47 protein-coding genes, 1 tRNA gene and 1 rRNA gene are annotated in these 56714 nt (G+C 73.0%); 31 read left to right on the forward strand and 18 right to left on the reverse strand.

Annotated features, from left to right (window positions below; genetic code table 11):
• Both rrf and ACGF1Z_RS25885 read left to right on the forward strand, forming a co-directional pair.
• Positions 1-93: ribosomal RNA gene (rrf, locus tag ACGF1Z_RS25880) — 5S ribosomal RNA — on the forward strand; the annotation flags it as partial.
• Positions 94-98: 5 nt separating this feature from the next.
• Positions 99-171, forward strand: a tRNA-Thr gene (locus ACGF1Z_RS25885).
• 98 nt (positions 172-269) lie between these two features.
• On the opposite strand, the gene ACGF1Z_RS25890 is transcribed toward ACGF1Z_RS25885, so the two are convergent.
• Positions 270-2921, reverse strand: coding sequence for a SpoIIE family protein phosphatase (locus ACGF1Z_RS25890; RefSeq protein ID WP_393007888.1), 2652 nt, complete (start codon positions 2919-2921; stop codon positions 270-272).
• Between the two features lie 266 nt (positions 2922-3187).
• Here ACGF1Z_RS25890 and ACGF1Z_RS25895 point away from each other — a divergent pair, with 266 nt between their 5' ends.
• From ACGF1Z_RS25895 to ACGF1Z_RS25940, 10 genes are all read left to right on the forward strand, one after another.
• Positions 3188-8653, forward strand: a complete 5466-nt coding sequence (locus ACGF1Z_RS25895) for a HAMP domain-containing protein (RefSeq protein WP_393007890.1) — start codon at positions 3188-3190, stop codon at positions 8651-8653.
• Positions 8654-8952: 299 nt separating this feature from the next.
• Positions 8953-9627: a two-component system response regulator gene (locus tag ACGF1Z_RS25900; RefSeq protein ID WP_389758274.1), complete on the forward strand. Its 675-nt coding sequence runs from the start codon at positions 8953-8955 to the stop codon at positions 9625-9627.
• A 116-nt stretch (positions 9628-9743) separates the two neighbouring features.
• Positions 9744-12548 (forward strand): DNA translocase FtsK, encoded by a 2805-nt coding sequence (locus ACGF1Z_RS25905; protein ID WP_393007893.1) that lies wholly within the window; start codon positions 9744-9746, stop codon positions 12546-12548.
• Positions 12549-12769: 221 nt separating this feature from the next.
• Complete coding sequence (locus tag ACGF1Z_RS25910) at positions 12770-13606, forward strand: helix-turn-helix domain-containing protein (RefSeq protein WP_393007895.1); 837 nt, start codon at positions 12770-12772, stop codon at positions 13604-13606.
• A gap of 81 nt (positions 13607-13687) precedes the next feature.
• On the forward strand, positions 13688-15196 hold the full coding sequence (gene rimO, locus ACGF1Z_RS25915) for a 30S ribosomal protein S12 methylthiotransferase RimO (protein ID WP_393007897.1): 1509 nt from the start codon (positions 13688-13690) through the stop codon (positions 15194-15196).
• On the forward strand, positions 15193-15879 hold the full coding sequence (pgsA, locus tag ACGF1Z_RS25920; protein ID WP_393007899.1) for a CDP-diacylglycerol--glycerol-3-phosphate 3-phosphatidyltransferase: 687 nt from the start codon (positions 15193-15195) through the stop codon (positions 15877-15879). The genes rimO and pgsA overlap by 4 nt, the downstream gene beginning before the upstream one ends.
• Complete coding sequence (locus tag ACGF1Z_RS25925) at positions 15876-16409, forward strand: CinA family protein (RefSeq protein ID WP_393007901.1); 534 nt, start codon at positions 15876-15878, stop codon at positions 16407-16409. The genes pgsA and ACGF1Z_RS25925 overlap by 4 nt, the downstream gene beginning before the upstream one ends.
• A 109-nt stretch (positions 16410-16518) precedes the next feature.
• Positions 16519-16902 carry a helix-turn-helix domain-containing protein gene (locus ACGF1Z_RS25930; RefSeq protein ID WP_393007903.1) on the forward strand — a complete coding sequence of 128 codons (384 nt, stop codon included), beginning with the start codon at positions 16519-16521 and terminating at the stop codon, positions 16900-16902.
• A 302-nt stretch (positions 16903-17204) separates the two neighbouring features.
• Complete coding sequence (locus tag ACGF1Z_RS25935) at positions 17205-17675, forward strand: Dps family protein (RefSeq protein WP_393007905.1); 471 nt, start codon at positions 17205-17207, stop codon at positions 17673-17675.
• A 125-nt stretch (positions 17676-17800) separates the two neighbouring features.
• On the forward strand, positions 17801-18082 hold the full coding sequence (locus tag ACGF1Z_RS25940) for a hypothetical protein (protein WP_393007907.1): 282 nt from the start codon (positions 17801-17803) through the stop codon (positions 18080-18082).
• Here ACGF1Z_RS25940 and ACGF1Z_RS25945 read toward each other — a convergent pair.
• The 3 genes from ACGF1Z_RS25945 to ACGF1Z_RS25955 all read right to left on the reverse strand — a co-directional run bounded on the left by ACGF1Z_RS25945 (position 18030) and on the right by ACGF1Z_RS25955 (position 24637).
• Positions 18030-18794 (reverse strand): SDR family NAD(P)-dependent oxidoreductase, encoded by a 765-nt coding sequence (locus ACGF1Z_RS25945; RefSeq protein WP_393007909.1) that lies wholly within the window; start codon positions 18792-18794, stop codon positions 18030-18032. The two genes, ACGF1Z_RS25940 and ACGF1Z_RS25945, sit on opposite strands and share 53 nt — an antisense overlap.
• 232 nt (positions 18795-19026) lie before the next feature.
• Positions 19027-19833, reverse strand: coding sequence for an Fpg/Nei family DNA glycosylase (locus ACGF1Z_RS25950; RefSeq protein ID WP_393007911.1), 807 nt, complete (start codon positions 19831-19833; stop codon positions 19027-19029).
• Positions 19834-19999: 166 nt separating this feature from the next.
• A complete protein-coding gene (locus ACGF1Z_RS25955) occupies positions 20000-24637 on the reverse strand; it encodes an ATP-dependent helicase (protein ID WP_393007913.1) in 4638 nt (1545 codons plus the stop codon).
• A gap of 90 nt (positions 24638-24727) precedes the next feature.
• On the opposite strand from ACGF1Z_RS25955, the gene ACGF1Z_RS25960 reads away from it, so the two are divergent.
• The 3 genes from ACGF1Z_RS25960 to ACGF1Z_RS25970 all read left to right on the forward strand — a co-directional run bounded on the left by ACGF1Z_RS25960 (position 24728) and on the right by ACGF1Z_RS25970 (position 26950).
• Positions 24728-25717 (forward strand): AraC family transcriptional regulator, encoded by a 990-nt coding sequence (locus tag ACGF1Z_RS25960; RefSeq protein WP_393007915.1) that lies wholly within the window; start codon positions 24728-24730, stop codon positions 25715-25717.
• 187 nt (positions 25718-25904) lie between these two features.
• Positions 25905-26645, forward strand: a complete 741-nt coding sequence (locus ACGF1Z_RS25965) for an AzlC family ABC transporter permease (RefSeq protein WP_393007917.1) — start codon at positions 25905-25907, stop codon at positions 26643-26645.
• Positions 26642-26950 (forward strand): AzlD domain-containing protein, encoded by a 309-nt coding sequence (locus ACGF1Z_RS25970; RefSeq protein ID WP_393007919.1) that lies wholly within the window; start codon positions 26642-26644, stop codon positions 26948-26950. Before ACGF1Z_RS25965 ends, ACGF1Z_RS25970 begins: the two co-directional genes overlap by 4 nt.
• A 32-nt stretch (positions 26951-26982) precedes the next feature.
• Here ACGF1Z_RS25970 and ACGF1Z_RS25975 read toward each other — a convergent pair whose 3' ends face one another.
• Positions 26983-27918 (reverse strand): hypothetical protein, encoded by a 936-nt coding sequence (locus tag ACGF1Z_RS25975; protein WP_393007921.1) that lies wholly within the window; start codon positions 27916-27918, stop codon positions 26983-26985.
• Between the two features lie 79 nt (positions 27919-27997).
• On the opposite strand from ACGF1Z_RS25975, the gene ACGF1Z_RS25980 reads away from it, so the two are divergent.
• The 3 genes from ACGF1Z_RS25980 (at position 27998) to ACGF1Z_RS25990 (ending at position 30542) form a co-directional block, all read left to right on the forward strand.
• Positions 27998-28192 carry a DUF3046 domain-containing protein gene (locus tag ACGF1Z_RS25980; protein WP_393007923.1) on the forward strand — a complete coding sequence of 65 codons (195 nt, stop codon included), beginning with the start codon at positions 27998-28000 and terminating at the stop codon, positions 28190-28192.
• Positions 28193-28511: 319 nt separating this feature from the next.
• Positions 28512-29645: an AI-2E family transporter gene (locus ACGF1Z_RS25985; protein WP_393008461.1), complete on the forward strand. Its 1134-nt coding sequence runs from the start codon at positions 28512-28514 to the stop codon at positions 29643-29645.
• A 67-nt stretch (positions 29646-29712) separates the two neighbouring features.
• A protein-coding gene (locus tag ACGF1Z_RS25990; RefSeq protein ID WP_393008463.1) for an IS5 family transposase occupies positions 29713-30542 on the forward strand; the annotation gives its coding sequence in 2 pieces (ribosomal slippage) (positions 29713-30025 and positions 30025-30542; 831 coding nt in all).
• A 21-nt stretch (positions 30543-30563) separates the two neighbouring features.
• Here the strand turns inward: ACGF1Z_RS25990 and ACGF1Z_RS25995 are convergent.
• Positions 30564-30860 carry a barstar family protein gene (locus ACGF1Z_RS25995; protein ID WP_393007925.1) on the reverse strand — a complete coding sequence of 99 codons (297 nt, stop codon included), beginning with the start codon at positions 30858-30860 and terminating at the stop codon, positions 30564-30566.
• 505 nt (positions 30861-31365) lie between these two features.
• Here ACGF1Z_RS25995 and recA point away from each other — a divergent pair.
• Both recA and recX read left to right on the forward strand, forming a co-directional pair.
• Positions 31366-32505 carry a recombinase RecA gene (recA, locus tag ACGF1Z_RS26000; RefSeq protein ID WP_393007927.1) on the forward strand — a complete coding sequence of 380 codons (1140 nt, stop codon included), beginning with the start codon at positions 31366-31368 and terminating at the stop codon, positions 32503-32505.
• A complete protein-coding gene (recX, locus tag ACGF1Z_RS26005; RefSeq protein WP_393007929.1) occupies positions 32387-33076 on the forward strand; it encodes a recombination regulator RecX in 690 nt (229 codons plus the stop codon). The genes recA and recX overlap by 119 nt, the downstream gene beginning before the upstream one ends.
• Before the next feature lie 96 nt (positions 33077-33172).
• Here the strand turns inward: recX and ACGF1Z_RS26010 are convergent, their stop codons facing one another.
• From ACGF1Z_RS26010 to ACGF1Z_RS26045, 8 genes are all read right to left on the reverse strand, one after another.
• Positions 33173-33604 (reverse strand): rhodanese-like domain-containing protein, encoded by a 432-nt coding sequence (locus tag ACGF1Z_RS26010; RefSeq protein WP_393008465.1) that lies wholly within the window; start codon positions 33602-33604, stop codon positions 33173-33175.
• A gap of 59 nt (positions 33605-33663) precedes the next feature.
• Entirely contained in the window at positions 33664-34287 is a 624-nt protein-coding gene (locus ACGF1Z_RS26015; RefSeq protein ID WP_393007931.1) for a cysteine dioxygenase, read from the reverse strand.
• 77 nt (positions 34288-34364) lie between these two features.
• A complete protein-coding gene (locus ACGF1Z_RS26020) occupies positions 34365-34451 on the reverse strand; it encodes a putative leader peptide (protein WP_381281530.1) in 87 nt (28 codons plus the stop codon).
• Positions 34452-34494: 43 nt separating this feature from the next.
• Positions 34495-36174, reverse strand: a complete 1680-nt coding sequence (locus ACGF1Z_RS26025; RefSeq protein ID WP_393007933.1) for an FAD-dependent monooxygenase — start codon at positions 36172-36174, stop codon at positions 34495-34497.
• 169 nt (positions 36175-36343) lie between these two features.
• Positions 36344-37246, reverse strand: a complete 903-nt coding sequence (locus tag ACGF1Z_RS26030) for an amino acid ABC transporter permease (RefSeq protein WP_393007935.1) — start codon at positions 37244-37246, stop codon at positions 36344-36346.
• Positions 37243-37890, reverse strand: coding sequence for an amino acid ABC transporter permease (locus tag ACGF1Z_RS26035; RefSeq protein WP_393007937.1), 648 nt, complete (start codon positions 37888-37890; stop codon positions 37243-37245). The genes ACGF1Z_RS26030 and ACGF1Z_RS26035 overlap by 4 nt, the downstream gene beginning before the upstream one ends.
• Before the next feature lie 150 nt (positions 37891-38040).
• Positions 38041-38961, reverse strand: coding sequence for a glutamate ABC transporter substrate-binding protein (locus ACGF1Z_RS26040; protein ID WP_393007939.1), 921 nt, complete (start codon positions 38959-38961; stop codon positions 38041-38043).
• 161 nt (positions 38962-39122) lie between these two features.
• Positions 39123-39908 (reverse strand): amino acid ABC transporter ATP-binding protein, encoded by a 786-nt coding sequence (locus tag ACGF1Z_RS26045; protein ID WP_393007941.1) that lies wholly within the window; start codon positions 39906-39908, stop codon positions 39123-39125.
• Positions 39909-40184: 276 nt separating this feature from the next.
• On the opposite strand from ACGF1Z_RS26045, the gene ACGF1Z_RS26050 reads away from it, so the two are divergent.
• A complete protein-coding gene (locus tag ACGF1Z_RS26050) occupies positions 40185-40889 on the forward strand; it encodes a response regulator transcription factor (RefSeq protein ID WP_393007943.1) in 705 nt (234 codons plus the stop codon).
• Positions 40890-40907: 18 nt separating this feature from the next.
• Positions 40908-42356, forward strand: a complete 1449-nt coding sequence (locus ACGF1Z_RS26055; RefSeq protein WP_393007945.1) for an ATP-binding protein — start codon at positions 40908-40910, stop codon at positions 42354-42356.
• 320 nt (positions 42357-42676) lie between these two features.
• Here the strand turns inward: ACGF1Z_RS26055 and ACGF1Z_RS26060 are convergent, their stop codons facing one another.
• Both ACGF1Z_RS26060 and ACGF1Z_RS26065 read right to left on the reverse strand, forming a co-directional pair.
• Positions 42677-43675 carry a TAXI family TRAP transporter solute-binding subunit gene (locus ACGF1Z_RS26060; RefSeq protein WP_393007947.1) on the reverse strand — a complete coding sequence of 333 codons (999 nt, stop codon included), beginning with the start codon at positions 43673-43675 and terminating at the stop codon, positions 42677-42679.
• Between the two features lie 81 nt (positions 43676-43756).
• Entirely contained in the window at positions 43757-44728 is a 972-nt protein-coding gene (locus ACGF1Z_RS26065; protein WP_393007949.1) for a LysR substrate-binding domain-containing protein, read from the reverse strand.
• A 119-nt stretch (positions 44729-44847) separates the two neighbouring features.
• Here ACGF1Z_RS26065 and ACGF1Z_RS26070 point away from each other — a divergent pair, with 119 nt between their 5' ends.
• From ACGF1Z_RS26070 to ACGF1Z_RS26090, 5 genes are all read left to right on the forward strand, one after another.
• Positions 44848-46185 carry a four-carbon acid sugar kinase family protein gene (locus tag ACGF1Z_RS26070; protein ID WP_393007951.1) on the forward strand — a complete coding sequence of 446 codons (1338 nt, stop codon included), beginning with the start codon at positions 44848-44850 and terminating at the stop codon, positions 46183-46185.
• A complete protein-coding gene (pdxA, locus tag ACGF1Z_RS26075) occupies positions 46182-47186 on the forward strand; it encodes a 4-hydroxythreonine-4-phosphate dehydrogenase PdxA (RefSeq protein WP_393007953.1) in 1005 nt (334 codons plus the stop codon). Before ACGF1Z_RS26070 ends, pdxA begins: the two co-directional genes overlap by 4 nt.
• 36 nt (positions 47187-47222) lie before the next feature.
• Positions 47223-47894: a hypothetical protein gene (locus ACGF1Z_RS26080; RefSeq protein ID WP_393007955.1), complete on the forward strand. Its 672-nt coding sequence runs from the start codon at positions 47223-47225 to the stop codon at positions 47892-47894.
• A 127-nt stretch (positions 47895-48021) separates the two neighbouring features.
• Positions 48022-49554 (forward strand): tRNA (N6-isopentenyl adenosine(37)-C2)-methylthiotransferase MiaB, encoded by a 1533-nt coding sequence (gene miaB, locus ACGF1Z_RS26085; RefSeq protein ID WP_393007957.1) that lies wholly within the window; start codon positions 48022-48024, stop codon positions 49552-49554.
• 112 nt (positions 49555-49666) lie between these two features.
• On the forward strand, positions 49667-50374 hold the full coding sequence (locus ACGF1Z_RS26090; protein WP_393007959.1) for a hypothetical protein: 708 nt from the start codon (positions 49667-49669) through the stop codon (positions 50372-50374).
• A gap of 301 nt (positions 50375-50675) precedes the next feature.
• On the opposite strand, the gene ACGF1Z_RS26095 is transcribed toward ACGF1Z_RS26090, so the two are convergent.
• Positions 50676-50915, reverse strand: a complete 240-nt coding sequence (locus ACGF1Z_RS26095; protein ID WP_393007961.1) for an antitoxin — start codon at positions 50913-50915, stop codon at positions 50676-50678.
• Between the two features lie 63 nt (positions 50916-50978).
• On the reverse strand, positions 50979-51218 hold the full coding sequence (locus tag ACGF1Z_RS26100) for a hypothetical protein (protein WP_393007963.1): 240 nt from the start codon (positions 51216-51218) through the stop codon (positions 50979-50981).
• A gap of 113 nt (positions 51219-51331) precedes the next feature.
• On the opposite strand from ACGF1Z_RS26100, the gene miaA reads away from it, so the two are divergent.
• The 4 genes from miaA (at position 51332) to ACGF1Z_RS26120 (ending at position 56302) form a co-directional block, all read left to right on the forward strand.
• On the forward strand, positions 51332-52270 hold the full coding sequence (gene miaA / locus ACGF1Z_RS26105; protein WP_393007965.1) for a tRNA (adenosine(37)-N6)-dimethylallyltransferase MiaA: 939 nt from the start codon (positions 51332-51334) through the stop codon (positions 52268-52270).
• Positions 52271-52378: 108 nt separating this feature from the next.
• Entirely contained in the window at positions 52379-52843 is a 465-nt protein-coding gene (locus tag ACGF1Z_RS26110) for a hypothetical protein (protein WP_393008467.1), read from the forward strand.
• Between the two features lie 217 nt (positions 52844-53060).
• On the forward strand, positions 53061-53933 hold the full coding sequence (gene dapF, locus ACGF1Z_RS26115) for a diaminopimelate epimerase (RefSeq protein ID WP_393007967.1): 873 nt from the start codon (positions 53061-53063) through the stop codon (positions 53931-53933).
• A gap of 194 nt (positions 53934-54127) precedes the next feature.
• The gene (locus tag ACGF1Z_RS26120; protein WP_393007969.1) at positions 54128-56302 is read left to right on the forward strand and encodes a RelA/SpoT family protein; all 2175 of its coding nucleotides are present in this window, start codon (positions 54128-54130) and stop codon (positions 56300-56302) included.
• Positions 56303-56714 lie beyond the last annotated feature (412 nt).

The following is a 56714-nucleotide window of genomic DNA, read 5'->3' on the forward strand; positions in this document are numbered from 1 at the left end:
ACGCCCGGTTACATTCCGAACCCGGAAGCTAAGCCTTTCAGCGCCGATGGTACTGCAGGGGGGACCCTGTGGGAGAGTAGGACGCCGCCGAACAACCCGCCCTTTTAGCTCAGTCGGTAGAGCGTCTCCATGGTAAGGAGAAGGTCAACGGTTCGATTCCGTTAAAGGGCTCAGAGAAAAGGCCTCCGCCTCATGGCGGGGGCCTTTTTGCGTTCACCGAAGGGACGGAGAGGAAGCCGGCCCCCTCGCGGGGGCCGGCCTGTCCGCTCTCACTGGTGGTGCGGCTCCGGGATGCGGATCGCCAGGATCGCCATGTCGTCGGAGGCGGGCTCCTGGGCGAAGCGTTCCACCGCACGCAGCACCCGGGCGGTGACGGCGCCGGCCGTCAGGCCCGTGCAGGTCCTGAGGACCTCGGTGAGGCCGTCGTCGCCCAGCATCCGGGTGCCCTCCCGGCGCTCCGTCACGCCGTCCGTGACGCACAGCAGGACGTCGCCGGGGTCCAGGGTGACCGTCTGCTCGTACAGCTCCAGGTCGTCCATCACGCCGAGGAGCGGCTGCGGGTCGGCGGCCGGGCGGACCGTGCCGTCCTGGCTCAGCCGGAGCGGCAGCGGGTGACCGGCGCAGACGACCTTCAGGACCGCGGAGCCGTCCTCCTGCGGGCGCATCTCGCCGTACAGGAGGGTGAGGAAGCGGCTGCGGGCGCCCTCGTCGAGGATCGCCGCGTTCAGGCGCTCCAGGACGGCCGGACCGCCGAAGCCCTCGCGGGCCAGCAGCCGCAGGGCGTGCCGCGCCAGGCCGGTCACGGCGGCGGCCTCCGGGCCCGTACCGCAGACGTCGCCGATGGCGAAGCCGTACGCGCCGTCGCGGATGGGGAAGAGGTCGTAGAAGTCGCCGCCGACCTCGTTGCCCTCGCCGGCCGCGCGGTAGATGACGTCGACCTCGACCCCGGGGATGTCGGGGAGGCCGGGCGGCAGCAGGCTGCGCTGGAGGGACTGGCTGATGGCCACGCGCTCCGAGTAGAGACGCGCGTTGTCCAGGGCCAGGGCGGCCCGGCGGGACAGGTCCTCGGCGAGTTCCAGGATCTCCTGGCGGAAGTGGTCGTCGGTCGGCTTTCCGAGGGTGAGCATGCCGATGACGCGGTTGCGGGCGAACAGCGGCAGCACCACGGTCTCGCCGCCGACTGCGGCCGCCGTGGCGAGCGCGCCGTTGATGCCGGAGGACACCGGGCTTCCGGGGTTGTCGAGTTCGCGCACGCTGGCGCTGAGCGCGGAGCGGTGGGCGGCCTCGCCCGGGGCGCTCCAGACGCGGGCGCCGGGCGTGGGCACCGGGTCCGGCGGCGCGATCGAGGACAGCAGGTCCTTGAGGCCGTCGATGAGGTCCTCGTCCTCGTGCAGGACGTAGGACAGGTACGGGTCGGAGGTCTGGTCGGCGATCGTGTAGACGGCGCACCAGGTGGCCAGGGTGGGGACCGTCATCTGGGCCATGAGGGCCAGGGTCTGGTCCCGGTCGAGGGTGCCGGCCAGCAGGTCGGAGGCCTCGACGAGGAAGCTGAGGGAGCCGCGGCGGAGGCGTTCGAGCTCGCCCAGGCGGGCGGACTCGACGGCCAGGGCGATGCGGTCGGCGGCGAACTGGAGGCGCAGGGCCTCCTCGTTGGAGTAGCGGTTGGCGCTCTCGGCGGCGACGCCGAGGGAGCCGGTGAGGCGGCCCTCGACCTTCAGAGGGACCGTCACGACCGAGCGCATGCCGGTGCCTTCGAGGAGCGGTACGGCGCCGGGGACGGCCGCGAGGTCCTCGTGGACGGCCGGCATGCGGGCGGAGCCGTAGCGGCTGGCGCCGGTCTCGACGGGGACGCGGGCGAAGCGCTGACGCGCGGAGGGCAGGCCCGTGGTGGCCCGTACCTCGAGTTCGGTCTCGTCGTCGGTGGCGAGGAGGAGGAAGGCGGAGTCGCCGTCGAGCATGTCGCGGGCGCGTTCCACGGTGCGCTGGAGGAGGCCGTCGAGGTCGTCGGGGGCGGGGGAGCCGATGAAGACCTCGAAGGGGTCGGCCGCGGTACGGCTCTCGGACCCGGATTCGGCCGCCGCGGGGCGCTGCGGCGTCTGCAGGACGGCGCGCTCGTACTCGCGTACGAGGAGGCACACGGTGGACGGCTCGCCCTGGGCGTCGCGGACGCGCAGGTGCGAGGCGTAGACGGGGATGACGCGGCCGTCGGCGCAGCGGATGCCGTAGCTGCCCTCCCAGCGGGAGAGGCGCAGGGCCTCGGCGAGACCGGTGCCGATGCCGGGGGTGTGGGGCCAGGCTGCGAGATCGCCGAGGGGCTTGCCGGTGACCTGCTCGGAGCCGTAGCCGAAGAGTTCCTCGGCGTCCTCGTTCCAGGCGTTGATGGCGCCGTTGCCGTCGATCTGGACGACGGCGACGCGGACCCGGCTCTCGGTGAGGGGGAGCAGCCGGTCGGGCAGCACGGGTCCCGCGGACCGGGTGCCGACGGGGCGTTCGGGGAGGTCGAGGTGGAACCAGACGTGTTTGCGGGTGGGGGTGTAGTCGACGCCCCAGCGGGCGGCGAGCGCCGCGCACAGCAGAAGGCCCCGGCCGTTCTCGCGGTCGGGGCTGCCCATGGTGCGGGCGTGCTGGAGGGGAATCTCACGTTCGGGGTAGCGGTCGGCGACCTCGATGCGGACGCCGTCGTCGCGGCGCAGGCACAGGACGTCGGCGGCGGTGCCGGCGTGGATGACGGCGTTGGTGACGAGTTCGCTGGTCAGGACGACCGCGTCGTCGACGACCTCGGCGTACCCCCAGCCCTGGAGGGTGTCCCGGACGAAGGCTCGGGCGGTCGCGACGGACCGCCCGACGGGTTCGAAACTGGCAGCCGCCCGCGCGGTGATCACTGAACTCCTCGTACGCGTCTCGACGCCCGGCTCTGCCATGGTCGGTCTGCCCCTCCCGCTGTCCGGTGCTGCCTCTTCGCCGTCCCGCCCCCGCCGGGCGGACCGGGGCGGTTGGACAGCCGGATGCCAGGTTACTTACCTTCGCTGTCCCAGCGGATGCCGGTCGCCGCTGTTTCGGTCCCGCGGACGTGGGGACGTTGTGCGAAGCTGCCGAACTGTTATGGCCTGGTTCGGACACGGTGAAACACTGGGCAGGCTGGTGACGAGGACCGATCGGATCGGTCGACCCCTTCGGGAGGGACACGGTGGAGTCTGGCACGACGACGCGACGCGGTGGCGGTTCGCGGGCGAAGGGCGGCGGCCGTTCCCGGGGCGGGGGGACGGTCCAGGTGGACACGGCGGCGCTGCAGCGGCTGCTGGCCGCCTTGGTGTCGATGCGGGACGGGAACTTCCGTAAGAGGCTGACGGTCTCGGGCGACGGGATGATGGCGGAGATCGCCGCCGTCTTCAACGAGGTCGCGGACCGGCAGACGCATCTGACCGGGGAGCTGTCGCGGGTACGCCGGGTGGTGGGCCGCGAGGGCAAGCTCTCGGAGCGGCTGGAGACCGGCGCGGGCGAGGGTGCCTGGGCGTCCGCGGTCGAGGCCGCGAACGCGCTGGTGGACGAGCTGGCGCGGCCCGTGTCCGAGGTGGGGCGGGTGCTGTCCGCGGTGGCCGAGGGTGATCTCGGGCAGCGCATGGAGCTGCGTTCGGAGGGTACGGACGGGGTGACGCGGCCGCTTCGGGGCGAGTTCCTGAAGGTCGCGCGGACCGTCAACAACCTGGTCGACCAGTTGTCGGTGTTCGCCGACGAGGTGACGAGGGTCGCCCTGCAGGTGGGCACGGAGGGCATTCTGGGCGGTCAGGCTCAGGTGCGCGGTATGTCCGGTTCGTGGAAGGACCTCACGGACTCGGTCAACACGATGGCGAACCGGCTGACGGCGCAGGTGCGGGACATCGCGCTGGTCACGACGGCGGTGGCCAACGGCGATCTGTCGCAGAAGGTCACGGCGAACGTGGCCGGCGAGATGCTGGAGCTGAAGAACACCGTCAACCGGATGGTGGACCAGCTGTCCTCGTTCTCCTCCGAGGTGACCCGGGTGGCCCGCGAGGTGGGCACGGAGGGCGAGCTGGGCGGTCAGGCCGAGGTGGCCGGGGTCGCCGGCGTGTGGAAGGACCTCACCGACTCCGTCAACACGATGGCGGGAAATCTCACCAATCAGGTGAGGGGCATCGCGGAGGTCACCACCGCGGTGGCCAACGGCGACCTGTCGCAGAAGGTGCGGGTGTCGGCGCGTGGCGAGATCGCGCAGCTGGCGGACACCATCAACCAGATGACGGAGACGCTGCGGACCTTCGCGGACGAGGTGACCCGCGTCTCGGGCGAGGTCGGCGCGCAGGGCCTGCTGGGCGGTCAGGCCCAGGTGCCGGGTGCCGCCGGTACGTGGAAGGACCTCACGGACTCGGTCAACACCGTATTCCGGAACATCACCACGCAGGTGCGGGACATCGCGCAGGTGACGACGGCGGTGGCCAACGGCGACCTGTCGCAGAAGGTCACCGTGGACGTGGCCGGCGAGATGCTGGAGCTGAAGAACACCGTCAACACGATGGTGGACCAGCTGTCGGCCTTCGGTTCCGAGGTGACCCGCGTGGCGCGGGAGGTGGGCGTCGAGGGTCTGCTGGGCGGTCAGGCCGAGGTGCCCGGCGCGGCCGGTACGTGGAAGGACCTCACGGACTCGGTGAACACGGCGTTCCGCAACCTGACGGGTCAGGTGCGGGACATTGCGCAGGTGACGACGGCCGTGGCCAACGGCGACCTGTCGCAGAAGGTCACGGTCGACGTGGCCGGCGAGATGCTGGAGCTGAAGAACACCGTCAACACGATGGTGTCGCAGCTGTCCTCGTTCGCCGACCAGGTGACGCGGATGGCCCGGGACGTGGGCACCGAGGGCCGGCTGGGCGGCCAGGCGCGGGTGGACGGCGTGTCCGGGCGGTGGCGCGAGCTGACCGACTCGGTGAACTTCATGGCCGGCAACCTGACCTCGCAGGTGCGGCAGATCGCCCAGGTGACGACGGCGGTGGCCCGGGGCGACCTGTCGCAGAAGATCGACGTGGACGCGCGCGGCGAGATCCTGGAGCTGAAGAACACCATCAACACGATGGTCGACCAGCTGTCGGCGTTCGCCGACCAGGTGACCCGGGTGGCCCGTGAGGTGGGCACCGACGGGCGGCTCGGCGGGCAGGCGCAGGTGCCGGGCGTCGCCGGTGTGTGGCGGGACCTCACGGACTCGGTGAACGGCATGGCCGGGAACCTGACGGCCCAGGTGCGCAACATCGCCCAGGTCGCCACCGCGGTGGCCCGGGGCGACCTGTCGCAGAAGATCGACGTGGACGCGCGCGGCGAGATCCTGGAGCTGAAGAACACCCTCAACACGATGGTGGACCAGCTCTCCAGCTTCGCCGACCAGGTGACGCGGGTGGCCCGTGAGGTGGGCACCGAGGGCATCCTGGGCGGTCAGGCCGAGGTGCAGGGGGTCTCCGGCACCTGGAAGGACCTGACCCAGTCGGTGAACTTCATGGCGAACAACCTGACCTTCCAGGTCAGGAACATCGCCGAGGTCACCACGGCGGTCGCGCGCGGCGACCTGTCGAAGAAGATCACCGTCGACGCCAAGGGCGAGATCCTGGAGCTGGTGACGACCGTCAACACGATGGTCGACCAGCTGTCGAACTTCGCCGACGAGGTGACCCGGGTGGCGCGTGAGGTGGGCACCGAGGGCATCCTCGGCGGCCAGGCCCGGGTGCGCGGCGTGACGGGCATCTGGAAGGACCTGAGCGACAACGTCAACCTGATGGCCAACAACCTGACCAGCCAGGTGCGGAACATCTCCCGGGTGTCCTCGGCCGTCGCCAACGGCGACCTGACGAAGAAGGTGACCGTCGAGGCGCGCGGCGAGGTCGCCGAGCTCGCCGACACCGTCAACACGATGGTGACGACGCTGTCCTCGTTCGCCGACGAGGTGACGCGAGTGGCCCGGGAGGTGGGCACCGAGGGCATCCTCGGCGGCCAGGCCCGGGTGCCCGGCGTCTCGGGCACCTGGAAGGACCTGACCGAGTCGGTGAACTCGATGGCCGACAACCTGACCGGTCAGGTGCGGCAGATCGCGGCCGTCACCACCGCCATCGCGAAGGGCGATCTCACCAAGAAGATCGACATCGACGCGCGCGGCGAGATCCAGGAGCTGAAGAGCACCATCAACACGATGGTCGACCAGCTGTCCAACTTCGCCGAGGAGGTCACCCGCGTGGCCCGCGAGGTGGGCACCGACGGACAGCTGGGCGGTCAGGCGCGGGTGCGGGACGTCGAGGGCACCTGGTGGGACCTGACGGAGTCGGTGAACGAGATGGCCGGGAACCTGACCCGTCAGGTGCGTGCCATCGCGGCCGTCGCCACCGCGGTGACCCGCGGCGACCTCAACGTCAAGATCGACGGCGTGGACGCGGCCGGTGAGATCCAGGCCCTGCAGGACAACATCAACACCATGATCGCGAACCTGCGCGACACCACGCTCGCCAACGACGAGCAGGACTGGCTGAAGGGCAACCTGGCCCGGATCTCGGCCCTGATGCAGGGCCGCCGGGACCTCGACGACGTCGCCTCGCTCATCATGAGCGAGCTGACGCCGGTGGTCTCCGCGCAGCACGGCGCCTTCTTCGTGGCGATGCCGACCGGCTCCGCCAACAGCGACACCGAGCCGGTGGGCGAGGGCGAGGGCTCGTACGAGCTGCGGATGCGCGGCAGTTACGGCTACTCGGCCGGCTCCATGCCGACCTCGTTCCGGCCGGGCGAGACGCTCATCGGGACGGCCGCCGAGGAGAAGCGGACCATCCAGGTCAACGTGCCGCCGGGCTATCTCAAGATCTCGTCCGGTCTCGGCGAGGCCTCCCCGGCCCATGTGATCGTGCTGCCCGTGCTGTTCGAGGGCCGGGTGCTCGGCGTGATCGAGCTGGCCTCGTTCCAGCCGTTCACGCAGATCCAGCGGGACTTCCTCAACCAGATCGCCGAGCTGATCGCGACGACCGTCAACACCATCAGCGTCAACACCCGTACGGAGGTGCTGCTCCAGCAGTCGCAGGAGCTCACCGAGCAGCTGCGGGAGCGTTCGGCCGAGCTGGAGCACCGGCAGAAGGAGCTGCAGAACTCCAACGCGGAGCTGGAGGACAAGGCGGAGCTGCTGGCCCGTCAGAACCGGGACATCGAGGTGAAGAACACCGAGATCGAGGAGGCCCGGCAGGTCCTGGAGGAGCGCGCCGAACAGCTCGCCGTCTCCATGCGCTACAAGTCCGAGTTCCTGGCCAACATGTCGCACGAGCTGCGCACCCCGCTCAACTCGCTGCTGATTCTCGCCAAGTTGCTCGCCGACAACGCCGACGCCAACCTGACGCCGAAGCAGGTGGAGTTCGCCGAGACCATCCACGGCGCGGGCTCCGACCTCCTGCAGCTGATCAACGACATCCTCGACCTGTCGAAGGTCGAGGCGGGCAAGATGGACGTCTCGCCCACCCGGATCGCGCTCGTGCAGCTCGTGGACTACGTGGAGGCCACCTTCCGGCCGCTCACCGCGGAGAAGGGGCTCGACTTCTCGGTGCGGGTCTCGCCCGAGCTGCCCGCCACGCTGCACACGGACGAGCAGCGGCTCCTGCAGGTGCTGCGCAACCTGCTGTCGAACGCGGTGAAGTTCACCGACACCGGCGCCGTGGAACTGGTGATCCGGCCGGCCGGCGCGGACGTGCCGCAGTCGATCCGGGAGCAGCTCCTGGAGGCCGGGTCGCTGCGCGATCCGGAGGCCGACATGATCGCCTTCTCGGTCACCGACACCGGCATCGGCATCGCCGCGGGCAAGATGCGGGTGATCTTCGAGGCGTTCAAGCAGGCGGACGGCACGACCAGCCGCAAGTACGGCGGCACGGGTCTCGGCCTGTCGATCAGCCGGGAGATCGCGCGGCTGCTCGGCGGCGAGATCTACGCGGCCAGCGAGCCGGGCCGCGGCTCGACGTTCACGCTGTACCTGCCGCTGAGCCCCGTCGAGCCGGTGCACCCCGGCCAGGGGCACGAGCAGCAGGACCCGGAGGGCCGGGCCGGCTACGAGCTCGAGCCGGCCGACGATCCGGCGCACTTCGCACCCGCACCGGTGCACTCCGAGGCCCGCTCCGGGGGCGGTGCGCTGTTCCGACACCGCCGCAAGAGCGCGGAGCGGCGGGCACAGCTGCCCGGACAGCCCGGGAAGGACGAGACGGCGGCCGGCGAGGAGCGGCCGGAGCCGCATCCGCGTCCGACGTTCTCCTTCGCGGGGGAGAAGGTGCTGATCGTCGACGACGACATCCGCAACGTCTTCGCGCTCACCAGCGTCCTGGAGCAGCACGGTCTCGCGGTGCTGTACGCGGAGAACGGCCGGGAGGGCATCGAGGTCCTGGAGCAGCACGACGACGTGGCGGTGGTGCTGATGGACATCATGATGCCGGAGATGGACGGGTACGCGACGACGAGCGCGATCCGGCGCATGCCGCAGTTCGCCGGGCTGCCGATCGTCGCGCTGACCGCCAAGGCGATGAAGGGCGACCGGGAGAAGGCCATCGAGTCCGGGGCCTCGGACTACGTGACCAAGCCGGTCGACCCCGATCACCTGCTGACGGTGATGGAGCAGTGGATGCGCGGGGAGGGACGCTGACGGCGGCGGCGGGATCTCCGGGTCTCCCGGGATCCCGCCGCCGACCGACCGTCGCCACAGGGGTGTGAGAACCCGCCGGACGGGGAACCTTCTGGTCTCCCACCGCGTTCGACGTACGGGCACGGACCTGCGTGCTCCGTGACAATGCGGTGACAGGGTGTGGCGACGGGCGGGGTGCGGCTACGATGACCGGCACAAGGACGGACGGCGCATGGGAGTCGTCTTCTGGGGCGGCGCCCGGTGCTTCCCCCGGCTCACAGGGCCGGAGCGAACCAGTGCCGGGACGAGGAGGACGGGGCATGGTGCAGAAGGCCAAGATCCTCCTGGTCGATGACCGGCCGGAGAATCTGCTGGCGCTGGAGGCCATTCTCTCCGCGCTCGATCAGACGCTGGTGCGGGCATCGTCCGGGGAGGAAGCGCTCAAGGCGCTGTTGACCGACGACTTCGCGGTCATCCTGCTGGATGTCCAGATGCCCGGGATGGACGGATTCGAGACGGCCGCGCACATCAAGCGGCGCGAGCGGACCCGGGACATCCCGATCATCTTCCTGACCGCCATCAACCACGGACCCCACCACACCTTCCGGGGGTACGCGGCGGGCGCGGTCGACTACATCTCGAAGCCCTTCGACCCCTGGGTGCTGCGCGCGAAGGTCTCCGTCTTCGTCGAGCTGTACATGAAGAACTGCCAGCTCCGCGAGCAGGCGGCGCTGCTCCGGCTCCAGCTGGAGGGCGGCGGCGCGAACGGGCAGAGCAAGGAGTCCGCGGGCCTGCTCGCCGAGCTCTCCGCCCGCCTGGCCGCGGTCGAGGAGCAGGCCGAGGCGCTGTCCAAGCAGCTGGACGACGACTCCGCCGACGCCGCGGCGGTCGCCACCGCCGCGCACCTGGAGCGCAAGCTGACCGGTCTGCGCCGGGCCCTGGACGCCCTGGAGCCGGGAACGGGCGGCGCGCCGAGCCTGCCCGCGCAAAGCTGACGGACGGTCACGGCGCCGGCGCCCGCGGTGAGCGGGCGTCAGTTCCGCGCCATGGCAAGGGCGACACGAACGGGTGAGCGTGTTTCCCGGACGGCACCACCGGTAACCTCAGCATCATGGCCTCACGTACGTCCGGCAAGGGTTCCCAGGGCGCGGCGGGCACCGCGAAGCCGCGGGCCGGCCGTACGACCGGCACCGCGAAGAAGGCGGCGCCCGCCAAGTCCCCCGCCAAGCCTCCCGTGAAGAAGGCGCCGGCCCGGAAGGCCGCGCCCGCCAAGCGGGCGCCCGCGCGCAGGACCGCGGCGAAGAAGCCCGCGCCCCGCCCGGCGCCGTCCCCCACCGGGGGCGTGTACCGGCTCGTGCGAGGTCTCTGGCTCGGGCTGGCCCACGGGGTGGGCGCGATGTTGCGGGGGATAGGGCGGGGAGCCAAGGGCCTCGATCCGGCGCACCGCAAGGACGGGCTCGCGCTGCTGCTGCTCGGCGTCGCGCTGATCGTCGCGGCCGGGACCTGGTCCCATCTGCGGGGGCCCGTCGGCGACCTGGTGGAGATGCTGGTCACCGGCGCCTTCGGCCGCCTCGATCTGCTCGTACCGCTGCTGCTGGGCGCGATCGGCGTCCGGCTGATCCTCTATCCGGAGAAGCCGGAGGCGAACGGGCGGATCGTCATCGGCCTGTCGGCGCTCGTGATCGGCGTGCTGGGGCAGGTCCACATCGCCTGCGGCTCGCCCGGCCGGGGCGACGGCACCGACGCCATGCAGGACGCCGGCGGGCTCATCGGCTGGGCCGCCTCCAAGCCGCTGGTCTTCATGACGGGCGAGGTCCTCGCCGTACCGCTGCTGGTGCTGCTCACGATCTTCGGCCTGCTCGTCGTCACCGCCACGCCCGTCAACGCGATCCCGCAGCGGCTGCGCGCCCTCGGCGTCCGGCTCGGCCTCGTCGAGCCGGCGTACGAGCCCGAGGAGGACGACGCCTACGGCGACGACTGGCGGGAGGACGCGCCGCGGGCCGCCCGCCCCGCACGCCGGCGTGCCCCCGGCCCCGGCGCGGACTTCGACACCGACCGAGCCGAGGCCGCCGCCCTGGAGCGGCGGGGCCGCCGCCGCACCCCGTCCTCGTCCGCCTTCGACACCTCCGGTCCCGACCCGGTCGACGTGGCCGCCGCGGCCGCCGCCGCGCTGGACGGCGCCGTCCTCAACGGCATGCCGCCCTCGCCGCTGGTGGCCGACCTGACCCGGGACCTCACCGCCGACCGGGCGGCCGCCGTCGCCGCCGATGCGGCCGGGGAGGCCCCGGCGACCTCGAAGGGCCCCTCCGCTCCGGTGCCCACCGCCCGGGGCGCGGCCAAGGACCGCTCGGCGGGCGGGGGCGTCCCCGACCTGACGAAGCCCGCGCCCGAGCCCACCGACCTGCCGCCGCGGGCCGAGCAGCTCCAGCTCTCCGGCGACATCACCTACGCGCTGCCCTCCATGGACCTCCTGGAGCGCGGCGGCCCCGGCAAGACCCGCAGCGCCGCCAACGACGCCGTCGTCGAGTCGCTCACCACCGTCTTCGCCGAGTTCAAGGTCGACGCCGCCGTCACCGGCTTCACCCGCGGCCCGACGGTCACCCGCTACGAGGTCGAGCTGGGTCCGGCCGTCAAGGTCGAGAAGATCACCGCGCTCACCAAGAACATCGCGTACGCCGTGGCCAGCCCCGACGTGCGGATCATCTCGCCGATCCCCGGCAAGTCCGCGGTCGGCATCGAGATCCCGAACACCGACCGAGAGATGGTCAACCTGGGCGACGTGCTGCGGCTGGCCGAGGCGGCGGAGGACGACCACCCGATGCTGGTCGCGCTCGGCAAGGACGTCGAGGGCGGCTACGTGATGGCCAACCTGGCGAAGATGCCGCACATCCTGGTGGCCGGCGCCACCGGCTCCGGCAAGTCGTCCTGCATCAACTGCCTGATCACCTCGGTGATGATAAGAGCGACCCCGGAGGACGTCCGGATGGTCCTCGTCGACCCCAAGCGGGTCGAGCTCACCGCGTACGAGGGCATCCCGCACCTGATCACGCCGATCATCACCAACCCCAAGCGGGCCGCCGAGGCCCTGCAGTGGGTCGTGCGCGAGATGGACCTGCGCTACGACGACCTGGCCGCCTTCGGCTTCCGGCACATCGACGACTTCAACCAGGCCATCCGGGACGGCAAGGTGCAGCTGCCGCCGGGCAGCGAGCGCGAGCTCAAGACCTACCCGTACCTCCTGGTGATCGTCGACGAGCTCGCCGACCTGATGATGGTCGCGCCCCGGGACGTCGAGGACGCGATCGTGCGCATCACCCAGCTGGCCCGCGCGGCCGGCATCCATCTGGTGCTCGCCACCCAGCGGCCCTCCGTCGACGTCGTCACCGGTCTGATCAAGGCGAACGTGCCGTCCCGGCTCGCCTTCGCCACCTCCTCGCTCGCCGACAGCCGCGTCATCCTCGACCAGCCCGGCGCCGAGAAGCTGATCGGCAAGGGCGACGGCCTGTTCCTGCCGATGGGCGCGAACAAGCCGACCCGCATGCAGGGCGCCTTCGTCACCGAGCACGAGGTCGCCGCCGTCGTCCAGCACTGCAAGGACCAGATGGCGCCCGTCTTCCGGGACGACGTCACGGTGGGCACCAAGCAGAAGAAGGAGATCGACGAGGAGATCGGCGACGACCTTGACCTGCTGTGCCAGGCCGCCGAGCTGGTCGTCTCGACCCAGTTCGGCTCCACCTCGATGCTCCAGCGCAAGCTGCGCGTGGGCTTCGCCAAGGCCGGCCGGCTGATGGACCTGATGGAGTCGCGCAACATCGTGGGGCCGAGCGAGGGTTCGAAGGCCCGCGACGTGCTGGTCAAACCGGACGAGCTGGACGCGGTGCTCGACGTGATCAGGGGCGGGGGCCCGGCCGCCTGAGCCGGGACCGCCCGGAGCGGCCGTAACGAGACCGGGCCGAGACTCACTCGTAAGGGAACGAGGGCAACCGTTTCCCCTGGGCGTACGTCAAGTTGGAGGGAGGGACAGGACCCTGTCCCAGCCTCATGGCGTACAAAGACGCCCGCCCGGTTGCCCCACCCTTTCGTACCACCCATAGACTGAACATCCAGCAGGTGGCTACACGCTCGAAAGGCGCTCTCGTGTCCATCGGCAACTCCCCCGAATCCCCCGAGGACGACCGGAACTTCCCGGCAGATGACCGGGATTCGATCGGTCGTGCCCTCCAGCAGGCCCGTGTCGCCGCCGGTCTCACCGTCGAAGAGGTCAGCGCCTCCACCCGTGTGCGCATCCCGATCGTGCACGCGATCGAGGAGGACGACTTCTCGCGCTGTGGCGGCGACGTCTACGCCCGCGGGCACATCCGTACCCTCGCGCGCGCCGTGGGGCTCGATCCGGCCACGCTGGTCGAGCAGTACGACGCCGAGCACGGCGGCCGCCCGGCGCCCACGCCGGCCGCTCCGCTGTTCGAGGCGGAACGCATCCGTCCCGAGCCCCGCCGTCCCAACTGGACCGCCGCCATGGTCGCGGCGATCGTCGCCGTCGTCGGCTTCGTCGGCTTCACGATGTTCAACGGGAACGACGTGCGGGGCAACGGCGCGGTCGCCGAGGGACCGGCCCCGGCCGCCACGTCCACCGCCCCCGCCAAGCCCAAGCCGGCCAAGCCCGCCGACCCCAAGCCCGTGCCCTCCGAGAGCGCCATCGCGGCGGTCCCGCAGGACAAGGTCACCGTCAAGCTCACCGCGACCGACGACAAGAGCTGGATCTCGGCCAAGGCCCACGACGGCAAGCTGCTCTTCGACGGCCTGCTGAACGCGGGCGAGTCCAAGACCTTCCAGGACGACGAGCGGATCGATCTCATCCTCGGCAACGCCGGTCCGATCGAGCTGTACGTCAACGGCAGGAAGATCGAGGACTCCTTCGAGTCCGGCCAGGTCGAGCGCCTGTCGTACACCAAGGGCGACCCGCAGGCCGGCTGAGCCCGCCCCGTCTGTGACGTCCGTCGCGCAGGTGAACCCTGCGCGACGGAGGTACGGCCGGGACGAAGTAGTCTTGAGTCCATGCCCGAACGCCGTACCGTCGCCCTTGTCACTCTCGGCTGCGCCCGTAACGAGGTGGACTCGGAGGAGCTCGCAGGCCGCTTGGCAGCGGACGGCTGGGAGCTCGTCGAGAACGCCGAGGACGCAGACGTCGCCGTCGTCAACACCTGCGGCTTCGTCGAAGCCGCCAAGAAGGACTCCGTCGACGCCCTCCTCGAAGCCAATGATCTGAAGGACCACGGCCGCACCCAGGCCGTCGTCGCCGTCGGCTGCATGGCCGAGCGCTACGGCAAGGAGCTCGCCGACGCGCTGCCCGAGGCCGACGGCGTGCTCGGCTTCGACGACTACGCCGACATCTCCGGCCGCCTCCAGACCATCCTGAGCGGCGGCAACGTCGAGGCGCACGCCCCGCGCGACCGGCGCAAGCTGCTCCCGCTGTCCCCCGTGGAGCGCCAGCAGGCGGCTGCCTCGGTGGCCCTGCCCGGCCACGGGGACGCCGCCGTGACGCCCGCCGAGGCCCCCGAGGACGTCCCGGCCGACCTCCCCGAGGGCCTGGCCCCCGCCTCCGGCCCGCGTGCGCCCCTGCGCCGCCGCCTGGACACCAGCCCGGTGGCCTCCGTGAAGCTGGCCTCCGGCTGCGACCGCCGTTGCTCCTTCTGCGCCATCCCGTCCTTCCGCGGCTCCTTCGTCTCGCGCCGTCCCTCGGACGTGCTGAACGAGACCCGCTGGCTCGCCGAGCAGGGGGTGAAGGAGGTCATGCTGGTCTCCGAGAACAACACCTCGTACGGCAAGGACCTCGGCGACATCCGCCTCCTGGAGAGCCTGCTCCCCGACCTCGCGGCCGTCGACGGCATCGAGCGGGTCCGGGTGAGCTACCTGCAGCCCGCCGAGATGCGCCCCGGCCTGATCGACGTGCTGACCTCGACCGACAAGGTCGTCCCGTACTTCGACCTGTCCTTCCAGCACAGCGCCCCGGACGTGCTGCGGGCCATGCGCCGCTTCGGCGACACCGACCGCTTCCTGGAGCTGCTGGAGACCATCCGCACCAAGGCCCCGACCGCCGGTGCCCGCTCCAACTTCATCGTCGGCTTCCCCGGCGAGACCGACGCGGACTTCGCCGAGCTGGAACGCTTCGTCACCCACGCCCGCCTCGACGCCATCGGCGTCTTCGGCTACTCGGACGAGGACGGCACCGAGGCCGCCACGTACGAGCACAAGCTCCCGCAGGACGTGGTGGACGAGCGCCTCGCCCACCTGTCCCGGCTCGCCGAGGAGCTCACCGCCCAGCGCGCGGAGGAGCGGATCGGCGAGACCCTGGAAGTACTGGTCGAGTCCTTCGACGAGGACGAGGACGGCTGGATCGGCCGGGCCGCCCACCAGGCGCCCGAGACCGACGGCCAGGTGATCGTCCCGGCGGACTCGGCCGAGGGCCTCGGCCTGGCCCCGGGCCGCATGGTCAGCGCCAAGGTCGTCGACACCGAGGGCGTCGACCTCGTCGCCGAGTGTCTTTTCGAGGAGGCGGGCAGATGACCGGAGTCCCGGCATCCGCGACGGGCGGGACCGGTAGGCCGGCGCCTCGCGGCAAGCTGGGCACTGCGGCCGTCAATCAGGCCAGCCTGTGGAACATCGCGAACATCCTCACCATGCTCCGGCTCGTGCTCGTGCCCGGCTTCGTGGTGCTGCTGCTCCAGGACGGCGGGCACGACCCGGCCTGGCGCGCCTGGGCGTGGGCCGCCTTCGCCGTCGCCATGATCACGGACGTCTTCGACGGGCACCTGGCGCGGGCGTACAACCTGGTCACCGACTTCGGGAAGATCGCCGACCCGATCGCCGACAAGGCGATCATGGCGGCCGGCCTGATCAGCCTGTCCGCGCTCGGCGACCTGCCGTGGTGGGTGACGGGAGTGATCCTCGCCCGTGAGCTCGGGATCACCTTGATGCGCTTCTGGGTGATCCGGCACGGGGTCATTCCGGCCAGTCGTGGCGGCAAGATCAAGACACTCGCGCAGGGGACGGCGGTGGGCATGTACGTGCTGATGCTCACCGGTCCACTCGCCACGTTGCGCTTCTGGGTGATGGCGGTGGCCGTCGTGCTGACGGTCGTCACCGGTCTGGACTATGTGCGACAGGCCGTCGTCCTGAGGCGCCAGGGGCTCGCGGCGGAGCGCGCGGCCGCGAACGGAACGGACCGCGCGGAGGCGGACGGACGATGAGCGAGGCCGCCCGGGTGCTGGAGCTGCTCGCGGAGCGTGGTCACACGCTGGCGGTGGCGGAGTCCCTCACCGGCGGTCTCGTGGCCGCTGAGCTGACCGGCGTGCCCGGAGCCTCGAAGACCTTCCGCGGCTCCGTCACGGCCTACGCCACGCCCCTGAAGGAGCAGCTGCTCGGGGTGGACGGCACCCTGCTGGCCGAGCGCGGCGCGGTCGACCCGGAGGTCGCCCTGCAGATGGCGGCGGGTGTCCGGGGGGTCCTCGGGGCCGACTGGGGCGTCGCGACGACCGGGGTCGCCGGACCCGATCCGCAGGACGGCCGGCCGGTGGGGACCGTGTACGTGGCCGTCGCCGGTCCCGCGGGGGGCGCTGCGGGGGCCGGGAAGGTGGCCGCGTTGAGGTTGAACGGCGACCGAGCGGAAATCCGTAGAGAGAGTGTACGGAGCGTGCTCGAATTGCTGGGTGAGGTGCTCGTCGGCGAACACTCGGAAAATGCGCGGGCACAGGATACGGAACAGAACGGGGGAGATTGATGTTTGCAGCCATGAGTGAACACGACATCGCTCCCCGCACGGCCGCGGCGCGAGGCGGTACGGTGGGGCGTGAAGGATGCGGCTACGCGGTCCGAGGAGGGAGCCACCGATGATTCTGCTCCGTCGCCTGCTGGGTGACGTGCTGCGTCGGCAGCGCCAGCGCCAGGGCCGTACTCTGCGCGAAGTCTCCTCGTCCGCCCGAGTCTCACTCGGCTATCTCTCCGAGGTGGAGCGGGGGCAGAAGGAGGCTTCCTCCGAGCTGCTCTCCGCGATCTGCGACGCGCTGGACGTACGGATGTCCGAGCTCATGCGTGAAGTGAGCGACGAGCTGTCACTGGCCGAACTGGCCGAGTCGGCAGCGGCGAGCGAACCGGTGCCGGCGCCGGTGCGACCGATGCTGAATTCGGTGTCGGTGACGTCGGTGGGCGGTGTGCCCACCGAGCGGGTGACCATCAAGGCGCCCGCGGAAGCGGTGAATGTCGTCGCCGCCTGAGAACGATCCGGGTGAAGCCCCGGTCGACGCCCCGCAAGGAGCGCCGGCCGGGGCTTTTCCTTGGCCCACGGCTGCTGTGTGCGGTGCCGTCGGCGGGCCGGTCCGAGGGCCGTCCTCGGGGCCGTTTTCCGGTTGCCGGCCTGGGCGAGGGCCGGGCGGGCGTCTCGGTGGCCTCGGTGCCGCTTCGGGCCGCTTCGGTGCGGAGAGGGCCTCGGTCCCGGCTCCGGGTGGGTCCGTTTGAGATGCCGGATTCGGGCGAGACGTGCATCGTGGGGGAACGAACGACTGTTTGGAGATCTCGCATGTCCGTGGTGAAGAGCCCGCTGTCCGAGGCCGACCTGAAGACGGTCGGAGGCGCCCTGCAGGGGGCGCTGGTCGATCTGGTCGATCTCGCCCTGGTGGCCAAGCAGGTGCACTGGAACGTGGTCGGCCCGCGCTTCCGCTCGGTCCACCTCCAGCTCGACGAGGTCGTCACCACCGCCCGTACGCACTCCGACACCGTGGCCGAACGCGCCTCCGCGCTCGGAGTGAACCCGGACGGCCGTGCGTCGACGGTGGCGTCCGGCAGCGCCATCGGCCCCGTCCCCGAGGGCTGGATCAAGGACGAGGAGGCCGTACGGATCCTCGTGGACGCGCTCGGGGCGGTCGTCGCGCGGATGCGTGAGCGCATCGACGTGACGGGTGATCCGGACCCGGTGAGCCAGGACCTTCTGATCGCGCTCACGGCCGACCTCGAGAAGCACAGCTGGATGTACCAGGCGGAGAGTGCCTGACCATGGCGGAGTGCCGGACGAGTGCGGAGCTGACCGAGATACGCGTGATGTGCGCCCGGTCTGCCCCTTGTGCGCCCTCCCGCCGGGTGATCCTGCCCGGCTAGCGTCGACCGGAGGAGGCGGCCATGGTAGGGCGACGGGTTCCGCTGGTGACGCTCATGCTGGTCGTGGCCGGACTGGTGATCGGCGGGCTCTGGTGGTGGGCGGTGCTGCGCCTGCTGCTGGCGCCGGGGGAGACGGGACCGGTCGAGGGGGCGGTGGCCGCGGGCGGGTGGGGGCTGAGCCTGTTGCCCGTGCACGTGGCCGCCTCCACTGCGCGGCGCGGCGGTGCGTCGCGCCGCATCGCCGGCCTGGTCACCAGGGCATGGCCACCCCGCCGTTGGGGCGGAGGATCTGACCCGTCGTGAACGACGAGGCGTCGCATGCCAGATGGAGCACCGCGTGGGCGACGTCCGCCGGCTCGCCGACCCGGCCGAGCGGGGACACGCGCACCATCGCGGCCTCGGCCTGCTCCTGGGCGGCGGGCTCGTGGCGGTCCGTCATGGGGGTGCGGATCCAGCCCGGCGCGACCGCGTTGACCCGGATGCCGTGCCCGCCGACCTCCGCGGCCAGGGTCTTGGTCAGCTGGACGACGGCGGCCTTGGCGACGCTGTAGCAGAGCAGGCCCGGGCTCGCGGCGTCCATCGCGCCCGAGGCCATGGTGACGATGGAGCCGGGCACACCGGCGTCGATCATCGAGCGGGCGGCCTCCTGACAGGCGTGGAGCACCCCCGTGAAGTTCACCGCGAGGACCCGGTCGAGGTCCTCGTCGCGGGTCTCCAGGACCGTGCTGGTGTGCATGATCCCGGCGACGGCCGCCATCACGTGGAGCGGTCCCGCGGCGCGGACGGCGGCGGCGAGGGCGGCCCGGTCGGTGACGTCGAGAGGATGGGCGTGCGCCGTGCCGCCGCGGCTGGCGATCAGGGCCACGGTCTCCTTGAGGCCGGACTCGTCGCGGTCCGCGCAGTGCACGCTCGCCCCGGCCTCGGCGAGGAGGACGGCGGTCGCGCGGCCGATGCCGCTCGCTGCGCCGGTGACGAAGGCGGTGCGGCCGGTGAGGTCGTACGCGGTGAGGACCATGCCCGGACCGTACGACTGAATCTGACGGCCCGTCAATTGTTGTGCCGACAGCTTCCCGGCGACCGGCTTCCGGCGCGGGGTGACGCGACCGGCTCCCTGGTCCGGGGGCGTGGCCGGGTGGCGTGACCGGGTTCCGTAGCGGCTCGCGTGGTCGGCTGCCGTGACCGGCTCGCGTAACCGGGTCCGTACCGGCCGCGGGCCGGCATTCGTGATCCGGTCCCGTGCCGGGGACTCATCCGCCGGCCGGCTCCTGCCGCCGCGAGCCCTTCTGGCAGGCGGGGCACCAGTACGTCACGCGGTCGCCCAGCTCGGCCTTGCGGATCGCGGCGCCGCAGCGCGGGCAGGGTCGCCCCTCGCGACCGTAGACGTAGAGGCGCCCGCCGGTACGCCCCGTCGTGGTCGTGCGGCGGTCGGGGCGCTCCTTGTTCGCCTCCAGCAGCCGGTGCGCGGTCGCCACCAGACGCTCCGGGACGCCCTCGGCGAGCTCGCCGACCGGCAGCCAGGGAGTGACGGCGGCCAGGAAGGCCAGCTCGGACTTGTAGACGTTGCCGATCCCCGCGAGATTCCGCTGGTCGAGCAGCGCCTCGCCGAGGGTCCGCGCGGGGTCGGCCGCCAGCCGGCGCACGGCCTCCTCCGGGTCCCAGTCCGGACCCAGCAGATCGGGGCCGAGGTGCCCGACCGCCTTCGACTCCTCCGCCGTGCGGATCAGCTCCAGAACGGGCAGGCGGTAGCCGTACGCCGTGAACTCGGCGTTCCCGAGGATCGCCCGGATCTGGTGGGCGGGCCCGCCGTGCGGGCGCTCCCCGGTGGCGTACACCCGCCAGGAGCCGTCCATCCGCAGGTGCGAGTGGAGCGTGAGCCCGCCCTCGATCCGGGTCAGGAGGTGCTTGCCGCGCGGGGTGACGTCCAGGACGTGGCGCCCGGTCAGATCGGCGGTCGCGAAGCGGGGCACCCGCAGGTCGGAGCGGGTGAGCACCCGCCCGGCGAGCGCCGCGTCGAGCCGGTGGGCCGCGTACCAGACGGTGTCTCCTTCGGGCATGAGGCCATCATGCCCGCGCGTGGGCCGGGACCTGCGCCGCCGGCGTCTCGGGGCCGCCTCCCGGCCCGTCCGCTGCGGCCGGCGCCGAGGCGCGCACGTCCTTCCGGTGCCGGGGCGCGCGTCCTTGCGGTGCCGGGGCGCCTGCCGCTGTGGCGCCTGCGGTGCTTCAGGCGCGGAGACGGAGGCCGCGAGGTGTGGCGTGGAAACCCGCCGTCTCCAGGGGAGGGCCGAAGGGGGAGGTGAGGGCGGTCGCGCCGTTGATCCGCTCCACCGTGACCGTGCCGAGCGAACCCGCCGACGCCGCTGCCGCCAGGGCCTCGGCCGCCGCCTGCAGCGCCGGGGAGTCCGCCTCGGCGGGCCAGCAGAGCAGCGTCTTGCCGCCGCGCTCCATGTAGAGCGTCAGCTCGCCGTCCACCAGGACGACCATCGCGCCCGCCTTGCGTCCCGGCTTGTGGCCCGCGCCCGTCGGCGGCTCCGGCCAGGACAGGGCGGCCCCGTACGCGTTCGCCGGGTCGGCCGCCGCCAGGACGACCGCGCGGGGGCCCGTCCCCTCCTCGACGCCGCGGTCCCGGGCGTTCGCGGCCGCCCGGAGCCGGTCCACGGCCCCGTCCATGGCGAACTGGGCGGCGCCCAGACCCTCCACCACATAGCCGCGGCGGGCCTGGCCGCTGTCCTCGAAGGCCGACAGGATCCGGTACGTCGCCGAGAAGCCGCCCTCCACGCCCTCGGCGGCGACCGCGCCCCGGGTGACCACCCCGTGCCGGTCGAGGAGGGTCCGTGCCAGGGCGTGCGCCCGGTGGGTCGGCTCCGGCTCCTGCGGGGGCAGCAGAGCCCAGCGGCCGCTCACCGTGGGCGGGCCCGTGCGGGAGGCCGTACGGGACGCGGCGCTCAGCGTTCCGTACCGGCCGCGCGGGACCGAACGCCGGGCGCGGTGCGCCGTGGAGCCGGCGGTGCGGCCCGAGCCCAGCAGGGAGCGCAGCGGGGCCAGGGTGTCGTTGGTGAGCCGTCCCGACCAGGCCAGGTCCCACAGGGCGTCGGCGAGCTGCGGCTCGGTCGCGTCCGGGTGGGTGGTGGCCCGCACCTGGTCGGCGATCTGGCGGAAGAACAGACCGTAGCCGCCGGAGAGCGTCGTCAGGACGGACTCGTGGAGCCCGGTGAGCTCCAGCGGGTGCGGCGGCGGCAGGAGCAGCGGCGCCGCGTCGGCGAGATAGAGCGAGACCCAGCCGTCCTTGCCGGGCAGCGCGCCGGCGCCCGCCCAGATCACCTCGCCGGTCGTCGTCAGCTCGTCGAGGAGCGCCGGCGAGTAGTCCCGCACGCGGGACGGCAGGATCAGCTTCTCCAGGGCCGAGGCCGGCACCGGCGCGCCCTGCAGCTGCTCGATCGCGCGGGCCAGGCCGTCGATGCCGCGCAGGCTGTTGTTCCCCAGGTGCTGCCACTGGGGGAGGAACGTGGCCAGCGCGGCCGGGGGCACCGGCTCCAGCTCGTGCCGCAGGGCCGCCAGGGAACGGCGGCGCAGCCGGCGCAGGACGGCGGCGTCGCACCACTCCTGGCCGATCCCGGAGGGATGGAACTCGCCCTGGACCACCCGGCCGGCGGCGGCGAGCCGCTGGAGGGCGCCGTCCGTGACCGCGGAGCCCAGTCCGAAGCGGGCGGCGGCCTGCGAGGAGGTGAACGGGCCGTGCGTACGGGCGTGGCGCGCGAGGAGGTCGCCCAGCGGGTCCTTCACCGGCTCCGTGAACGCCTCCGGCACGCCCACCGGCAGCGCCGTGCCCAGCGCGTCCCGCAGCCGGCCGGCGTCCTCGATCGCCGCCCAGTGCTCCGCCCCCGCGATCCGCACCCGGATCGCCCGCCGGGCCCGGGACAGCTCCTGGACCCAGTCGGCCTTGGCACCCCGCTCGGCCAGCTCCGCGTCGGTCAGCGGTCCGAGCACCCGCAGCAGGTCGGCGACGCCCTCCCCGTCCTTGACGCGCCGGTCCTCGGTCAGCCACTGGAGCTCCCGCTCCAGCTCGGCGAGCACGTCCGCGTCGAGCAGCTCCCGCAGCTCCGCCTGGCCGAGGAGCTCCGCGAGCAGCCGCGAGTCCAGGGAGAGCGCAGCCGCCCGGCGCTCGGCGAGCGGTGAGTCCCCCTCGTACAGGAACTGGGCGACGTAGCCGAAGAGCAGGGAGCGGGCGAAGGGGGACGGCTCCGGGGTGGTGACCTCCACCAGGCGCACCCGGCGGGACTCCAGGTCTCCCATCAGCTCCCGCAGACCGGGGACGTCGAAGACGTCCTGGAGACACTCGCGGACCGCCTCCAGGACGATCGGGAAGGAGCCGAACTCGCTCGCCACCTGGAGCAGCTGCGCCGCGCGCTGCCGCTGCTGCCACAAAGGGGTGCGCTTGCCGGGATTGCGCTTGGGCAGCAGCAGGGCGCGTGCCGCGCACTCCCGGAACCGGGAGGCGAACAGCGCGGAGCCGCCGACCTGGTCGGTGACGATCTGCTCGATCTCGCCCTTGTCGAAGGCGACGTCGGCCGCGCCGACGGGCGCCTGCTCGCTGTCGAAGGCGGTGTCGGACAGGCGTCCCGGGTCCACCGGCTCGCTGTCCAGCAGGTCGAGACCCATCAGATCCGCGTCGGGCAGGCGCAGCACGATGCCGTCGTCGGCATGCATGACCTGCGCGTCCATCCCGTACCGCTCGGCCAGCCGGGCGCCGAGGGCCAGCGCCCACGGGGCGTGCACCTGCGCCCCGAACGGGGAGTGGATGACGACCCGCCAGTCGCCCAGCTCGTCGCGGAAGCGCTCCACCAGGATCGTCCGGTCGTCCGGCACATGCCCGCAGGCCTCGCGCTGCTCGGCGAGATAGGCGATCACGTTGTCCGCCGCCCAGGCGTCCAGCCCGGCGGCGAAAAGCCGCAGCCGGGCGTCGTCGGGCGCCAGGGCACCGACCTCGCGCAGGAAGGCGCCCACCGCGCGGCCCAGTTCGAGCGGGCGGCCCAGCTGGTCGCCCTTCCAGAAGGGCAGCCGCCCCGGCACGCCCGGCGCGGGCGAGACCAGCACCCGGTCGCGGGTGATGTCCTCGATGCGCCAGGACGTCGTGCCCAGCGTGAAGACGTCGCCGACCCGCGACTCGTACACCATCTCCTCGTCGAGCTCGCCGACCCGGCCGCCGCCCTTCTTGGGGTCGGCGCCCGCCAGGAACACCCCGAAGAGCCCCCGGTCGGGGATCGTGCCGCCCGAGGTGACCGCGAGCCGCTGGGCGCCCGGCCGGCCGGTGACCGTCCCCGCGACCCGGTCCCACACCACCCGCGGCCGCAGCTCCGCGAACGCGTCCGAGGGATAGCGCCCGGCCAGCATGTCCAGGACCGCGGTGAACGCCGACTCGGGCAGCGCCGCGAACGGCGCCGCCCGGCGGACCGTCGCCAGCAGGTCGTCCACCTGCCAGCTGTCCAGGGCGACCATCGCCACCAGTTGCTGGGCGAGCACGTCCAGCGGATTCGCCGGGACCCGCAGGGACTCGATGGAGCCGCTGCGCATCCGCTCGGTCACCACGGCCGACTGCACCAGGTCGCCCCGGTACTTCGGGAAGACGACACCCGTGGAGACCGCCCCCACCTGGTGCCCCGCGCGGCCCACCCGCTGGAGCCCGGAGGCCACCGAGGGCGGCGACTCGACCTGGACGACCAGGTCCACCGCGCCCATGTCGATGCCCAGCTCCAGGCTGGACGTGGCCACCACGGCCGGCAGCCGGCCCGCCTTCAGGTCCTCCTCGACCTGGGCGCGCTGCTCCTTGGACACCGAGCCGTGGTGCGCGCGGGCGAGCAGCGCCGGCGCGCCCCGCGCCGCGCCCGACTGGGCCATGATCTCGGCCGGCGGAGACCCCTCGGGCATGGTCTCGCCGGTGGCCCGCTCGTAGGCGATCTCGTTCAGCCGGTTGCACAGGCGCTCGGCCAGGCGGCGCGAGTTGGCGAAGACGATCGTCGAGCGGTGCGCCTGCACCAGGTCCGTGATCCGCTCCTCCACCTGCGGCCAGATGGAGGGCCGCTCGCCGCCCTCGGACGCCTCGGCCGCGGGGGAGCCCCCGAGCTCGCCCATGTCCTCGACGGGGACGACCACGGAGAGGTCGAACTCCTTGCCGGACGGCGGCTGGACGATCTCCACCCTGCGCTGCGGCGACAGATAGCGGGCGACCTCCTCCACCGGCCGCACCGTCGCCGACAGGCCGATCCGCCGGGCGGGGCGGGGCAGCAGCTCGTCGAGCCGCTCCAGGGAGAGCGCCAGATGCGCGCCGCGCTTGGTGCCGGCGACCGCGTGCACCTCGTCCAGGATGACCGTCTCCACGCCCGCGAGGGCGTCGCGCGCGGCCGACGTCAGCATCAGGAACAGCGACTCGGGGGTGGTGATCAGGATGTCCGGCGGCCGGGTCGCGAGCGCCCGCCGCTCGGCGGGCGGGGTGTCGCCCGACCGGATGCCCACCTTCACGTCCGGCTCGGGCAGGCCGAGCCGGACCGATTCCTGGCGGATGCCGGTCAGCGGGGAGCGCAGATTGCGCTCGACATCGACGGCGAGCGCCTTCAGCGGCGACACGTACAGCACCCGGCAGCGCTTCCGCGCGTCGGCGGGCGGGGGAGCGGCAGCGAGCCGGTCGAGGGAGGCGAGGAACGCGGCGAGCGTCTTGCCCGAACCGGTCGGGGCGACCACGAGCACGTCCGCGCCCGCCCCGATGGCCTGCCAGGCGCCTTCCTGCGCCGCGGTGGGCGCGGTGAAGGCTCCCGTGAACCAGCCGCGGGTCGCGGGCGAGAACGAGTCGAGTGCGGACCTGACCATGCCCCCCATCGTGCACCCCACCACTGACAACCGCTCGGACCTGGGGAAACCGGCTCGTGGCGGCCTGTCGGAGTGGCGCAGAATGGGGGAATGGCGAGTGGTGACGGCGGACGCGGAAGCGAGGCGCGCGCGGGCACGCCGGCGGGCCCCGCGCACCCGGCGGCCCCCGCCGGCCCCGCGGGGTCCGGCACGCGGCCGCGCGGGCACGCCGTCGCCGCGGGCGACCGCAGCGGCGCGCCCGTGCAGGGCGGGGAAGCGACGCGCGGCGAGCGGGCGCGGTACTGGCAGCCGGCCGGGCTGCCCGGGGTGGACCTGCTGCACGCGCACTACGTCCGGAAGTCCTTCTCCCGGCACACCCACGAGAGCTTCGTCTTCGCCGCCATCACCGAGGGCGTCGAGGCCTTCCACTACGGCAGCGACCTCGTGCACGCGGGACCCGGACAGATCGCGCTCGTGAACCCCGACACCCCGCACACCGGGCACGCGGGGGTGCCCGAGGGCTGGACCTACCGCACGATCTACCCTGACGCCGAGCTCATCCGGTCCATCGCGGCCGAGACCGTCGCGCTGCGCGGCGACGTCGGGTTCACCGCTCCCGTCGTCGACGACCCGTACGCGGCGCAGCTCGTCATCGGCGTGCACCGGGCGGCCGAGGAGGGCAACGCGCTCGCCGCCGACAGCCTGCTGAGGCTCGTCACCGCCCGGATGCTGCGCAGCCACGGCGGCCGGGTCGCACCGCGGGCGCCGCTCGCCGCCGGGGCGCGCGACGCGGCACGCGCGCGTGCGGTCCTGCAGGAGCGGATGGCCGACCCGCCGACGCTGGAGCAGCTCGCCACGGAGCTCGGCACCGGCCCCTTCGCGCTGCTGCGGGCCTTCCGGGCCGCCTACGGGATGCCGCCGCACACCTGGCTGACCGATGCCCGGGTCCGCCGGGCCAGACGCCTCCTGGACGCCGGGACCCCGCCGGCGGACGCGGCCGTCGCCGTCGGATTCACGGACCAGCCCCACCTCAACCGGCACTTCACCCGGAGCGTGGGCGTGCCCCCGGGGGCGTACCAGCGGGCGCGCGGCGCCCGGTAGCGACTTCACCGGAGATCCGTCCCCGGGCGCCTTCGTCCTCCGTCGGCCGTACGGGGCGACCGGCGGCGTGGCCGGGCGTCCCTTCGGCGCGAGGCGGCGCGACCGTCGGCGGGCCCCGGAGGGGGTGCCGGGCCGGCCGCAAGAACGTACAAGACCTGGCCCGGGGCCGCGCCGTACCGTCCCTGACGTGGCAGAACAGACAGCACCTCCCGTCATACGCGGCGACGGGACCACCCCCAAGAGCGACGCGGCCGTCGTGCGCGACGCCCTCGGGGTCGGGGTCGCCGTGGGTCTCTCCGGCTTCGCCTTCGGCGTGACCTCCGCAGGGGCCGGTCTCAGCCTGCTCCAGACCTGCGCGCTCAGCCTGCTGGTGTTCACCGGCGCCTCGCAGTTCGCGCTCGTCGGCGCCCTCGCGGCGGGCGGGAACCCGTTCACCGCGGCCGCCGGGGCGTTCTTCCTCGGCACCCGCAACGCCTTCTACGGGCTGCGCCTCTCCCAGCTGCTCGCCCTGCGCCGCTCCGTCCGGCCGTTCGCCGCGCAGTGGGTCATCGACGAGACCACGGCCGTCGCGCTCGCCCAGCCGGACCGCAGGACCGCCCGCCTCGGCTTCACCGTCACCGGGCTCACCCTGTACGTGCTGTGGAACCTCACCACCCTGCTCGGCGCCCTCGGCGCCGAGGCCATCGGCGACACCGCCGCCTGGGGACTGGACGCGGCCGGCCCCGCCGTCTTCCTCGCCCTGCTCGCACCCATGCTGAAGTCGGCCACCGAGCGGGCCACCGCGGCCCTCGCCGTCCTGCTCGGCCTGGGCCTGCTGCCCGTGCTGCCGGCCGGCGTCCCGGTGCTGGCCGCCGCGCTCGCCGCACCCGCCGTGCTCTGGTTCCGCGGCCGCCGGGCCGGCGGCCGCTCCGAGGAGGACGCCCGATGAACGTCTGGATCGCCGTCGCGCTGACCGCCGGCGGCTGCTACCTGGTCAAGCTGCTCGGGCTGCTCGTCCCGGCACACACCCTGGAACGTCCCCTGGTGCAGCGCCTCGCCGCCCTGCTGCCGGTCGCCCTCCTGGCCGCGCTCACCGCCCAGCAGACCTTCGGCGCCCAGGGCGCCCTCGCCGTGGACGCCCGCGCCGCCGGGGTCGCCGCCGCGGCCGTGGCCCTCTTTCTGCGGGCTCCGTTCCTGGTGGTCGTCGGCGCGGCCGTCGTGGTCACGGCAGGCGTACGGGCCCTGGGCGGCTGACCCCGGCGCACGCGCCGGGGGCGCCGGCCTCCTCACACGATCGCGCGGCCGTGCGCCCGCAGGGTCCGCAGTGCCTCCACCGTCACGATCGGGCGGTTCTCCAGGGCGGTGCCCGGCGCCCACTGGCGCCAGGTGACCGGCCAGCCGCCGTCCTGCTCCTGGATCGCCGCGAGGTGGTCCAGGGAGCGGCCCATCTCCTCGTCCGTGAACCAGCGGCGGGCCAGCGAGTCCGGCACGCGCGCGTAGTCGTACGGATAGTGGTGCTCGCCCGGCGCGTAACCGTCGGCGACCGGGTAGTCCTCCGGCCGGTCCGGGTCCAGTACGGCCAGCCGCTGCTCGCGCACCAGGCGCCCGAGCCGGTCGCTCGCCGCCTGGGCGCGGGCCCGGTCCGGCACCCCGTCGAGGAAGGCGACCGCTGCCTGGACCTCGTACGGATGGGACTTCTCCAGCGCGTCCACGGCCGCCCAGCAGAACTCGGTGGCCCGGAACAGCCAGGCGTGCCAGACCTGGTTGCGGTGCAGCAGACCGACCACCGGCCCGGTGGTCAGGAGTTCGCTGGGCGGATCGTCGACGACGGGCACGAACGGCGCCGTCGGATAGCCCCGCTGCGAGGGGTGCACGGCCGGCAGGGCGCCGTCGTGGGTGGAGACCTCGGTCAGATAGCGGCAGATCCGCTCGACCCGCAGCCCGCCGCACCGGCCGATCGAGTCGAGCACCCGCAGGGCGTGCGCGGTGTGCAGCGGCTGGCTGACCGGCCCCCGCAGATCGGGTTCGAGGGCGTGGCCGTAGCCGCCGTCCTCGTTCAGGTACGCGGTGAGCGCGGCCTCGACGGGATCCGCCCCGCCACGCAGGAAGTGGTAGGCGAACCGGCGCTGTTCGAGCACGCGGGCGGTCAGCCAGACGAAGTGCTCGGCCCGTGCGAGGGGTGACGCGACAGGAGCGGGTTTTTCTGGAGGATTTCCGGCCATGTTCCGACGTTAGGCGCGAAGGCGCGTCTGACAAGGCCTAAGGCCCGGGCTGCACTCCTGGGAGCGGGATACTGGGGTCATGCGGTTGACGATTTTCTGGGAACGGATGACGGACCACTTCGGTGCGTCCTACGCCGAGACCTTCGCCCGGGACCATGTGATGACGGAACTCGGCGGGCGCACGGTGCACGAGGCCCTGGACGCCGGGTGGGAGGCCAAGGACGTCTGGCGGGCCGTCTGCACGGCCGTCGGCGTACCGGCCGAGAAGCAGTGAGGTGACGGCTCCGGACGGGAATGTCCGCGCGGTGCGCGAGACTGGCGGGGTGGCCCCGATTGACGCGAACGACGAGACCGCAGGCGAGACCGACGACGAGCGCCGTGGCGCCCTGCCCGACGAGGGCGGGACGGCGACGCCGGGTCGGGCCTCCGTGCCGACCGGGCGGGACGAGAGGCCGCCCGGGGTGACGGGCGCCCGCCGGCCGGGCGCTCCCTCTTCCCTGGAGACGGCTGAACCGGCCCCCGCCGAGGAACCGGCCTCCGAAGAGGTGGCGGGATCGGCCGCCGTCGTGGGTCCGCAGGCGCCGGCGGCGCGCATGCCGCGCTGGCTGCCCCGGGCCATGGTGCTCGCCCTCGCGCTCTACGCCTGCTTCCAGCTCGGCAACTGGGCCTTCCACCAGCTCATCGGTCTGCTCGTCAACATCCTGCTCGCCTTCTTCCTGGCGCTCGCCATCGAGCCGGCCGTGGGACGCATGGCGGCGCGCGGGATGCGCCGTGGCCTCGCCACCTTCATCGTCTTCTTCGGCGTCCTGATCGTCAGCGTCGGCTTCGTCGTGCTCCTCGGCTCGATGCTCGCGGGGCAGATCGTCGACATGGTCGAGAACTTCCCCAAGTACCTCGACTCCCTGATCAACTGGGCCAACCAGCACTTCCACACCGAGCTGTCCCGGGTCGAGGTCCAGGACAGCGTGCTGCGTTCCGGCTGGCTGCAGAAGTACGTCCAGAACAGCGCGGCCGGTGTCCTGGACGTCTCCGCGACGCTCCTCGGCGGTCTCTTCAAGCTCCTGACGATCTTCCTGTTCGCGTTCTACTTCGCCGCCGACGGACCCCGCCTGCGCCGGGCGCTGTGCTCCGTCCTGCCGCCGGCCAAGCAGACCGAGGTGCTGCGCGCCTGGGAGATCGCCGTCGACAAGACCGGCGGCTATCTCTACTCGCGCGGCCTGATGGCGCTGATCTCCGGAGTGGCGCACTTCGTGCTCTTCGAGATCCTGGGCATCCCGTACGCGCCCGCCCTGGCCGTCTGGGTCGGCCTGGTCTCGCAGTTCATCCCGACCATCGGCACCTATCTGGCGGGCGCCCTGCCGATGCTGATCGCCTTCACCGTGGACCCCTGGTACGCGCTGTGGGTGCTGGTCTTCGTCGTGGTCTACCAGCAGTTCGAGAACTACATGCTGCAGCCCAAGCTGACCTCCAAGACCGTGGACATCCATCCGGCCGTGGCCTTCGGCTCGGTCATCGCGGGCACCGCGCTCCTCGGCGCGGTCGGCGCGCTGATCGCGATCCCGGCCGTCGCCACCCTCCAGGCCTTCCTCGGCGCCTATGTGAAGCGCTACGACGTCACCGACGACCCGCGCGTCCACGGTCACCGGCGCTACGGGGAGGCCGTCGTCGCCCGCCTCCAGAAGGCGCTGCACCACAAGAAGGAGCAGACGGAGAGGGACCGGGACTAGAGCGTGTCTCTTTGATCGGCTGGTCAGTTGATCGGATGTGTCTGTCCGGTTAGTGATCACTGATGCGATGTGGGACCGGATCGAGCCGCTGATGCCGGCCGATCCGGTCCGCGGTCGGCGGTGGGCCGATCACCGCCGAACCCTGGAGGCCATCGCGTGGAAGTACCGCACCTGCTCGCCCTGGCGGGACCTGCCCGACGAGCTCGGCTCGTTCCAGACGGCCCACAAGCGGCTGATCAGGTGGGCCGTGGATGGCACCTGGGAACGCATCCTCGCCGCGGTCCTGGCAGCGGCCAACGATGCTGACGACATCGGCTGGACCGTGTCGGTGGACTCCACCGTCTGCCGGGCTCACCAGCATTCCGCTGGCGCCAGAAAAAAGGGGCTCCAGGTCGGGCCGAACCCGACGACCACGCACTCGGACGCTCGCGCGGCGGCCTGAGCACGAAGGTCCACCTTGCCAGCGACGCCCGTGCACGGCCCCTGGCCCTCCGCGTCACCGCAGGGCAGGCGGGTGATGCTCCAGCCTTCGAGACCGTCATGGTCGCCATCCGCGTTCCGCGAAGCGGACCGGGGAGACCGAGGACCCGGCCCGATGCCGTCCTGGCGGACCGTGCGTACTCATCCCGCGCGATCCGAAGTCACCTCCGCCGACGCGGAATCCGCGCTGTCATCCCCCAGCCGTCCGACCAGGTCGGCCACCGTCTGCGGCGAGGCCGTGCCGGCGGCCGACCGCCGGCCTTCGACGCCGAGGCATACAAGCAGCGCAACGCGGTCGAGCGGTGCATCAACCGGCTCAAGCAGTGGCGCGGCCTGGCCATGCGAACGGACAAGCTCGCCATCGCCTACCAGGCCGCACTCCATCTTGCCGCCATCCTCATTTGGAGCCGGCGCTGAGCCAGACGTCTGAAGGATTCGTCAGGCCCGCCCATGAACAATGAGCTGGTTTTGTTCTCCGTCAAAGATGCCGGCCAGGACGTCGGCCTCCTGCCGGTGCCCGTCGAAGAGGCCCCGCTGGTCGACATGCACGATCAGGACGTCGTGGCTGTCGATCACCTCGGAGATGCCCCGGGTCTCAATCGTGTCCGACCACGCGTCCAGGTTCCGGCCAAACCACTCTGGCAGTCCGCACGGCTCGCTCACCGCATCCCAGAAGTCGTTGAGTGTCTCGATCAGCCGACCCCGCAGGTCAACGATCAGCTCGCTGTCCGTCATCGCAGCAGAGTAACCAGCCCCACCACGAGAATCACCGGTCAAGGAGACACGCTCTAGGGCCTGTCTTTCGGATCATGCCGGGCTCGCGGCGTCTGGCACGCGCATCTGCGGCGTTGTCGTCGGTCGCCAGGGCTCCGCCATGGCTCCCTCCTCCGCCTTGCAGCTGCACGCACCAGACGCCGCTCCCTGATCCGAAAGACAGACCCTAGCGGCACCGGCGGACGGCCCGGGCGCGGTGCGGCGGGTCGGAGGGGGTGGGCATGCCGGTGGGCGAAGCGGGTGGCCGGGGAGACGGGCAGGGGGCCCTCGTCCGTGTCGCGGCACCGGCGTGGTGCGCTTGACACGAAAATCGAACATCCATTCTCATGGGAGTTCAGGACCTTGGAATCACGGGGTTTTCGCCGAGTTATCCACAGGCCGGGAGGGACGCCGGGGCCCATTGTCAGTGGCAGGGGTTAGCGTCTTTCACATGAAGCGATCGACTCAAGCAAACCGGGTGGAACCCATGGCAGGAACCGACCGCGAGAAGGCGCTCGACGCCGCGCTCGCACAGATTGAACGGCAATTCGGCAAGGGTGCCGTCATGCGCATGGGTGAGCGCTCGCGGGAGCCGATCGAGGTCATCCCGACCGGGTCGACCGCCCTCGACGTCGCCCTCGGCGTCGGCGGCCTGCCGCGTGGCCGTGTCGTCGAGATCTACGGCCCGGAATCCTCCGGCAAGACGACCCTGACCCTGCACGCCGTGGCCAACGCGCAGAAGGCCGGCGGCCAGGTCGCCTTCGTGGACGCCGAGCACGCCCTCGACCCCGAGTACGCCCGCAAGCTGGGCGTCGACATCGACAACCTCATCCTGTCCCAGCCGGACAACGGTGAGCAGGCCCTCGAGATCGTCGACATGCTGGTCCGCTCCGGCGCCCTCGACCTGATCGTCATCGACTCCGTCGCCGCGCTCGTCCCGCGTGCGGAGATCGAGGGCGAGATGGGTGACTCGCACGTCGGTCTCCAGGCCCGTCTCATGAGCCAGGCGCTGCGGAAGATCACCAGCGCGCTCAACCAGTCCAAGACCACCGCGATCTTCATCAACCAGCTGCGCGAGAAGATCGGCGTGATGTTCGGTTCGCCGGAGACCACGACCGGTGGCCGCGCCCTGAAGTTCTACGCCTCGGTGCGCATCGACATCCGCCGCATCGAGACCCTGAAGGACGGCACGGAGGCCGTCGGCAACCGCACCCGCTGCAAGGTCGTCAAGAACAAGGTCGCGCCGCCGTTCAAGCAGGCCGAGTTCGACATCCTCTACGGCCAGGGCATCAGCCGTGAGGGCGGCCTGATCGACATGGGCGTGGACCACGGCTTCGTCCGCAAGGCCGGCGCCTGGTACACGTACGAGGGCGACCAGCTCGGCCAGGGCAAGGAGAACGCCCGTAACTTCCTGAAGGACAACCCCGACCTCGCCAACGAGATCGAGAAGAAGATCAAGGAGAAGCTGGGCGTCGGCGTGCGGCCCGAGGAGCCCTCGGTCGAGCCGGGTGCGGACGCGGCGAGCGGCACGGACGCGGCGGCTGCGGGCACGGACGAGGCGGGCAAGTCCGTCCCGGCCCCGGCCAAGGCCGCCAAGGCGACCAAGGCCACCGCGGCCAAGAGCTGACCCGGTGACCGGTCGCACCGAATGGCCGGACGACAGCCCCGACTCGTCGAGGGCCGAGAAGGAGCTGTCGTCCCAGGATCCGGCTGAGCAGGCGCGGGCGATCTGCCTGCGCCTGCTCACCGGGACCCCCCGCACCCGCAAGCAGCTCGCCGACGCCCTGCGCAAGCGGGACATCCCCGACGAGGTGGCCGACGAGGTGCTCTCCCGGTTCGAGGACGTCGGGCTCATCGACGACGCCGCCTTCGCCGGCGCCTGGGTCGAGTCCCGGCACCACGGGCGGGGCCTCGCCCGCCGGGCCCTCGCCCGCGAGCTGCGGACCAAGGGCGTCGACCCGACCGTGATCCAGGAGGCCGTCGAGCGGCTCGACTCGGACCAGGAGGAGGCCCGGGCCCGCGAGCTCGTCGACCGCAAGCTGCGCGCCACCCGTGGTCTGGAGCGGGACCGCCGGCTGCGCAGGCTCGCCGGCATGCTCGCCCGCAAGGGATACCCGGAGGGCATGGCCCTGCGGGTGGTCCGCCGGGCCCTGGAGGAGGAGGGCGAGGACACGGAGGGGCTGGAGGAGCCCTTCTAGCCGTGGCCCCCGCGCCCTCCCCGGCCTAGCGGTGCCTCGCCCCGGTCTCCCGCCTGCGCCGTCTGCCCAGCTGGCCCGACTCCTGGGCCGGTGCCGTCAGCCCACCTGGTCCGGCTTCTGGTCCGGCTCCCGGTTCGCCGGGAGGAGCACCGGGAGGCCCGCCGCCCGCCATGCCTGGAAGCCGCCGACGAGGTCCGTCGCGCGGTGCAGGCCCAGCTGGTGCAGCGAGGCCGCCGCGAGGGAGGAGGCGTACCCCTCGTTGCAGAGCACCACGACCCGTAGAGCGTGGCTGTCCGCCTCGGGGACGCGATGGCTGCCGAGCGGGTCGAGCCGCCACTCCAGTTCGTTGCGCTCCACGACCAGCGCGCCCGGGATCAGGCCGTCCCGGTCGCGCAACGCCGCGTAACGGATGTCGACGAGCAGGGCGTCACCGGCCTCGTAGGCCTCGTACGCGGTCCGGGCGTCGATCCGTTCGAAGCCTGACCGCACCTGCTCCAACAGCTCGTCGATGCCGACGGGTTCGCCCACGGGCTCGCCGGTCCGTCCGTCCGTGGACGTGCCGGTGGTCGCGGGCCGGGATGCGCTGCTCACTGCCAGTCCTCCGGGCGTTCGACCTGCTCGAGACGGAGTACCGCGCCCGTCCGGCTGAAGCGTCGGATCAGGGGGAGCGGCGGGTAGTAGGCGTGCACCGAGACCGCGTGCCCGGCGCGGGACTCGTTCAGCACCTCGTGCACGTGGTGGCGGCCGAAGGCGCGGCTCCGGCCGGCCGGGAGCTCGCGGCCGCGGTCGACGCCGTCGGCGAGCTCCAGGTTCTTCCAGCCGCCCGCCGGGAGCCGTACCGCGAGCGAGTGTTCCCGCAGGACCCCGCGCGCGGTGGCGAAGGCGCCGAACGACTCGGCGTGGTCGTGCCAGCCGGTCCCCGTGCCCGGCGGCCAGCCGATGAGCCAGGCCTCGCTGCCGCCCGGGCCGTCGAGCCGTAGCCAGGTGCGCCCCTCGGGATCGAGGGGCAGCGAGTCGATCAGCGCGGTGTCGGCGGCCGTCCGCCGCACGAAGTCCAGCAGGTCGGCCTCCGTGGGAGCCGGGGAGGAGGCGGACGAGGGCGCGGCGGAAGGGGAGGGGAACGACGACGGGGCCGACGACGGGGAGGGAGAGAGGGCAGGGGCGGGCGAGGGACCGGAAACGGGCGTGGCGGTGTGCTGTGTCTGAGGCACGAAGGACCGTCCTGAGGTTCGCGAAAGCGCGCGGACCCGGAGGGGCGCGCGCGAAAGCCGTGAAGGGGGAGGCGAATTCAGCAGGACGGGCGACACACGCAGCCCGCGTAGCGGATCAGGTCCACATGGACCCTCCGCCACAGGCGCACACAGGTGTCGGTCACGCTCCGGAGTACACCATGGACGCCCGCGGCGGTCAATCGACCGTCAGGAGGCGTCCGCGGGCACGTCCGCGGTCTCTTCCCCGGCCGCCTCTTCGGACGCGTCCTCGGCCGGCTCCCCGGCCGCCGGGTCGCCGCCGCGCACCGCGTCCGCCGCGGCGTGCAGTTCCTCCGGCCGCACCCCGGCGAACGCGGCGGCCAGATGCCCGTCCGGGCGCACCAGGAGCACGGCGTGCGCGGGAGCCCCGGGGTACGCCTCCGTCACCAGCAGCTCGGCGGGCGCCGGCAACGCGTCCACGGCCTCGGCGAGCCGCGGCATCACCCCGGCGCTCACCCAGTGGCGCCGGTCCCACACCCCGGTGCCCGGCGCGACCAGGAGCACCAGCTGACGGCCCTGACCGAGCCGGTCCCGGAGCCGCACGGTCGTGCCGTCGGGGGCGGTCACCCGCACGTCCTCGACCGGCGCCCCGTCCGGCGTGCCCACCGGGATCCGGCCCTCGGAGGGCTCCGGTGCCAGCGGGGAGTGCGGGTAGGCGGGCAGCGCCCCGAGCGGGCCGCGCCCCAGGTGCCCGTCGGCGAGCAGGGCGTCGTGTCCGCGCCCGCCGCCCGGCAGGTACGTCCGGAGTCCGCTGCCGCCCCGCAGCAGCGGCAGCGCCTGGTCCGCGGCGCGCAGCAGGCCCGCGACGGCGGCCCGGCGCTCGCTCTGGTAGCTGTCGAGCAGGGTGGGCGAGGCGTCCCGGTGGTGCCAGGCGTGGGCCAGCTTCCAGGCCAGGTTCTCGACGTCCCGCAGCCCCTCGTCGAGCCCCTGGGTGCCGACCGCGCCCAGCAGGTGCGCCGCGTCCCCGGCGAGGAAGACCCGGTCCACCCGCCAGCGGCGGGCGAGCCGGTGGTGCACGGTGTGGACGCCGGTGTCGATCAGGTCGTACGGCGGGGTCGTGCCCTCGCACCAGCCGCCGAGCGTGTCGCGGATGCGGGCCACCAGCGCTTCGGGGGTGACGAGCTCGCCCCGCGGCGGCAGCAGCCAGTCGATCCGCCACACCCCGTCGGGCAGCGGCCGGGCCGCGATCTCGTCGCCGACGCCCCGCCACGGCGGCTGACGATGCAGCAGGGCCTCGCCGGGCCAGGGGAGTTCGGTGCGCAGCGCGGCCACCGCGTAGCGCTCGACGGCCGTGCGCCCGGGGAAGCGGACGCCGAGCAGCTTGCGCACGGTCGAGCGGGCGCCGTCGCAGCCGACCAGATGGCTGCCGCGCCACCAGGCGCCGTCGGGGCCCCTGGTGTGCGCGCCGACCCCGTGTGCGTCCTGCTCGACGGTGTCGACCCGCGCGTCGGTGACGAGCGTGACGAGCTCCTCGCGCGCCACGGCGTCGCGCAGGCCGCGGGCCAGCGCGTGCTGGGGGATGTGCAGCGGGGCGGCCGGCACGTCGGCGCCGCCGTCCGCGCCGGCGTCCCCTGTCAGGCCGAGGTCGAGCGGGACGTGCCGCATCTGCTGCCGGCGGCGCATCGAGCGCCAGCCGACCCAGCGGACCCCCTCGTCACGGAGCGTGGCACAGCCGAGCCGCTCCACCAGGGCGGCCATGTCGGCGCGCAGCACCACGGTGCGGGCGGGCCGAGGCTCCTCCTTGCCGGACGTCTCGTCGAGGACGACGCAGGGCACGTCCTGGGCGGCCAGGGCGAGGGAGAGTGCGAGACCGACCGGCCCCGCGCCTACGATGATCACCGGGTCCACGGCGCGGCTCCTGAAGGCGTGCGAGGCCGTACGGTCATGCGGGAAGCACAGCAGAGTGTGGCACGGGCCCGGAGCTTGATCACAGAACGTATGCAACCCACTGGGGATGCGTGCGTCAAGTGACGGGGGCAGCGGCGTCGCCACTGCCCCCGGATGATGTCACATACCGTCAGTTCTCCGTCGTACCGGGGCCACCCGTGCCGCCGGGGCGGCCGGCGTCCGTGCCCGCCACGACGTCCTGCGCCTGCGCGTCGGAGACCTTGATGCCGGTCTTCGCCCGCCGTCCGCGCTTCTCGATCCAGGTGGCCAGCGCGGAGAGCGCAAGACACAGCGCGATGTAGACGGCGCCGAAGACCACGATCACGGAGACGTACGGGTACTGGCCGTTGACCAGCGTGTTGGAGGCGATCAGACGGGCCGAGTAGAGCAGCTCGGGGTAGAGGATGACGAAGCCGAGGGAGGTGTCCTTCAGGGTGACCACCAGCTGGCTGATGATCGTCGGGAGCATGGCCCGGACGGCCTGCGGCAGCAGGACGCTGGTCATCACCTGGGTCTTGGTCATGCCGAGCGCGTAGGCGGCCTCACGCTGTCCGCGCGGCACCGCGTTGACGCCGGCGCGCAGCACCTCGGCCTGGACGCAGCCGTTGTAGACGGACAGGCCGACGGCCAGGGCCCACAGCGAGTAGTCCGTCAGGAAGGCGACCCACACCGCGTAGATGGTGATGAGCAGCGGCAGGGAACGGAAGACCTCGATGAAGCCGGTGGCCACCCAGCTGACGGGCTTGTGGTCGGAGAGCCGGGCGACGGCGAGCAGCACCCCGAGCACCAGGGAGCCGACCGCGGCGAGCCCGAAGGCCTTCAGGGTCGCGAGCAGCGCGTCGGCGATGTTCTGCCGGATGCCCGCGTAGTTGAAGATGTCCCACATCTCGGGGGCGAGGTGCCCCTTGTCGCTCAGCCGCATGACGCTGATCACGAGCAGGGCGAGGAGGACGAGGCTGCCGACGACGGCGTAGATCCGGTTGCGGATGCGGGCCTTGGGGCCGGGGGCGTCGAAGAGAACGCTGGCGCTCATCGGGCGACCTCCATGTTGCGCTCAAGGAGACGGAAGAGTCCGCTGATGGCGAAGGTGATGACGAGGTAGGCCACGGCGACCCAGGCGAAGACCGGGCCGATCGCGTAGCCCTCCTCGCTCATCAGGGTCTGCCAGCCGAAGAGTTCGGTGACGCTGAAGGCGCCGGCGATGGCCGAGTTCTTGGTCAGGGCGATGAAGATCGAGCTGAGCGGGGGCAGCACCGTCCGGGTGGCCTGCGGCAGCACGATCAGGCGCAGCGTCTGGGAGAAGGTCAGGCCGAGCGAGCGGGCGGCCTCGGCCTGGCCCAGCGGCACCGTGCCGATGCCGGAGCGGACCGCCTCGCAGACGAACGAGGAGGTGTAGAAGCCGAGGGCGAGGGAGGCCAGCAGGAACGGGCTCATGCCCGGGAAGAGGATCTCCGGGACCACGAAGAAGAAGACCAGGAAGAGCAGCGTCAGCGGGGTGTTGCGCAGCAGCGTCACCCAGGCGGTGCCGAAGAAGCGCAGCGGGGGGACGGGGGAGACCCGGAAGCCGGCGATGACGATGCCGAGGACCAGCGCGATGGCCGAGCTGACGGCGGTGATCTCCACGGTTCCTATGAATCCGTTGCGGAACTCCGCGAAATGGTCGAGCAGTACGTTCATGAGGACTCCGCGTCGGCAGTCAGCGGCGGGCTTGCGGGCAGCAGGCGTACGGGCAGGGGGGCGGACGCCCCGCGGCACCGGAGCCGGCGTCCGGGGAGGACGTGTACGTGGCTACGGGGCTGCGGGGCGTCCGCGCGTGCGGGGCAGCCGTCAGTAGCGGACGATCGCCGGCGGCTCGGTGTAGGCCGAGCCCGAGAGGCCGAGGGTGGCCTCGTAGATCTTCTTGTAGGTGCCGTCGTCCTCGTGCGCCTTGAGGACGTCGTTCACCTTGTCGCGGAGGGCCTTGTCCTCCTTGTTCATGCCGATGCCGTACGGCTCCTTGGTGAACGGCTTGCCGATGACCTTCAGCTTGCCGGCGTTGGCGGCCGCGTAGCCCTTGAGGATCGAGTCGTCGGTGGTGACGGCGTCCACCTGCTTGGTGAGCAGCTGCTGGACGCAGTCGGAGTACTTGCCGAGCTCGACGGTCTCCGCGCCGTACTGCGGCTTCTTGATCTCCTGGAGGGGGGTCGAGCCCGTGATCGAGCAGACCTTCTTGCCCTTCAGGGCCTCCGGGCCGGTGATCCCGGTCTCGTCCTTGCGCACCAGGAGGTCGGCGCCGGCCTGGTAGTACGGGCCCGCGAAGCCGACCTGCGCCTTGCGCTTGTCGTTGATCGTGTAGGTGCCGACGTAGTAGTCGACCTGGCCCGTGGAGATGGCGGTCTCGCGGAGCTTGGAGTCGACCGTCTTCCACTCGATCTGGTCCTCGGAGAAGCCCAGGTCGGCGGCGATCATCTTGGCGATCTCGATGTCGAAGCCGGAGCGCTTCTTCGTGGCCTGGTCCTCGAAGCCGAGGTAGGGCTGGTCGGCCTTGGAGCCGATGATGAGCTTGCCGCGCTCCTTGGCCTTCTTGAAGGTCGGCGACGCGGCCAGGTCGACACCGCTCGCGACCGTGTACTTGGGGAGCTGCGGGGCGCCGGAGTCGCCGGGCTTGGTGGCGGGCTTGTCGCCGGCCGAGCCCTCCTTGCCGCCACAGGCGGTCGCGGTCAGTGCGAGGACGGCAACGGCCACGGCCGCGGTCTTGCGGAGCTTCATCGTGAACATCCCTAAGGGTCGAGGGTAGTTGATCGTCAGTGTGCAGCAAGTCGCGTGCAGTGACTAAGGAGTTCCGGGCGCGTGGCGACGGTGCCGGGTTCGCGCCGGCGCGCGACCCCATGGTGCGGGGATCCGCGTGCGCGGGTCCCGGTGGTGCGGACTCAGTGGTGCAGGATCTTCGACAGGAAGTCCTTGGCGCGGTCGCTGCGCGGGTTGCTGAAGAACTCGTCGGGGGCGGCCTGTTCGACGATGCGGCCGTCGGCCATGAAGACCACGCGGTTGGCGGCCGAGCGGGCGAAGCCCATCTCGTGGGTGACGACGACCATCGTCATGCCGTCCCGCGCCAGCTGCTGCATGACCTCCAGGACCTCGTTGATCATCTCCGGGTCGAGCGCCGAGGTCGGCTCGTCGAACAGGATGACCTTGGGGTCCATGGCGAGCGCGCGGGCGATGGCCACGCGCTGCTGCTGGCCGCCGGACAGCTGCGCCGGGTACTTGTCGGCCTGGGTGCCGACGCCGACCCGGTCGAGCAGTGCGCGGGCCTTGGCCTCCGCCGCCTGCTTCTCCGTCCTGCGGACCTTGATCTGGCCCAGCATCACGTTCTCCAGCACCGTCTTGTGCGCGAAGAGGTTGAAGGACTGGAAGACCATGCCCACGTCCGACCGCAGACGGGCCAGCTCCCGGCCCTCCTGGGGCAGCGGCTTCCCGTCGATGGTGATGCTGCCGGAGTCGACCGTCTCCAGGCGGTTGATGGTGCGGCACAGCGTGGACTTGCCGGACCCGGACGGGCCGATGACCACCACGACCTCGCCCCGACGGATCGTCAGGTCGATGTCCTGGAGCACGTGCAGCGCGCCGAAGTGCTTGTTCACGTCGGACAGCACGACCAGGTCGTCCGTGGCCGGCACCGCGTCCTGCGAACCCTGGGTCACTGACACTCCGCTCATCGGCTTCTCGCTCCGTCCTGCTCGGTTGGGGAGGACACTAGAGACCGGGTGTGCGGAGCGTCATCACATCTGAGCGAAGTTTGAGGATAACGATCCGGTCGCAACCGGACACACTGCGTGAACGGGATGGTCGGTGCCGTACCGGGTGGATAACAGAAGCACGGGCTTCCCCGGGGCGGACTTGACTGCGACCGCGACCATCGGCGTTCATGCCCTGGTACACAGAACGTCATCACGCGCCTCGCGCACCGCACGGAGAGATTACGGAGGAGGGCCATGAGACTACTGCTCGTCGAGGACGACGACCACGTCGCCGCCGCGCTCTCCGCGGTCCTCGCCCGGCACGGCTTCACCGTCACCCACGCCCGCAACGGCGAGGAGGCGCTCCAGGCGGTGCTGCCCGCCGCGCACGGCGAGCGCCCTTCGTACGGGGTGATCCTCCTCGACCTCGGGCTGCCCGACCAGGACGGCTACCAGGTCTGTGGACGCATCCGGAAGCTCACCACCACCCCCGTGATCATGGTGACCGCGCGCGCCGACGTGCGTTCCCGCATCCACGGCCTCAATCTCGGCGCCGACGACTACGTCGTCAAGCCCTACGACACCGGTGAGCTGCTCGCCCGCATCCACGCCGTCAGCCGGCGCCACGCCGGCGCCGAGGAGCAGGCCGGAACCACCGAGGACAGCACGCTGCAGCTCGGCACCGTCACCATCGAGCTGCCCACCCGTCGCGTCAGCGTCGACGGCGACGCCGTCCCGCTCACCCGCAAGGAGTTCGACCTGCTCGCACTGCTCGCCCAGCGGCCCGGCGTGGTGTTCCGCCGCGAGCAGATCATCAGCGAGGTCTGGCGCACCAACTGGGAGGGCACCGGCCGCACGCTGGAGGTCCATGTGGCCTCCCTGCGCTCGAAGTTGCGCATGCCCGCCCTGATCGAGACCGTGCGGGGCGTCGGCTACCGCCTGGTCGCGCCGACCGCGTAGCCGAGGGCCCGCCCGCTCGTGCGCACCCGACTCCTTCCGCTCCTCATCGTGCTGATGGCCGGCGTCCTGCTGGCTCTCGGCTTCCCGCTGGCCGCCAGCACCGCCGCCTCCGAGCAGCAGCGGGTGGTCGTCGACCGGCTCGACGACGCGGCCCGGTTCGCCGCGCTCGCCCAGTTCGTCAGCGAACGGAACATCGGTCCCGACGAACGCCGCTCCACCCTCAGCGGCGAGCTCGCCAGCTATCACGACGTCTACGACATCCGCGCGGGCATCTTCTACCGCGACAACCGCTCCATGGCCGCCGCCCCCGAGGACTGGGTCGTCCCGTACGACGGGGAGGGCCGGCGCGCCTTCAACGAGGCCCTGCTCGGCCGCCGCAGCCACGACCCGCCGCAGGTCTGGCCCTGGCAGGGGAAAGCGCGGCTCACCATCGCCTCCCCGGTCGTCCGGGACGGCGACGTCGTCGCCGTCGTGGTCACCGACTCGCCCACCGGACAGCTGCGCTCCCGCATCCTCCGCGACTGGCTGCTGATCTTCGCCGGGGAGGCCGCCGCCATGCTCCTCGCCGTCGGGGCCGCCTTCCGGCTGACCGGCTGGGTGCTGCGCCCCGTCCGGGTCCTCGACGCCGTCACCCACGACATCGCCACCGGCCGGATGAAGTCCCGCGTCGCCGCCGCCGGCGGACCGCCGGAACTGCGCAACCTCGCCCGCTCGTTCAACGAGATGGCCGACCACGTCGAGGACGTCCTCGAACAGCAGCGGGCCTTCGTCGCCGACGCCTCCCACCAGCTGCGCAATCCGCTGGCCGCGCTCCTGCTGCGCATCGAGCTGCTCGCCCTGGAGCTGCCCGAGGGCAACGAGGAGATCGCCTCCGTCCGCACCGAGGGCAAGCGGCTCGCCCGGGTCCTCGACGACCTGCTCGACCTGGCGCTCGCCGAGCACACCGCCGCCGAGCTGCGGCTCACCGACATCGGGGCGCTGACGGCCGAGCGGGTCGCCTCCTGGCGCCCGGTCGCCGACGACAAGGGCGTCGGGATCGTCGCCGAGACGGCCGCCGTCACCGCCTGGGCCGACCCGGTGGCGCTCTCCAGCGCGCTGGACGCCGTGATCGACAACGCCCTGAAGTTCACCCCGGAAGGGGAGGAGGTCGGTGTCACGGTCCGGCTGGCCCCCGGCGGGGCGACCGTCGAGATCGAGGTCGCCGACGACGGCCCCGGGCTCACCGACGAGGAGCTGGAGCGGATCGGCGACCGCTTCTGGCGCTCCGGCCGGCACCAGAACATCAACGGCTCGGGCCTCGGCCTGTCCATCTCCCGGGTGCTGCTCACGGCCGGCGGCGGCACCATCGCGTACGCCCACAACGAGCCGCACGGTCTCCGGGTGACCGTCAGCGTGCCGCGCCACGACCCGTGGGCGGGCGAGGACCGGGAGCCGGGCGGGCCGGGGCAGGGCCTCGCGGACCGGTAGGCGCGCGGAGGCGGTCGGGCCTCAGGGAGCGGAGGGCTACGGAGGGCGTCGGGCGGCACGGAGCGGAGGGCTACGGAGGGCGTCGGGCGGCACGGAGCGGAGGGCTACGGAGGGCGTCGGGCGTCACGGAGCGGAGGCCTTCGAAGGGCGTCGGGCGTCACGGAGCGGAGGGCGCTCTGCGGTGGTCGGGCCTTGCGGAGGGGTACGCGCCCGGCGGTGGGCCGTCCCGGAGGGGATCCGGGCGGTGGGGTCGGGCTTCCGCCGGCGGGTGGCCGGGCGGGGCGGTTCGCTCTCCGGGAGCGGCGGGGCGGCTGGGGCGGTCAGGGCTTCACGGAGCGGTAGTAGCGCCGGGCGCCCTCGTGCAGCGGGAGCGGGTCGGTGTAGACCGCGGTCCGCAGGTCCACCAGCTGCGCGGGGTGGACCTGGTTGCCGATCCGGTCCCGGCTGCCGATCACCGTGCGGGTGAAGCTCTCGACCAGATCCGGGTCGGTCTTGTCCGTGGTGACCAGGATGTTCGCGACCGCCAGGGTGTCCACGGGGTTGCCGTCCTGGGCCAGGCTGTACGCGTCCGCCGGGATGGTCGCCGAGCGGTAGTAGCGGGTGGACTCGCCCACGTCGTGCAGGCTCTCCATCAGGGTGTCGTCCAGCGGCACGAGCCGGATCGGCAGGCGCTCGGACAGTTTCTGGACGCCTTCGGTCGGCAGACCGCCCGACCAGAAGAAGGCGTCCAGCCGGTGCCGCTCCAGGAGCGCCGGCATCCTGTCGATGCCGGCCGAGACCGGGACGATGTCGACGTCAGGGGTGAGCCCGGCGGCCGCCAGGACCCGGTCGGCGATCAGGCGTACCCCCGACCCCGACTGGCCGACGCCGACCCGCAGACCGCGCAGATCGGCCACCGACTGCACGGTCGAGCCCTTGGGCACCACCAGCTGGACGTAGTCGTCGTAGAGCCGGGCGCAGCCGCGCAGCCGGTCGAAGCCGGGCTTGCGGTCCCGCTGGTACTGGGCCACGGCGTCCGCCGTGGCCACTGTGAAATCGGCCTCGCCGGAGGCGAGCCGGGCGAGGTTCTGCTGGGACCCCTCGCTGTTCTTCAGCGTTATCGAGACGTCCGGAAGATCCCTGGCCAGGGCCTGCTGGAGCAGTTCGCCGTAGCGCTGGTAGACGCCCGTGGGCACCCCGGTGCTGAAGGCGATGTGCCCGCTCGGCGACTTCGTTCCGAAAGGAACCAGCCACCAGACGAGGGCGCCGACCAGCACCAGCAGGGCCGCCGAGACCTGGAGGAGGCGGCGGCGGGCGGTGCGGGACAGTGCGGCGGGCATGGCGCGATCCTGCCAGCTCGGTCCCGCTTCTGGCCAGGCCGGACGTCACGCCCTGGTCAGGGCGGCTGCTGGGACCCCGGGCTACTCGTCCGCGGGCGAGGCCGGGCTTCCCGGTGATCCGAACCGGTCCCCGGCAGACGGCGTGAGGTGCGCCGCCTGCTCCCGCAGCCAGCCGAGGAGCGTGGCGGTCCGCGCGTCGCGCTCCGGCGGACGCGGGCTGAGCAGCCCGTAGCCCGTACCGTCCGCGACGAACCCGTACGGCGCCGCCAGCTGGCCCCGTAGGAGGTCGTCGCGGACCAGCGCGTACGGCCCGACGGCGACACCCATGCCTGCGACGGCCGCCTGGAGCGCGAGGTAGAAGTGCTCGAAGGTCTGATCCGCGGCCGGGGCCGGTGCCCGGGACGGTTCCGGGGCCCCGGCCGCCGCCCGGCCGGACCCGGTCAGGCGGCGCCAGTCGTCCCAGGCGGCCGGCCGGGTGCTGGTGTGCAGCAGCGTCACGGGTTCCCCGCCCAGAAGTCGGGCGGCGAGCTCGGGGCGGCAGACCGGGCCGATCCACTCCGCGAACAGCGGCACCCGGCTGACGCCCTCGGGCACGGGGAAGTCGTCCCGGCGCAGCGCCACGTCCACCGTGTCCCGCGCGAACGCGACGGGGCCGCCGCCCGCCGAGAGGTGCACGGTCAGCCCGGGGTGCCGGGCGGCGAGCTCCGGAAGACGCGGGATGAGCCAGCGCATCAGGAGCGTGGGTTCGCACGACAGGGCGAGCGGGCCGGTGCCCCGCTCCCGCCCGGAGACCTCACGGGCGGCCGACTCGACGAGGTCCAGCGCGTCGCCTACGGCCGCGGCGAGACGGCGGGCCTGCGGGGTGGGCCGCAGCGAGCGCGCTCCTCGCTCGAACAGGGGCGTCCCCAGGGCCCGCTCCAGGTTCTGCACCTGCCGGCTGACCGCCCCGTGCGTGACATGGAGCTCCTGGGCGGCGCGCGTCATGCTCGCGTGCCGGACGGTCGCCTCGAAGGGCAGCAGGGTGTTCAGCGGAGGCAGGTCGGGCCGGGTCATGTGTGACATCCGATCACAGGTGGAGTGAGAAGGAATCGCTTGTCCTGCGGCTTCCCGGCGAGACAGGGTTGATCTCGTCACGGAACCACGATCCACCACGATCCGGGGGACACATCCCGATGTCGCCATCCACCGTCGTCGTCCTCGCCGACGACCTCACCAGCGCCGCCGACGGAGCCGCCCCCTTCCGGCGCTCCGGCCACCGCGCCCTGGTCCTCCTCGCCCCCGAACCCCGCGGGCCGGGGGTCACCGCCGTCGATCTCGGCACCCGTCTGCTGGCGGAGCCGGAGGCCGCCGCGCGGACCGCACGGGCGGCCGAGCGCTACGCGGGCGCGGAGCTGCTCCTCAAGACGGTCGACTCGACCCTGCGCGGCCACGTCGCCGCCGAACTGCGCGCCGCGCTCACCGGCTCGGGCCGCCGCGCCGCGATCCTCGCCCCCGCCTTCCCGACCGAGGGCCGTACGACGCTCGGAGGCGTCCAGTACGTGCGGGGCGTACGGGTCGACGCGAGCGAGTTCGCCCGAGACCCGGCCCACCCGGTCCGCACGGCCGATCTCGCCGAGCTGCTGCCGGAGGCCGTCCTCGTCGGTCCCGGGCCCGCCGGGCTGACGGAACTGCCCGGACTGCTGGCCTCCGGCGGGGTGTTCGTCTGCTCGGCTGCCACGGAGGCGGACCTCGACGCCGTCGTCGCGGCCGTTCCGCGCCCCCGGGACGTCCTGTGGGTGGGCTCGCCGGGCCTGGCCGCCTCCCTCGCCCGCCGCCACCCGCGCCGGCCCGCGGACCCGCGCCCCGAACTCCCCGCCGTGCGCGACCCGCTGACCGTCGTCGGCAGCGCCAACCCCGCCGGCAGGCGCCAACTCGCCCTGCTCCACGCGCAGTCCACGGCGCGTGACCCGCACGCCACCGCCACCGCCTCCCCGCTCCCGGCCCCCTTCATGACCCTGCACACGCCCGACGAGCGGTCCGCCGACCCCACCGGCCTGCTGGAGGGGCTCGCCCGCGCCGCGGCCGACCTGATCGGGGAGCGGCGTGCCGACGGGCTCGTGCTCACCGGCGGGGAGACCGCCGCCGCCGTCCTCGGGGCGCTCGGCGCGACCGGCATCGAGCTGTACGACGAACCGGAGCCGGGCATCGCCCGCGGCACCCTCCACGGACCGACCGCGCCCCGCCTGCCGGTCCTGGTCAAGGCCGGCGGCTTCGGCGACGACCGCACCCTCGTCCGCCTCCACGCGGTCCTGACGGACGGAGGCGCGGGGGCGGTGGAGGGCCCGGGTGCGGCGAACGGCCCCGGAACGGCCGAAGGGCCGAAAACGGCGGAAGGGCCGAAAACGGCGGAAGCCGCGGGCGCGGCCCGTGCGCAGGGAAGGCCGGGAGAGGGCGAGGGCACCGGCCCAGGGCAGGGCGAGGGCGCCGGCCAGGGGCAGCGCGAGGGCGCCGGCGAGGGGGAGGGCCGGTGAGCCGGCCGCCCCGCCCGCTCGCCCTCACCATGGGCGACCCCCACGGCATCGGCCCCGAGATCACCGTGAAGGCCTGCGCCGACCCGCGACGCCCCGCGGGCGCGCCGCTCGTCGTCATCGGCGACCCGGGTGCCCTCGCCCGTGCCTGCCGCACCAGCGGCACCCGGCTCCAGGTGCGGACCGTCCCGACCCCCGCCGGAGCCGGAGGGACGCCCGGCGTCATCGACGTCCTGCCGGAAGGCCCCGCGCTGCCCGCAGACCTCGCGCTCGGGACCGTCGCCGCCGAGGCGGGCGCGGCCTCCTACGCGTACGTCCGCAGGGGCGTCGAGCTCGCCCTCGCCGGCGACGTGCGGGCGATCGTCACGGCCCCGATCCACAAGGAGGCGCTGCGGCTCGCCGGGCTGCCGTTCCCCGGGCACACCGAGATCCTCGCCGAGCTCTCCGGCACCGAGCGCTACGCGATGATGATGGCCAACGACGAGCTGCGGATCGTCCTCGTCACGGTGCACCAGTCCCTCCGCACCGCGATCGACGCCCTGACCGTCGCGCGCGTGCTGGACACCGTCCGGCTCACCCACGAGGCCCTCCGCACGGCCGGGGCCGCCGGCCGCCCGCCCCGGATCGCCGTCGCCGGTCTCAACCCGCACGCCGGCGAGAACGGTCTCTTCGGCCGCGAGGACCTCGACGTCATCGCCCCCGCCGTACGCGCGGCACGCGCCGAGGGGATCGACGCGAGCGGCCCCTGGCCCGCCGACACCGTCTTCATGCGGGCCCGGGCGGGCGAGTTCGACGCCGTCGTCGCCCAGTACCACGACCAGGGGCTGATCCCGGTGAAGTACCTGGGCCTGGAACACGGCGTCAACATCACCCTCGGCCTGCCGTTCGTGCGCACCAGCGTCGACCACGGCACCGCCTTCGACCTCGCGGGCACCGGCACCGCCGACCACACCAGCCTGCTCACCGCCCTGCGCCGGGCCGCCGAGCTGGCCCCCCTCGCGTAGGACGCGTCCTGCGCCCACGTCCTGGAAGGGACCCCCATGGACTTCGTCTTCATGCTCACCCGGGACGACCGGACCGTCACCGACTGCCTCCACGTCCTCGACTCGGTCCGCGAGCTCGGCATCACCCACATCGGCTTCAAGGACGTCGGCGTCGACCCCGCCACCCTGCACCGGCTGCACGAGCAGATCAGGGCGCTCGGCGCCACCAGCCATCTGGAGGTCGTCGCCACCGGCCGCGACCAGGCGCTCGACTCCGTACGGGCGGCCGTCGACCTCGGCGTCGACTGGCTGATGGGCGGCACCTGGGTGGCGGAGACCCTCGCCCTCCTCGACGGGACCCCGATCCGCTACCTGCCCTTCGTGGGCGAGCCCCAGGGGCATCCGACCCGCCTGGCCGGCGGCCCGGACCGGATCGCGGCGGACTGCCGCCGGGCCGAGGCCGCCGGCTGCGCCGGCGTCGACCTGCTCGCCCACCGCGCCACCGAGGCCGACCCCCTCGCCCTGGTCCGGGCGGCCCGCGCCGCGACGGGCGGCCGGCTCGTGGTCGCGGGCTCGCTCAGCACTCCCGCCCAGATCCGGGCCCTCGCCGCGGCCGGAGCCGACGCCTTCACCGTCGGCTCGGCGGCCTTCGCGGGCGCGGTCCGCCCGGACGCGGGCACCCTCGCCGCCCAGCTCACGGCCGTACTGGAGGCGACCGGCAGGCCGTAGCGGCGGTCCGCGGCCGGTGCGGCGGCGGGTCCTGGCGGCGGGTCCCCGGCGGCGGGGCGGCGGGCACCCGGGGGCGGGCGGCGGCCGGGGGAGCGGGGCAACCCCCGGCCCCCCTTACCCTTGTGAGGTGACCAGCAGCAAAGACGGGACCGGAGCCGTGGCCGAGCAGGGCGTGACGCGAACCTACGAAGTGCGCACCTACGGGTGCCAGATGAACGTCCACGACTCCGAACGGCTCTCCGGCCTCCTTGAGGCGGCGGGTTACGAGAAGGCTCCCGCGGGCTCCAACGGCGACGCCGACGTGGTGGTCTTCAACACCTGCGCGGTCCGCGAGAACGCCGACAACAAGCTGTACGGCAACCTCGGCCACCTCGCGCCGATGAAGGCCGCCCGGCCCGGCATGCAGATCGCCGTCGGCGGCTGCCTGGCGCAGAAGGACCGCGACACCATCGTCAAGCGGGCCCCCTGGGTCGACGTGGTCTTCGGCACCCACAACATCGGCAAGCTGCCGGTCCTCCTCGAGCGCGCCCGCGTCCAGGAGGAGGCCCAGGTCGAGATCGCGGAGTCCCTGGAGGCGTTCCCGTCGACGCTGCCGACCCGCCGCGAGTCCGCCTACGCCGCCTGGGTCTCCATCTCCGTCGGCTGCAACAACACCTGCACCTTCTGCATCGTCCCGGCGCTGCGCGGCAAGGAGGAGGACCGCCGTCCCGGCGACATCCTCGCCGAGATCGAGGCGCTGGTCGGCGAGGGCGTCTCCGAGATCACCCTGCTCGGCCAGAACGTCAACGCGTACGGCTCCGACCTGGGCGACCGCGAGGCCTTCAGCAAGCTGCTGCGCGCCTGCGGGGAGATCGAGGGCCTGGAGCGGGTCCGCTTCACCTCGCCGCACCCGCGCGACTTCACGGACGACGTCATCGCCGCCATGGCCGAGACCCCGAACGTGATGCCGCAGCTGCACATGCCCCTGCAGTCCGGCTCGGACACCGTCCTGAAGGCGATGCGCCGCTCGTACCGGCAGGAGCGCTTCCTCGGGATCATCGAGAAGGTGCGCGCCGCGATCCCGCACGCCGCCATCTCCACCGACATCATCGTGGGCTTCCCCGGCGAGACCGAGGAGGACTTCGAGCAGACCATGCACGTGGTCCGCGAGGCCCGCTTCGCGAACGCCTTCACCTTCCAGTACTCCAAGCGCCCCGGCACCCCCGCGGCCACCATGGAGGGCCAGATCCCCAAGGAGGTCGTGCAGGCGCGCTACGAGCGTCTCGTCGCCCTCCAGGAGGAGATCTCCTGGGAGGAGAACAAGAAGCAGGTCGGCCGCACCCTGGAGGTCATGGTCGCGGAGGGCGAGGGCCGCAAGGACGGCGAGACCCACCGCCTCTCCGGCCGCGCCCCCGACAACCGCCTGGTGCACTTCACCAAGCCGGACGAGGACGTGCGCCCGGGCGACGTCGTGACGGTCGAGATCACCTACGCCGCCCCGCACCACCTCCTCGCCGAGGGCCCGACCACCGCCGTCCGCCGTACCCGGGCGGGCGACGCCTGGGAGAAGCGCACCGCCGCGGCCGCCGCCAAGCCGGCCGGCGTGCTCCTCGGCCTGCCGAAGATCGGCGTCCCGGAGCCGCTCCCGGTCGCCGACGCGCCCGCCTGCGGGAGCCACTGACCCCGAGGCACGACCCGCGAGGGGACCACGGCGTCCGACGGGCCGGGGTCGCGCGGTGCGGACCACGGAGGACGACCGGCCCGCGGTGCGGTGGACCAGTAGGCTGCGGATCATGCTTGTCGCCGCCGCCGTCTGCCCCTGCCCCCCGCTGCTCGTGCCCGCCGTCGCGGCCGGTGCCGCGCCCGAGCTCGCCGAGGCCCGTACGGCCTGCTCCGACGCGCTCGGCGTGCTCGCCGCGTCCCGCCCCGACCGGCTCGTCGTCATCGGCCCCGCCGACGAGGACGCCCGGGGTGTGTTCCCGGCCGGCTCGTCCGGTACCTTCGCCGGTTTCGGCGTCGACCTGACCGTACGGCTCGGCGACGGGCCCGGCGGGGACCGGCCGCTGCCGCCCTCGCTCGCGGTCGCCGGCTGGCTCCTGGAGCACACCGACTGGTCCGGCGCGCCCGTCGAGGGCCTCGGCGTCGGGGAGCCGCTGGAGGCCGCGCGCTGCGCGGCGACCGGCCGGGAGATCGCCGGGTCGGCGGAGCGGGTGGCCCTGCTCGTGATGGGCGACGGCAGCGCCTGCCGCACGCTGAAGGCGCCCGGCTACCTGGACGAGCGCGCCGAGGCCTTCGACGCGGCGGCCGCGCGGGCGCTCGGCGCGGCGGACCGGGCCGCGCTGCTCGCGCTGGACGAGCGGCTCGCTCACGAGCTCAAGGCGGCCGGCCGGGCCCCGTGGCAGGTGCTCGCGGGCGCCGCCGAGGGCGCGGACCTGGCGGGCCGGCTGCTCTACGAGGACGCCCCGTACGGCGTCGGCTACTTCGTCGCCGCCTGGAGCTGACCGCGCGCGTGCCGGTGGCGTGTAACGGTCCCGCGCGGGACGGACGCACGACGGCGGGGCGGAGCGACGGGGCACGGGCGCCCGGACCGCGAGGGCGTGCGGGGAGATCCGTAGCGGCGGGGACTCGGGACCGCGACGGCAGTGCGTGAAGCACCGCGCGGGCGGTGCGGGGAGATCCGTAGCGGCGGGACTCAGGGACCGCGACGGAACCGTGACGGGACCGCGCTGGGACCGCGACGGCGGACGGCCGCGGAGCAGGCGCTCCGCGGCCGTCCGCCGTGGGGGAGGGACGGGCGTCGGGTCAGGTGGCCGGCGGCGGGGGCGGACCCTCGTCCTTGTGGGCGATCCGCCCGATGGCCTCCTTGGCCTTGCCGGTGCCGGACTCGATCTTGTCGCTGTACTTGCCCTTGGTCTTCTCGTCGACCACCTTGGCGGCCTTGTCCAGGCCGTGCTCCACCTTGCCCCCGTGCTCCTTGGCGAGGTCGGAGACCTTGTCCTTGGCCGGGGCGAGCTTGGCCTTCAGTGAATCCAGGAGACCCATGGGGTCACCCTCCCTCCGCCGGACCCGGCCGGGTCCGTGCCGTTACGTGCGCATCCGTGCCGTCTAGCTGCGGGCGTTCTCGCCGGCCTCGCGGTCCGCGGCCTCCTCCGCCGACTGCTGCTTGGGGATCTCGACGACCTCCGCCGCCGCCGTGGGCCCGGCGGTCTCGGCCGCGGCGTCGCCGGCCTCCGGGGACGCGGGAACCTCGGCGGCATCGGCGGCCGTCTCCGCCTCCTCCGTCACGGTCTCCGTGCCGGAGGCCTCTGCCTTGCTCTTCCGGCGAAAAAGCGCAAAAACTCCCATATCGGCTCCTAGCCTACTCAGGGTCCTCATTCCGCAACAGGCAACGAAGGCCGGACGAAGGCCGTCACGTAGCTCATTCGGGGACGCGTCGTGAGGTTTGCGAGACTGGGGAAGTGAGAACTGCAGCTCCCGCCCCGCGGGTCATCGCCGTCGTCGGTCCCACAGCGGCCGGAAAGTCCGATCTGGGCGTCTTCCTCGCCCAGCAGCTGGGCGGCGAGGTCGTCAACGCCGACTCGATGCAGCTCTACCGGGGGATGGACATCGGCACCGCCAAACTGACGGTGGAGGAGCGCGGCGGCGTCCCGCACCACCTCCTGGACATCTGGGAGGTCACCGAGGCCGCGAGCGTCGCCGAATACCAGCGGCTCGCGCGTGCCGAGATCGACCGGCTGCTCGCCGAGGGCCGCACCCCGGTCCTCGTCGGCGGCTCCGGACTGTACGTGCGCGGTGCCCTGGACGTCATGGAGTTCCCCGGCACCGACCCGGAGCTCCGGGGCCGCCTGGAGGCCGAGCTCGAGGAGCGCGGCTCCGGCGTCCTGCACGCCCGCCTCGCCGCCGCCGACCCCGAGGCCGCCCGGGCGATCCTGCCGAGCAACGGCCGGCGCATCGTCCGCGCCCTGGAGGTCATCGAGATCACCGGAAAGCCCTTCACGGCGAACCTTCCCGGCCACGACTCCGTCTACGACACCGTGCAGATCGGCGTGGACGTCGCCCGCCCCGAGCTCGACGAGCGGATCGCCACCCGGGTCGACCGCATGTGGGAGGCGGGACTCGTCGACGAGGTCCGCGACCTGGAGGCCCACGGCCTGCGCGAGGGGCGCACCGCGGCCCGCGCCCTCGGCTACCAGCAGGTGCTCGCCGCGCTCGCCGGGGAGTGCACCGAGGACGAGGCGCGCGCCGAGACGGTCCGCGCCACCAAGCGCTTCGCACGTCGGCAGGACTCGTGGTTCCGCCGTGACCCCCGGGTCCACTGGCTCAGCGGCGCCGTCGAGGACCGCGGGGAACTCCCTGGGCGGGCGCTGGCGTTGGTCGAACGAGCGGTCACAGCCTGATCACGTGATGGCATCGGGACGTCATGCCCGTCATTCCGGGGGGCGGGGGCGTGCCATCATCGAGCATCGATCGACCAAGTGGAGTCCGAGTTGGGAGGGCGCGTGGCGATGGAGGCCGGCCCTCGCGACACAGAGCAGCAGTCCGCCGTCCGGGGCGAAACCCCCGGTGGGACGCCCGGACTGACGCCGGACGGACCGGACGACGCCGAAGGCAGCGCCGTCGAGGTGGACGCGGCGGAAGTCGAGGTGGAACTGCGCCCGCAGCGCCGGCTGCGGATCTGGCAGCTCGCCCCGATCGTCGGGCTCGCCGCCGTCGGCTCCCTGATGTTCGCCTTCCCGCTCGCGTTCGGCTCGGGCGAGGGCGGCGCCGTCGTCGCCATGCTGGGTCTGCTGATCAGCTCCTGCGCGGCCGGCTGGGGCATGATGGCCGCCCGCCGGGTCGGCCACACCTGGCCCGGGCTGCCCGCCCGGGGCTCCGGCGAGCGCCCGGACTGGCGCGTCCTCGCCCTGTACGTCTCCTTCAGCGCCCTCCTGGTCGCCCTCGCCGTCTGGCGCGTGGCCCGGCTGCGCTGAGCGCGGCGGGACGGGCCCGGCGGCGAGGCGGGACGCTCCTCCAGGCCTCCCGGGGCGCCGCGTGGCGAGGCACGGAGTGCGAGGCGGGACGTCCCTCCAGGCCTCCCACGGCGGGGCGCGGCACGGAGTGCGCGGCGAGGCGCCCGCCGGGCACCTGCCCGTACCGCTCCGTGGACCGTCGCGGCCCCCGCCGTACCCGCCCCGTAGAGTTGGTCCCGTGACCAGCGCGCAGACCTCGCCCCTCGCCTTCCTCAAGGGCCACGGCACCGAGAACGACTTCGTGATCGTCCCCGACGCGGAGAACGCCGTCGACCTGTCCCCGGCCGCCGTCGCCCGCCTCTGCGACCGCCGGGCCGGCATCGGCGCCGACGGGGTGCTGCACGTCGTGCGGAGCGCCGCCCATCCCGAGGCGCGGCCCATGGCCGGCGCGGCGGAGTGGTTCATGGACTACCGCAACGCGGACGGCTCCGTCGCCGAGATGTGCGGCAACGGCGTCCGGGTCTTCGCGCGCTATCTGCAGCACGCCGGCCACGTCACCGCCGGCGAGGTCGCCGTGGCCACCCGGGGCGGCGTCAAGCGCGTCCACCTCGACAAGGACGGCTCCGTCACCGTACGGATGGGCAGGGCCCTGCTCCCCGAGGCGGGCGTCACCGTCACCGTCGACGGCCGCAGCTGGCCCGCCCGCAACGTGAACATGGGCAACCCGCACGCGGTCGCCTTCGTCGACGACCTCGCCCACGCCGGCACCCTGTACGACGAGCCGCCCTACGCGCCGGCCTCGGTCTACCCGGACGGTGTGAACATCGAGTTCGTCGCCGACCGCGGCCCCCGCCACGTCGCCATGCGCGTCCACGAGCGCGGCGCCGCCGAGACCCGCTCCTGCGGCACCGGCGCGTGCGCCGTCGCCGTCGCCACCGCCCGCCGGGACGGCGCCGACCCGGCCGTGACCGGCACCCCCGTCACGTACACCGTCGACGTCCTCGGCGGGACGCTCGTCATCACGGAGCACCCCGACGGCGAGATCGAGATGACCGGCCCGGCCGTGATCGTCGCCGAGGGCACCGTCGAGCCCTCGTGGCTCGACGCCTGACGCGGATCCCCCGATCCGCCGGAGGCCACGGAATCGAAACAGTCAACGACTGATTCATCCCTCGAATGGGTGATCCGCTTCACGCTCGGCGAGAGCGGGACTGCGCCACGTGGTGGGGTCGGTAGCATCAAGCACCGGCCCGCCGGGCATGCCTGCCCGGCCCCACCGCCGGTCGACGCCGCCGGAGGTGCCCCATGAGCGCAGAGGCCACCAACCCCGTGAGCGAGGCCGGGGCCATCGGCCCCGACGCTCCCGGCCGCAGACGATCCCGCCCGCGGATCGACCTGCGCCGGCTGGGCCGCGCCGCGCTGCTCGGGGCGACCGCCGGGCCCGCCGTCCGCGACCGGCTGCCCGACGCGATCGGGCACGTCGGCGAAGCCCACCGCGCGCACCACCCCGACGCCGACCTGGCCGTGCTGCGCCGCGCGTACGTCCTCGCCGAGTCCTCGCACCGGGGCCAGTTCCGCAAGAGCGGCGAGCCGTACATCACCCACCCGCTCGCGGTCACCCTGATCCTCGCCGAACTCGGCGCGGAGACGACGACGTTGACCGCCGCCCTGCTCCACGACACCGTCGAGGACACCGAGGTGACCCTCGATCAGGTGCGGCGCGAGTTCGGCGCCGAGGTCGCGTACCTCGTCGACGGTGTCACCAAACTGGAGAAGGTCGACTACGGCGCCGCCGCCGAGCCCGAGACCTTCCGCAAGATGCTCGTCGCCACCGGCAACGACGTCCGGGTCATGTCGATCAAGCTCGCCGACCGCCTGCACAACATGCGCACGCTCGGTGTGATGCGCCCCGAGAAGCAGGCCCGCATCGCCAAGGTCACCAGGGACGTCCTCATCCCGCTCGCCGAACGCCTCGGCGTCCAGGCGCTCAAGACCGAGTTGGAAGACCTCGTCTTCGCCATCCTCCACCCCGAGGAGTACGAGACCACCCGCGCCCTCATCGCGGACAACTCCGGCGCGGGCGACGCCCTCGTCGCCATCGCCGACCAGGTCGCCGCCGTGCTGCGGGATGCGGACATCGGCGCCGAGGTCCTCGTCCGGCCCCGGCACTTCGTCTCGGTCCACCGCGTCCGCCTCAAGCGCGGCGAACTGCGCGGCAGCGACTTCGGCCGGCTCCTCGTCCTGGTCGCCGAGGACGCCGACTGCTACGCCGTCCTCGGTGAACTCCACACCTGCTTCACCCCGGTGATCTCCGAGTTCAAGGACTTCATCGCGGCCCCCAAGTTCAACCTCTACCAGTCGCTGCACACCGCCGTCGCCGCCCCCGACGGAGCCGTCGCCGAAGTCCTGATCCGTACGCACCGGATGCACAAGGTCGCCGAGGCCGGCGTCGTCGCCCTCGGCAACCCGTACGCGGCCGCGTCGGCCGAGAACGCCGAAGCCGCCGAGGACGCCGAGCGCCCGGGGAGCGCCGGAGGATCCGAGGACGGCGAACGCGTCGACCCCACCCGGCCCGGCTGGCTGTCCCGGCTGCTGGACTGGCAGGAGGCAACCCCCGACCCCGACACCTTCTGGACCTCGCTGCACGCGGACCTCGCCCAGGACCAGGAGGTCACCGTCTTCCGCACCGACGGCGGCACCCTCGGACTGCCGGCCGGGGCCACCTGTGTCGACGCCGCCTACGCCCAGCACGGCGAGGCCGCCCACGGCTGTCTCGGGGCGCGGGTCAACGGCCGGCTCGCGCCGCTCAGCACCGTGCTCCACGACGGGGACACCGTCCAGCTCCTGCTCGCGCAGGACGCCACCTCCGGCCCCTCCCCGCAGTGGCTCGCCCACGCCCGCACCCCCGCCGCGCGGATCGCCATCACCGGCTGGCTCCAGGCACACCCCGAGGCCGCCAAGGCCCCCGCCGCGGCTCCCCGCCCGCCCGCGAGCGTCACCGCCGACCGGCGCTCCGGGACGAGACTGCGCGCGGACCTTCCGGACGGCCCGGCCGGCGCCGTGCGCCCCGCCGGCTGCTGCACCCCGGTACCGCCCGACGAGATCACCGGCTTCGTCGTCCGCGGCGGCTCCGTCACCGTCCACCGCACCGGCTGCGCCTCGGCGGACACCATGCTCCGGCTCGGCCGGGACCCCGTCACCGTCCACTGGGGCGACACCGCCGAATGCCGCGTCACCCTCGTCGCCGAGTCCTTCGGCCGGCCCCGCCTCCTCGCCGACCTCACCGAGGCCATCGCCGCGGAGGGCGTCGCCGTCGTCTCCGCCACCGTGGAACCCCCCAGCGAGCAGCGGGTCCGCCACACCTACACCCTGCAGCTGCCCGACGCGGCCGGTCTGCCCGCCCTGATGCGCGCGATGCGGGACGTGCCGGGGGTGTACGACGTGAGCCGGGCGAAACACCCGGCGTCGCCGGAGCTGTGATCCGGGACCGGGGCATCCGGGACCGGGGCATCCGAGACCGAGGAGCCCGGACCCCGGGCGTCCGGCATCCCCGGGCAACCGGGACCCGGGGGTGTCCGGCATCCCCGGGCAGCCGGGACCCGAGGGCGTCCGGCATCCCCGGGCAACCGGGACCCGGGGGTGTCCGGCATCCCCGGGCAGCCGGGACCCGAGGGCGTCCGGCATCCCCGGGCAGCCGGGACCCGGACATCCGGGCCTGCCCGGGCTCCGGGGAGTCGTGATCCGGGCCCCCGGGACGCGAAGGCTCGTGGACTCCGGGCCCCGGACGCCCCGTCTCCGGGACCGGGTGTCCGGCGGGGCCCGGACCGGCCGTCCCTGCCCCCTTCGGGTGGCGGGCGCGCGCGTCGGCCGGGGGCGCGGCCCGGGCCCTGGT

This window comes from Streptomyces sp. NPDC048018 (genome assembly GCF_043202995.1).
In the GTDB taxonomy this organism is placed as follows: Bacteria; Actinomycetota; Actinomycetes; order Streptomycetales; family Streptomycetaceae; genus Streptomyces.

What these genes read in the sequence shown, in the direction of transcription:
- ACGF1Z_RS26040 (WP_393007939.1), bottom strand. Translation starts at nt 38,961, where the DNA reads ATGAAGCTCCGCAAGACCGCGGCCGTGGCCGTTGCCGTCCTCGCACTG.
- ACGF1Z_RS26065 (WP_393007949.1), bottom strand. Translation starts at nt 44,728, where the DNA reads ATGACCCGGCCCGACCTGCCTCCGCTGAACACCCTGCTGCCCTTCGAG.
- ACGF1Z_RS25945 (WP_393007909.1), bottom strand. Translation starts at nt 18,794, where the DNA reads ATGGTCCTCACCGCGTACGACCTCACCGGCCGCACCGCCTTCGTCACC.
- ACGF1Z_RS25900 (WP_389758274.1), top strand. Translation starts at nt 8,953, where the DNA reads ATGGTGCAGAAGGCCAAGATCCTCCTGGTCGATGACCGGCCGGAGAAT.
- ACGF1Z_RS25975 (WP_393007921.1), bottom strand. Translation starts at nt 27,918, where the DNA reads ATGGCCGGAAATCCTCCAGAAAAACCCGCTCCTGTCGCGTCACCCCTC.
- ACGF1Z_RS26120 (WP_393007969.1), top strand. Translation starts at nt 54,128, where the DNA reads ATGAGCGCAGAGGCCACCAACCCCGTGAGCGAGGCCGGGGCCATCGGC.
- ACGF1Z_RS26095 (WP_393007961.1), bottom strand. Translation starts at nt 50,915, where the DNA reads ATGGGTCTCCTGGATTCACTGAAGGCCAAGCTCGCCCCGGCCAAGGAC.
- ACGF1Z_RS26070 (WP_393007951.1), top strand. Translation starts at nt 44,848, where the DNA reads ATGTCGCCATCCACCGTCGTCGTCCTCGCCGACGACCTCACCAGCGCC.
- ACGF1Z_RS25980 (WP_393007923.1), top strand. Translation starts at nt 27,998, where the DNA reads ATGCGGTTGACGATTTTCTGGGAACGGATGACGGACCACTTCGGTGCG.
- pgsA (WP_393007899.1), top strand. Translation starts at nt 15,193, where the DNA reads ATGACCGGAGTCCCGGCATCCGCGACGGGCGGGACCGGTAGGCCGGCG.
- ACGF1Z_RS25960 (WP_393007915.1), top strand. Translation starts at nt 24,728, where the DNA reads ATGGCGAGTGGTGACGGCGGACGCGGAAGCGAGGCGCGCGCGGGCACG.
- rimO (WP_393007897.1), top strand. Translation starts at nt 13,688, where the DNA reads ATGCCCGAACGCCGTACCGTCGCCCTTGTCACTCTCGGCTGCGCCCGT.
- ACGF1Z_RS25985 (WP_393008461.1), top strand. Translation starts at nt 28,512, where the DNA reads ATGCCGCGCTGGCTGCCCCGGGCCATGGTGCTCGCCCTCGCGCTCTAC.
- ACGF1Z_RS25940 (WP_393007907.1), top strand. Translation starts at nt 17,801, where the DNA reads ATGGTAGGGCGACGGGTTCCGCTGGTGACGCTCATGCTGGTCGTGGCC.
- ACGF1Z_RS25930 (WP_393007903.1), top strand. Translation starts at nt 16,519, where the DNA reads ATGATTCTGCTCCGTCGCCTGCTGGGTGACGTGCTGCGTCGGCAGCGC.
- ACGF1Z_RS25970 (WP_393007919.1), top strand. Translation starts at nt 26,642, where the DNA reads ATGAACGTCTGGATCGCCGTCGCGCTGACCGCCGGCGGCTGCTACCTG.
- ACGF1Z_RS25905 (WP_393007893.1), top strand. Translation starts at nt 9,744, where the DNA reads ATGGCCTCACGTACGTCCGGCAAGGGTTCCCAGGGCGCGGCGGGCACC.
- recA (WP_393007927.1), top strand. Translation starts at nt 31,366, where the DNA reads ATGGCAGGAACCGACCGCGAGAAGGCGCTCGACGCCGCGCTCGCACAG.
- ACGF1Z_RS26100 (WP_393007963.1), bottom strand. Translation starts at nt 51,218, where the DNA reads ATGGGAGTTTTTGCGCTTTTTCGCCGGAAGAGCAAGGCAGAGGCCTCC.
- ACGF1Z_RS26035 (WP_393007937.1), bottom strand. Translation starts at nt 37,890, where the DNA reads ATGAACGTACTGCTCGACCATTTCGCGGAGTTCCGCAACGGATTCATA.
- ACGF1Z_RS26045 (WP_393007941.1), bottom strand. Translation starts at nt 39,908, where the DNA reads ATGAGCGGAGTGTCAGTGACCCAGGGTTCGCAGGACGCGGTGCCGGCC.
- ACGF1Z_RS26110 (WP_393008467.1), top strand. Translation starts at nt 52,379, where the DNA reads ATGGAGGCCGGCCCTCGCGACACAGAGCAGCAGTCCGCCGTCCGGGGC.
- ACGF1Z_RS26080 (WP_393007955.1), top strand. Translation starts at nt 47,223, where the DNA reads ATGGACTTCGTCTTCATGCTCACCCGGGACGACCGGACCGTCACCGAC.
- ACGF1Z_RS25890 (WP_393007888.1), bottom strand. Translation starts at nt 2,921, where the DNA reads ATGGCAGAGCCGGGCGTCGAGACGCGTACGAGGAGTTCAGTGATCACC.
- ACGF1Z_RS25995 (WP_393007925.1), bottom strand. Translation starts at nt 30,860, where the DNA reads ATGACGGACAGCGAGCTGATCGTTGACCTGCGGGGTCGGCTGATCGAG.
- ACGF1Z_RS25950 (WP_393007911.1), bottom strand. Translation starts at nt 19,833, where the DNA reads ATGCCCGAAGGAGACACCGTCTGGTACGCGGCCCACCGGCTCGACGCG.
- ACGF1Z_RS25935 (WP_393007905.1), top strand. Translation starts at nt 17,205, where the DNA reads ATGTCCGTGGTGAAGAGCCCGCTGTCCGAGGCCGACCTGAAGACGGTC.
- ACGF1Z_RS26060 (WP_393007947.1), bottom strand. Translation starts at nt 43,675, where the DNA reads ATGCCCGCCGCACTGTCCCGCACCGCCCGCCGCCGCCTCCTCCAGGTC.
- ACGF1Z_RS26030 (WP_393007935.1), bottom strand. Translation starts at nt 37,246, where the DNA reads ATGAGCGCCAGCGTTCTCTTCGACGCCCCCGGCCCCAAGGCCCGCATC.
- ACGF1Z_RS26050 (WP_393007943.1), top strand. Translation starts at nt 40,185, where the DNA reads ATGAGACTACTGCTCGTCGAGGACGACGACCACGTCGCCGCCGCGCTC.
- ACGF1Z_RS26090 (WP_393007959.1), top strand. Translation starts at nt 49,667, where the DNA reads ATGCTTGTCGCCGCCGCCGTCTGCCCCTGCCCCCCGCTGCTCGTGCCC.
- ACGF1Z_RS25925 (WP_393007901.1), top strand. Translation starts at nt 15,876, where the DNA reads ATGAGCGAGGCCGCCCGGGTGCTGGAGCTGCTCGCGGAGCGTGGTCAC.
- ACGF1Z_RS25955 (WP_393007913.1), bottom strand. Translation starts at nt 24,637, where the DNA reads ATGGTCAGGTCCGCACTCGACTCGTTCTCGCCCGCGACCCGCGGCTGG.